Origin of the sequence: Streptomyces sp. SP18BB07, assembly GCF_036322545.1 — a bacterium.
GTDB classification, from domain to species: Bacteria; Actinomycetota; Actinomycetes; order Streptomycetales; family Streptomycetaceae; genus Streptomyces; species Streptomyces deccanensis.
The window spans coordinates 1-56763 of record NZ_JAQYWT010000349.1 but is presented as its reverse complement, the minus strand read 5'-3'; the positions used below and the strand labels follow the sequence as shown (position 1 = coordinate 56763).

The window sequence follows — 56763 nt, the reverse complement described above, 5'->3', positions numbered from 1 at the left end:
CCCCGAGAAGTACTCCGAGCTCAACGGCTGGCTGAAGAACTGGCACATGACCCCGGACGAGCTGATGAGCCTGGAGCAGGCCATCCAGCAGGCCGGGCGGGGCAGGAGGACGAGGGCGTCGAGAAGTGGATCGACGCGCATCCGGGGATCGTCGACGAGATGGCCCCGGTGAAGTAGCGGTGAGTAGCGCGGTGAAGTAGCGCGGTGAGGCAGCCGGACGCGACGTCCCGAACGGACGAGGGGGGTCGCGTACTGGCGTACGAGAAAGATCAGGACAACCCTGGGGCGGTCCGCATCCATCCGGTTCCGCAGCCCGGCGGCCGGTGGGGCGGGCCGCTCCCGGGTGTTCAACTCCGTTTCCCCGTAACTGACTTCGTGGTGCGGGGAACGGCCGCGCCGTCCGCCCGCGACGATGTCGTGGCTGCGCGGGACGGTTTCGGGATGCGGCGGACGCCCACCGTCGGCCCGGTGACATGGTGTGCCGGAGAGCACACTCCACGTGGTCGCCGTCGCGGCGGCGGACCCCGCCGTGCCGTGCGCGGAGGCCGTGAAAGGGGAGGTGGGGCGGTGACCGCGCTGGCGAGAAGTGTGAGCATGGACCTCTGCCGTTTCGCGGGGATGTGCCGGGCACGTGAAACGGTTTGCCGAACATGCGTAGGGTGCAGAGAACTCATCAGGACAAGCGCGCCCGATGAGTGCCGGACGGGTGGGCATCCGTAACCGGACCAGTGAGCGTTCGCGAGCCCGCCCGGTGGGCGTCCGTGAGCCGACCGACGAGCGAAGGAGGGAGCCGGAGCGATGGGCGACCACAAAGAACAGCCCCTTCGGGTGGGCGCGGCCGTCCGGCGGCGGCGCCGGGCACAGGAGCTCACCCTCGCCGCCGTGGCCGAGCGCAGCGGCCTGTCGGTTCCCTTCCTCAGCCAGGTCGAGAACGAACGGGCCCGTCCCAGCAGGCCCTCCCTGGAACGCATCGCGGACGCCCTCGGCACCACCGCCGTCGAACTCCTCGCCGCGGCCGATCCGGCGTGCAGCGTCGACGTGGTGCGCGCCGCCGACGAGGACGGTTTCACGCCCCCCGAATCCTGCTCGCGCTCCCTGGTGCGCGGTCACCACCAGCTGCACGCCATGGAGTTCACCGGCGACCACGACGAGGGCCGCGAGGTCCAGCACCGCAACGACGAGCTGATGTACGTCGTCGACGGCGCCGTCGAGGTCGAGGCCGAGGGCCGCGCCCACCGCCTCGGACGCGGTGACACGCTGTACATGTCCGGTGGCGTGCGGCACCGCTGGCGGGCCACCGAACCCGAGACCCGGGTGATCGTGGTCGCCGTCGCGGACCACATCGAGGCCCTCGAGGACCGCCACCGCAAGGGCGCGTGAGGTCGCGGTGCGGTCCGTCTCCCGGGTCGTCTCCCTTGTCCCGTCCCTGACGGAGGCCGTCGCCGTCACGCTGCCCGGCGTGCTGGTCGGCGCCACCGACTGGTGCGCCCACCCGGGTGATCTTGACGTGGCGCGGATCGGCGGCACCAAGAACCCCAGGACCGACGACATCGTCCGCCTCGCCCCCGACCTCGTGATCGCCAACGAGGAGGAGAACCGGGAGCCGGACCTGACCGCCCTGCGGGAGGCGGGTGTCGAGGTCCTCGTCACCGAGGTACGGGACGTGCCGGGCGCCTGCGCCGAACTGGACCGGGTGCTGCGGGCCTGCGGGGCCCGCTCCCGGCCGCGCTGGCTGGACGAGGCGGAGTCGGCGTGGTCCCGGCCCCCGGGCGCCGTGGACGGTCCGCTGACGCCCGGCCGCCGGACGACCGCCGTCGTGCCCGTCTGGCGCCGGCCCTGGATGGTCCTCGGCCGGGACACCTTCGCCGGGGACGTGCTCGCCCGGCTCGGCGTGGACCACCTGTACACCGGGCACGCGGAGCGCTACCCCCGGGTCCCCGTCGAGGAACTGCGGGCCGCCGCGCCCGATGTCGTGGTCCTGCCCGACGAGCCGTACCGCTTCACCGCCGACGACGGCCCCGAGGCGTTCCCCGGGCTGCCGTGCGCGCTGCTCAGCGGCCGGCACCTCACCTGGTACGGGCCGTCGCTGGCCGAGGCTCCGCGGGTGCTGGACGCGGCGCTGCGAGCAGCCCGCCGCTGACCAGCCCGCGCACGGTGCACACGGCGGCGGTGGCCCAGGCCGCCAGCAGCAGCGCGTACAGCGCGACGGCGAGGACGTCGAGGGCGGCGAGCCCCGTGTGCCGGGCCAGTGCCGTCGCACCGGTCGCACAGGTGCCGACCGGGAAGGTGAACGCCCACCAGGCCATCGAGAACGGCATGCCCCGCCGCCGGGCGCGCACGACCAGGGCGGCGGCGAGCGCGAGCCAGAGCAGCGCGAAGCCCAGGACGGGGACGCCGTAGAGGACGGCGAACGGGGTGAAGGCGTGCGCGTACGGGGCCGGTACGGCGCCGGGGGCCGCGTCGGCGAGGTTGCCGACGGCGGTGGTCGACTGCCCGAGCGGGCCGAGGACCAGGAACAGGCTCGGCGTGAGCGCGAGCGGCAACGGCCCCGCCATGACGAGTCGGCCGCACACGAGCGGCAGCACGAGCAGAGTGGCCAGCAGACTCGTCCCGAACAACGCGAGACAGCCGAACAGCAGCGTCTGCCGGGCCTCCCCCGGCGGCAGGTACGGCACGAGCAGCGGACCGAGCGCGGCGGAGACCATGGGGGCGACGAGGGGGAGCAGCAGGACGGGGGTGATCTGGTGCGGCTGGGTCCGGTGCCGGGCGATCATCAGATAGGGGACGACCACGGCGGTGATCAGGCCCACGACCGTCCCGGCGCTGAAGAGCACGACGTCCAGGGCGATGGCCGCCCGTACGCCGATCCAGTCGCGGCCGACGACGAGGGCGCCGCCGCCGACGGCCAGCAGGGCCATGGAGAGGCAGCCGTGGAAGGGGGCCACGGCCGGGTCGAGGAGGTCGGCGCGGGCTTGGTCCCGATGGTGGGTCCAGTGCAGGGCGCGGGCACCGAGGACGGCGACCAGGGCGACGAGCGCGAGCGCCCACACCGCCGTGCAGGCCGTCCGCAGACCCGGGAGGCCCAGGGGGAGTCCGGCACCGGCGGAGGCCACGATCGCGGTGCCCATGACCGGGGCGTACCAGTTCGGCCCGAGGTGGCGGAGGGAGGGGAACGGGCGGGGGAGGGGGTGGGGGTGGGAGCGGGATCGGGAGGGGGAGTGCGGCGTGGAAGCCAGGACTGGTCGGACTGGTTGGACTGGTTGGACTGGTTGGACGGATTGGACGGATTGGACGGATTGGACTGGTTGGGCTGGGTGCGCCGGACGGACTGCGGTGGCCATGCAGCGAGCGTCTCGCTGCCGCGCGGGGCCCACCAGGGAGTTCGCTTGTATGGGGACATAAGCTGGGGTTATGAGTGAGACGAGCGGGGAGCGGGGCGGACTGGCCCACCGGGTGCCGGACCTCGGGGCGCTCGAACTGCTGCTGGCCGTGGCCCGGCTGGGCTCGCTCGGGCGGGCGGCGCGGGAGCTGGGGATCACCCAGCCCGCTGCGAGCAGTCGTATCCGCTCGATGGAACGACAGCTGGGGGTCGCGCTGGTCGACCGGTCGCCGCGCGGGTCCCGGCTCACCGACGCGGGGGCGCTCGTCACGGACTGGGCGCGGCGGATCGTGGAGGCGGCAGAGGCGTTCGACGTGGGCGCGCAGGCGCTGCGGGACCGGCGCGATTCGCGGCTCCGGGTCGCCGCGAGCATGACCATCGCCGAGTATCTGCTGCCGGGCTGGCTCATCGCGCTGCGCGCCGAGCGCCCGGACACGGCGGTCTCCCTCCTCGCGGGCAACTCGACGGTCGTGGCGGAGCGGCTGCTCGCGGACGAGGCCGACCTGGGGTTCGTCGAGGGGCCGACGGTTCCGGCCGGGCTGGACGCGGCCGTGATAGCGCACGACCACCTGATCGTGGTGACCGCGCCGAGCCACCCCTGGGCGCGCCGTCGCAAGCCCCTGGAGGCGGCCGAGCTCGCCTCCACGCCGCTGATCCTGCGCGAGAAAGGGTCGGGTACGCGGCAGGTGCTGGAGACGGCCCTGGGGGGCCTCGCCCGTCCGCTCATCGAGCTGTCCTCCACGACGGCGGTCAAGTCCTCCGCGCTGAGCGGCGCCGGCCCGGCGGTCCTCAGCGAACTCGCCCTAGGCGAGGAACTCTCCGCCCGCCGCCTGGTCCGCGTCCCGGTGAACGGCGTCCGCCTCCGCCGCGCCCTACGAGCAGTCTGGCCAACGGGCCACCGCCCGACGGGCCCGGCACGAGACCTGCTGGGGCTTACGAGGGGGGTAGCGGCCGGCGGGTGAGTGGTTCGGGCGCGGGTGCGTGGGGGCTGGTCGCGCAGTTCCCCGCGCCCCTGAAGGAGCCTTCGGCCCTTCGATAAAAGCACGGGGCGCAGCCCCTGCTTTTCAGGGGCGCGGGGAACTGCGCGAGAGGCCCCCAGCGGGGGCGAGGGAAATCTGGTGGCAGGGCTGAACGGGCAGCCGCCAGCATGGGGCGATGACCGTCACCGCCCCACCCGCCACCGGCGTCCGTACACCCTGGGAAGCCCTCCCCACCCCCGTCCGCGAAGCCGTCCACAACCTGCTCGGCGCCCCCGTGACCGAGGCGGTCACCCAGGACGGAGGCTTCTCCCCCGGCGTTGCCGCCCGAGTCGTCACCGCCACAGGCGACCGCGCGTTCGTGAAGGCGGTGAGCGCGCACTCCAACCCCGACAGCCCCGGCATCCACCGCAACGAGGCCCGCAACGCCGCGGCGCTGCCGCCGGAGGTGCCCGCGCCCCGACTGATCGGCTCGTACGACGACGGCACCTGGGTGGCCCTGGTGTTCGAGGACGTTGCGGGTCGACAGCCCCATGTGCCGTGGCGGAAGGACGAGTTGACGGTCGTGCTGAACGCCGTGGCGGACCTGGGTCGCGCGCTCACGCCCGCGCCCGTCGCCGCGCGCCCCCTCGTGGAGGGGGTGGCGGGCAACTTCCTGGGCTGGCAGCGGATGATCGACCGGGGGGATCGGGGTGAAGGGCTCGACCCGTGGACCGTGCGCGAACTGCCCAGGCTCGCCGAACTGGCCGCGCGCTGGGCCGACTTCGCCGTCGGAGACAGTCTCGCCCACTGTGACTTGCGCGCCGACAACATGCTGCTGACGAGGGACGACCGGGTCGTGTTCGTCGACTGGCCGCACGCGCACGGTGGAGCGGTGCCCTGGTTCGACCTGCTGTTGCTGCTGCCGTGCGTCCGGGCGCAGGGCGGGCCCGATCCGGAGGAGGTCTTCACCTCCCACCCCCTGGCCTACGGCGCCGACCCCGTCGGTGTCACCGCGACCCTCGCCGCCTTCGCCGGCTTCCTGATCGAGGGCTCCCGCCGCCCGCCGGTCCCCGGCATCCCCACCCTCCGCTCCTTCCAACGAGCCCAGGGAGAAGCGGCCGTGCAATGGCTGAGGACGCGACTGGGGTAGGACCGCTGGGGGCGTGGGCGTGAGGGCGAGCGGAGCCAAGACGGGGGGAGCGAGCGGAAGTGGGCGGCGCCCTGCGGCTTGAGGGGGCGCGTTGTCGGGTGCGGGTACGGGGGCTGGTCGCGCAGTTCCCCGCGCCCCTAAAAGACCAGGCCCTGCGGGCCTGAAAAGCACGGGCGCAGCCCCTGCTTTTCAGGGGCGCGGGGAACTGCGCGAGAAGCCCCACCGGACCGCAGCCGACAACGCGCCCTCCGCCGCTCAGGGTGTCGCGGCCTCCACCAGTGCCCGCATCACCCTCACGTCTTCGCCCATCTCCGGATGCCACTGCACGCCCAACACCCATGCGGGATCCGGTAGTTCGATGGCCTCGATCGTGCCGTCGGAGGCGTGGGCCGAGGGCAGCAGGCCGGTGCCGAGGTGGTCCACGGCCTGGTGGTGGTACGTGGGGACGTCCGTCTCCTCGGGGACGAGGTCGCCGTAGCGCGTGCCCGGTACCGGCTTCACCGCGTGGCGGCCGAAGACGCCGACCTCGACCACATGGTCGTCGATGTGCTGGATCAGCGTGCCGCCGAGCGCGACATTCAGCAGTTGCATGCCCCGGCAGATACCGAGCAGCGGCGTGCCCGTGTCCAGTGCCGCCCGGATCAGCGCCAGCTCCCACGCGTCGCGCGCCGGCGCGGCCGGGCCGCAGCGCGGGGAGCGCTCGGCGCCGTAGAGGGAGGGGTCCACGTCGGGCCCGCCCGCGATGACCAGGCCGTCGAGACGGGCGACCGCCTCGGCGGCGTACGACGGGTCGTCCGGCGGCAGCATCGCGGCCACGCCGCCCGCCGCCTGCACGAGCCGGGGGTAGCCGACCGGCAGCAGCGCCGCCTCCAGCTCCCAGACACCCCAGCGCGCGCCGGACTCCAGATACGTACTCACACCGATCAACGGCCTGGTCACACATGCTCCTCACGTGTGGAAGTCACGAAAGTCCCGCACCACAGGACCCCTAGCTCGGAACGCTCAGTCCCGTGCCAACTCTGCCTCGGCGGCGGCCAGCGCGGCGAATTCCTCCTCCGGCGCCTTCGCCACCAGGTGCTTGCGGCTGTAGAACCCGAAGTACGCCGCCGCGACCGCGTACACGCCGAGCGCGATGAGCGCCGCCGTCACGTCCACCAGGAACGTCGCCACCAGCGCCGAGCAGGCGAGGACGAGGGCGACCGAGGAGGTCAGCACCCCGCCCGGCGTACGGTACGGCCGCTCGAGTTCCGGCTCCCGGCGGCGCAGCACGATGTGCGACAGGGACATCAGCGCGTAGCTGATCGTGGCGCCGAAGACGGCGATGTTCAGCATCCGGCCGCCGTCCCCGCTGGCGGCGGCCAGCGCGAAGCCGATCGTGCCCGGCACCAGCAGTCCCAGGTACGGGGCCTTGCGGCCGCTGGTGAGGGACAGGACGCGGGGCAGGTAGCCGGCCCGGGAGAGCGCGAAGAGCTGGCGCGAGCCCGCGTAGATCAGCGAGAAGAACGAGGCGACGAGGCCGGCCAGACCGGCGTAGTTCACGAAGCGGCTGAGCGCGGTGGCCTTGCCGTCCGGCTGGAGCGCCTCGACGAGAGGGTTGCCCGCCGCCTGGATGGCGTTCGAGCCGCGTGCTCCGGCCGCGGCGAAGAAGGTGATCACGGCCAGCACCACGAGGACGCCCATCGACCAGCGGATCGCCTTCGGCAGCGTACGGGCCGGGTCCCTGGTCTCCTCGGCGGCCAGAGGAACGCCCTCGACGCCCAGGAAGAACCACATGCCGAACGGGAACGCCGCCCAGATGCCCAGCAGCCCCATGGGCAGCCAGGAACTCGCGCCGAACGCCGAGGAGTCGACCGGGATGTCGTCCAGCGCGGACACACTGAAGTCGGGCAGCGCGCCCAGGGCGAACACGATCAGGGCGAAGACCGCGATGCCCGTGACGACGAAGCTGGCGATCAGCGCCTCACCGACACCCCAGAGGTGGATGCCGATGAAGATCGCGAAGCAGACGAGGTAGACCGGCCAGCCGGACTCCAGACCGAACAGACCCAGCGACTCGACATAGTCACCGATGAAGATCACGATCGCGGCGGGGGCGAGTACGTACTCGATCAGGATCGCCGTGCCGGTCAGGAAGCCGCCCCACGGGCCGAGCGCCCGGCGTGCGAAGCCGTAGCCGCCGCCCGCCGTGGGCAGGATCGCGGACAGTTCGGCGAGGGCGAAGACCATACAGGCGTACATGGTGCCCATGAGCACCGTGGCGATCGCCAGACCGCCGAAGCCGCCCTCCGCCAGGCCGAGGTTCCAGCCGGAGAAGTCGCCGGAGACGACATAGGCGACGCCGAGGCCGGTCAGCAGCACCCAGCCGGCGCTGCCCCGGCGGAGCGTCCGGCGCTCCAGATAGTCGTCCGCCGCGTCGGCGGTGTCCGTGGCTTTCAGGGACATGGCGCACTCTCCCCACTCAAAGGAATGGATCCATACCTTTGTGGGGTGGGTGGCCGAAAAGCAATACCCCTGCGTTAAGCGAGCGTAAATACGTGCTCATCCGAGGAAGCCGCGCAGCAGGGCCGCCGTGCCCGCGCAGTGTTCCCGCATGATCTCCCGCGCCGCCTCCGCGTCCTCGTCGAGCACGGCTTCCACCAGGGCCGTGTGCTGCTGCTGCGAGTGCTCCAGGTTGCGCACCAGCAGCGGGATGCAGTCGAGCAGGTCGTTCACCCCGGCGCGTACGCCCGCGTACTGGGCGGCCAGCGAGGGCGAGCCGGACAGCTCGGCGATGGTCAGGTGGAGCAGGGTGTCCAGCCGGCGGTACTCCGTGAGCGGCGCGTTGTGCGTGCGTGCCAGGGCCCCGCGCAGCCGCTCGGCCTGGTCGTCGCTCAGGCCGTGCGCCGCGCACAGCCCTGCCGCGCCCACCTCCAGCACCTCACGGAAGCGCAGCGTGTCCTCGACGTCGATGCCCTTCAGGCGCCGGCGCAGCTCGTCCTCGTCCGGCGTGGCGACGCGGGGCAGCACGAACGTGCCGCCGTACCGCCCGCGGCGCGCCTCGATCAGACCCTGGTCCTGGAGCACCTTCAGCACCTCGCGCAGCGTCACCCGGCTGATCCCGAGCCGCTCCGCCAGCTCGCGCTCGGCCGGCAGCCGCTCACCGCCGGGTACCAGGCCGAGCCGGACCACCTGGAGGATCTGCTCCAGCGCCTCCTCGAAGCCGTTGCCCGCCCGGACCGGGCGCAGAACGGACGCCAGTCGGTCGTCGGCCCATGGAGTCTCCGGTTCCGCCCCTGTCCGCGACATGTGACCGTTCCCCCTTCCCAACTAATGGTTACGGGTAATACCTTATGGCTCCCGGATGGCTGAATGGCTCCGGGGTGGCCGAAGAAGCCCCTAGGAGGCTTTCCCGTGGCAGACCGCACACCCCCGCTCTCCGTCGAGGAACTCCACACCCTCGTCGCGGGCGGTGAGATCGACACTGTCGTCCTGGCCTTCCCCGACATGCAAGGGCGCCTCCAGGGCAAGCGGTTCGCCGCGCGCTTCTTCCTCGACGAGGTGCTCGCCCACGGCACCGAGGGCTGCAACTATCTCCTCGCCGTCGACACCGAGATGAACACCGTCGACGGCTACGCGATGTCCTCCTGGGACCGGGGCTACGGCGACTTCGCCATGCACCCCGACCTCAGCACCCTGCGCCGGGTGCCCTGGAACGAGGGCACGGCCATGCTCGTCGCCGACCTCGCCTGGAACGACGGCTCCCCGGTCGTCGCCGCGCCCCGCCAGATCCTGCGCCGCCAGCTGGAACGCCTCGCCGAACTCGGCTACACGGCCAACGTCGGCACCGAGCTGGAGTTCATCGTCTTCAAGGACACCTACGAGCAGGCCTGGGACGCCGGCTACAAGGGTTTGACCCCGGCGAACCAGTACAACATCGACTACTCGGTCCTCGGCACCGGCCGTATCGAGCCCCTGCTGCGGCGCATCCGCAACGAGATGGCGGCCGCCGGGCTGACCGTCGAGTCCGCCAAGGGCGAGTGCAACCCCGGCCAGCACGAGATCGCCTTCAAGTACGACGAGGCCCTGGTCACCTGCGACCAGCACGCGATCTACAAGACCGGCGCCAAGGAGATCGCCTCGCAGGAGGGCGTCTCGCTCACCTTCATGGCGAAGTACAACGAGCGCGAGGGCAACTCCTGCCACATCCACCTCTCCCTCGCGGACGCCGACGGCACCAACGTCATGGCCGACGGACAGGACATGTCCCAGGTCATGCGGTACTTCCTCGCCGGACAGCTCGCCGCCCTGCGCGACTTCTCGCTGCTCTACGCCCCCAACATCAACTCCTACAAGCGGTTCCAGCCGGGCTCCTTCGCCCCCACCGCCGTGGCCTGGGGCTACGACAACCGCACCTGCGCCCTCAGGGTCGTCGGCCACGGCCGCTCGATGCGCTTCGAGAACCGGCTCCCCGGCGGTGACGTCAACCCGCACCTCGCCGTCTCCGGACTGATCGCGGCCGGCCTGTACGGCATCGAGCAGAAGCTGGAACTGCCGGAGGTGTGTGCCGGCAACGCCTACGCCGCCGAGTACGACCACGTGCCGACCACCCTGCGCGAGGCCGCCGAACTCTGGGAGAACAGCCCCATCGCCAAGGCCGCCTTCGGCGACGAGGTCGTCGCGCACTACCTGAACATGGCCCGCGTCGAACTGGCGGCCTTCGACGCCGCCGTGACCGACTGGGAGCTGCGCCGCTCCTTCGAACGTCTGTGAGGCACCCCTTGTCCCAGCACCACATCCTGGACGTCCTCAACCCGGCGACGGAGGAGGTGATCGCCGCCGTCGCGGGCGCCGCCGAGCACGACGTCGACGCGGCCGTGCGCAGGGCGGCGAAGGCACAGCACGCCTGGGCCGCCGTCGCCCCCGCCGACCGGGCCCGGCTGCTGCGCCGCTTCGCCGCCGTCGTCGACGACCACCTGGAGGAACTCGCGCATCTGGAGGTCCGCGAGGCCGGACACACCCTCGGCAACGCCCGCTGGGAGGCCGGCAACGTCCGGGACCTGCTCGACTACGCCGCCGGCGGCGTCGAACGGCTCTCCGGCCGGCAGATCCCGGTGCCCGGCGGCCTGGACATCACGATCCTCGAACCACTCGGGGTCGTCGGCGTGATCGCGCCCTGGAACTTCCCCATGCCGATCGCCGCCTGGGGCACGGCGCCCGCACTCGCCGCCGGCAACGCCGTTCTCCTCAAGCCCGCCGAGACCACCCCGCTCACCGCGCTGCGCCTCGCCGAACTCGCCCTGGAGGCAGGGCTCCCGGAGCACCTCTTCCAGGTCCTGCCCGGACGCGGAGACATCACCGGCGAGGCCCTCGTCCGCCACCCCGACGTCGCCAAGATCGTCTTCACCGGCTCCACCCGGACCGGCAAGCGCGTCATGGAACTCTGCGCCGACCAGGTCAAGCAGGTCACCCTCGAACTCGGCGGCAAGAGCCCCAACATCGTCTTCGCCGACGCCGACCTCAAGGCGGCCGTCGACCCGTTCTCCTTCCTCGACAACGCCGGCCAGGACTGCTGCGCCCGCACCCGCGTCCTGGTCCAGGAGTCCGTGTACGACGAGGTCCAGAGCCTGCTCGCCGAGTCGCTGGCCGGCGTGGTCGTGGGCGACCCCGCCGACGAGAAGACCCAGATGGGCCCGCTGATCTCCCGTCAACAGCTGGACCGCGTACGGTCGTTCGTGCCCGACGACGCCTCCGCGCTGCGGGGCGACGCCCCCGAGGGGCCCGGCTTCTGGTTCCCGCCGACCGTCCTCACCGGGGAGGGACCCGACTCCGCCGCCGCCCGCGAGGAGATCTTCGGCCCGGTCGCCGTCCTGCTGCCGTTCACCGACGAGGCGGACGCGATCCGGCTCGCCAACGACACCCCGTACGGCCTCTCCGGCTCCATCTGGACCCGGGACGTCGGCCGCGCCCTGCGGGTCTCCCAGGGCGTCCGCGCGGGCAACCTGTCCGTCAACTCCCACTCCAGCGTCCGCTACTGGACCCCCTTCGGCGGCTTCAAGCAGTCCGGCATCGGCCGCGAGCTGGGCCCGGACGCCCTGACCGCCTTCACTGAAACCAAGAACGTCTTCATCAGCACGGAGGGCCCCGCACAGTGACCGAACAGAGTGTTTGCCGCCGTCTCGTCGGCCGTACCGCCGTCATCACCGGCGCCGGCAGCGGCATCGGCCTCGCCACCGCGCGCCGGCTCGCCTCCGAGGGCGCGCACATCGTCTGCGGAGACGTGGACGAGGCACGCGGCAAGGCGGTCGCCGAGGAGGTCGACGGGATCTTCGTGAAGGTCGACGTCACCGACCCCGAGCAGGTCGAGGCGCTCTTCAAGACCGCGTACGACACCTACGGCAGCGTCGACATCGCCTTCAACAACGCGGGCATCTCGCCGCCCGACGACGACTCCATCCTGGAGACCGGCCTGGAGGCCTGGAAGCGCGTCCAGGAGGTCAACCTCACCTCGGTGTACCTGTGCTGCAAGGCCGCGATCCCCTACATGCGGCAGCAGGGCAAGGGCTCGATCATCAACACCGCGTCCTTCGTGGCCCGTATGGGCGCCGCGACCTCCCAGATCTCGTACACGGCCTCCAAGGGCGGTGTGCTGGCGATGTCGCGGGAGCTGGGCGTGCAGTTCGCCCGCGAGGGCATCCGCGTCAACGCGCTCTGCCCGGGGCCGGTCAACACCCCGCTGCTGCAGGAGCTGTTCGCGAAGGACCCGGAGCGGGCCGCGCGCCGGCTCGTGCACATCCCGGTCGGCCGGTTCGCCGAGGCCACCGAGATCGCGGCCGCCGTCGCGTTCCTCGCCAGCGACGACTCGTCGTTCGTGAACGCCACCGACTTCCTGGTCGACGGCGGAATCTCGGGCGCGTACGTCACCCCGCTCTAGGGGGTGTTTCGAAAGTCCCGCACAGCACCCACGGCGCCCGGCACGCCCTCTCGCCGCACCGGCCGAAAGCCCAAGTACGTCCAGTACGAGGGCTTTCGTCCGGCACGCCGAGAGCACGCACCGGACACCGCGGGCACCGCACAGGACTTTCGAAACACCCCCTAGGCGCCACGGCCGTGACGCACATCCCGGCGCCCGGAACACCGACCCCGCCGGTGTGATTAGAGTGCCGGGATGAGTAGTTCGCCGCCGCCCGGCTGGTACCCCGACCCGTCCTACCCGCTCACCGAACGCTGGTGGGACGGGACCGCGTGGACCGATCACCGGCGCCAGCCGGAACAGCCCGTGCCACCGGTGCTCCAGCCCCAGCCGCCGCGCCGGGGCCCCGGCCGCAGCAAGGTCGTGGCCCTGGCCGCCGCCGGGGCCGTCCTGGTGGCCGGGGCGGTGACCGGCGGTGTCCTGCTGCTCGGCGAGGACGGCGACGGCGGCCAGGAGACGAGAACCACCACGGCGTCCCCGACCTCCGACGCCGACGGGAAGGGCAGCCCCTCACCGACGAAGTCCGCCGCCCCGTCCCCCTCCGAGGAAGCCGACCTCGTCGTGGACGAGCTCAACGGCATCGCCTTCCCGATCCCCGACGGCTGGGAGAACGGCGACCGATCCGGTGAGGAGGACGCCGTCCTGGTCACGGACGGCACCTTCGACTGCCCCGGCGAGGGCAGTGTGTGCCGCGGTGGCATCGTCGTCTCGCGCACCGTCACCGGCAGCGACGAGACCTCCCCGAAGGTCCTCGCCGAGAACGACATCGAGGACGCCGCCAACGACGCCTTCGACCGCGACGTCCTGGACCAGCGGCCGTACGACGGCATCACCGGCCACGAGGTCGTCGGCTCCGGTTCGGTCGCCGTCGCGGGCCGCGCCGGCTACTACGTGCGCTGGCGGGTGACGACGGGGGCCGGCGCCGGCGGCTACGTCCAGTCCCTCGTCTTCCCCTCCAGCAGCGGCTCCGAGGCCCCGGTCCTGGTCCGGTTCGCCCTCGACGCGGGCGACGACGGCCCACCGCTCGACGACATCGACGAGATCGTCGAGGGCATCCGCCCGGCCGGCGACGCCGACACGGGCGGGGGAGTGGGCAGCAGCCTCGGCCCCTCGTGACCGTCTACAGGAACGTGTGGCCCTCGCCGCGGTACGTCGGCACGGTCGCCGTCACCTCGTCACCCTCCACCAGGTGCAGCACGTCGAACCGCTCGCACAGCTCACCGGCCTTGGCGTGCCGGAACCACACCTTGTCGCCGAGCAGCAGATCGTCCGCGGGCGCGCCGAGCAGCGGGGTCTGCACCTCGCCGGGGCCCTCCTGCGGGTCGTACTTCAGCCCCTCCGGCAGATACGGCACCGGCAGCCGGTCGGGGCCCGGCGCGCCGGAGGCCGGGTAGCCGCCGCCCAGCACGGTGACGACCCCGACACCCGGGCGTCGTACGACGGGCATCGCGAACAGCGCGGCCGGACGCCCCGTGAACGAGGTGTAGTTGTCGAAGAGCCGAGGCACGTACAGCCCGGACCCGGCGCCGATCTCGGTGACCGCGTCCTCGGCCGCCGTGTGCTGCACACTGCCCGTGCCGCCGCCGTTGACGAACTCCAGGTCCGGCGCCACCCGCCGCACGGCACGCACCACTTCGGCCCGCCGCGCGGCCAGCTCCTTCTTCGCGGTGGCCTGCATCATCCGCACCGCCCGCGACCGCAGCGGCCGGCCGGCCACCGAGTCGCCGACACCGGCGATATGACCCTCGTACGCCATGATTCCGACCAGCTTGAATCCCGGGCGCTCGGCGACGGCGCGCGCCATGTCGGCGACCTGCGCGGGGGAGTGCAGGGGGGAGCGTCGCGCCCCGACGCGCACCCGTCCGCCGAGCAGCTTCAGCGAGGTGTCCAACTCCAGGCAGACCCGGACGACTTCGGTACCGCCGCGTCGGGAGGTGTCGATCAGCTGGAGCTGGGCGGGGTCGTCGACCATCACGGTCACCGCGGCAGCGAGCTTGGGGTCGCCCGCCAGCTCGGCGAACGCCTCGTGGTCGGCCGACGGGTAGGCGAGGAGGATGTCGTCGAACCCGGAACGGGCCAGCCACAGGGACTCGGCCAGGGTGAACGACATGATGCCCTGGAAGCCCTCCCGGGCCAGGACCCTCTCCAGCAGCGCCCGGCAGCGAACGGACTTGCTCGCGACGCGGATCGGCTTGCCGCCGGCCCTGCGGAGCAGGTCGTCGGCGTTGGCGTCGAAGGCGTCGAGGTCGACGATCGCCAGCGGGGCGTCGAGATGAGCTGTGGCCCGGTCGTACCGGGCCCGGTCGGCGGCGCGCGCAGTCATGCACGAAGCCTGCCAGACATGATTACCGCAGGGTAGGGGGACGTTCCGGGCTAAAGCCACGGTCCCGCGGACTGGTTCCCGTTCGACCGGGGCCAACCCGTAGAGTGACGCGCACGCAGGGACGACCTCGACGGGGATGCCGATCCGCTGCCACGGGTATGGCTTGCCCGAGGTACGGCCGGGCCGTCGGCGGCCGACACCCACGGCACACGCGCCGACCACTCCCCACGGGTGGCCGGCCAACAGGACGACCTTCGGGGCTCCGGGACGACGACCTTCGGGCCGCTGGAACGACGCCTCTGGGGCCGCTGGCGCGGTGACCTTCGGGCCACCGGGACGACGACCCCCGGGGTCTTCCGGGACGGCGACCCAAGGGTCGGCGGGAACGACGGCCTCAGGGTCGGCAGGAAGCGACGACCTCCGGGTCTGCACGGACGAGGAAACGGGGGGTGCATGAGCACGGAAGCGCGCCGCGCCTCCATTCCCCCACGCCCCCCGGTCCCACCCCGCCCCTCCATACCGCCGGGCCAGGACCCGTCGACCCCGACACCGGGCACCCCGACGAACTCCACGCACCCGACCACCCCGGCACCGGACACCACGCACCCGGCCGCCCCGCCCCGGCCGCAGTCCCGGGAAACCGCCGCGTTCGACGGCGGCGGTTCGCAAGCGTGGTCGTCCGACGGTGGTGGCTCGGGGGCACGGGCGTCCAACGGTGGTGGCTCGGGAGCGCGGCCGTCCGTGGACGGTGGGTCCGGATCGGTGCCGCCCCGCCCCGATCGCGCGCCCTCGACCGGGGGGCCGTCGGTGCCGCGCCGCCCGCAGCGGCCGCCCGTGGCGGGCGCGCCCGCCCGGCCCAGCACGCCACCCCGTCCGTCCTCGGCGCCTACGTCGACACCGGGCGCGGCTCGGAACGTACGGCACCCGGGTACGGCGGAGGCGCCCAACATGGGTCAGGACAGCGGGAGTTCCGACAGTCAGGGCGGACCCGGGCTGCCCTCCCGGACTCGGGGTCCCGGCCCGGCGGCCGGTCACGCGGCCCCTTCGCGAGGCGCCCAGCGACCGACCCCCCACAGGCCCGCCCACGGCTCCGGCGAGACGAACGGGCGTAACCCGGCGCACGGTTCGGGTGAGACGACGGAGCAGACTCCCGCGCGGGGCGCCGGGCAGGCGGCGACCGGTCGTGGACCTGGCCGTGATTCCGCGCAGAGCGTCAACGGGCGTGGCCCCACGCGAGTTTCGGGTGAGCCCGTCGGGCAGAGCGCCGGGCGGGGTTCCGCCGTGGACGGTGGCGGTGGCGGCGGCCGACGCCGCGCCGAACACCCGCGCTTCTCCGACTTCCGACGCACCGCGAACCAGAACCCCGGTACCCCCGCCACACCGCCCCCGCCCCCGGCGGCCTCGGCCCGTTTCCCGGACACGCCCCCCAGGGGCTCGGCCCGCTTCCCGGCGACCCCTCCGACGACGTCGGCCCCTTCCCCGGACGCCCCGCCCGCAGCGTCGCCCCGCCTCCCCGACGACCAACGAGCGGCCTGGACCCGTTACCTGAACACCCCTCCGCCGACCGCGACGCGTTTCCCGGACGGCCCGCCCGCGCCGTCGGCACGTTTCCCGGACGAGCCACCCGCGGCGTCCGCTCGTTTCCCGGACGAGCCTCCGGCCGCGCGGCGCCCGGAGGGGGCCCCGCCCCCGGCGTCGGCGCGCTTCCCGGACGCCCCGCCCGCCGCGCAGGACACCGGTCGGCGTACGGCCGGTGCCGCGCGGGCGTCGGGTGCCCGGGCCGGTGACTCGGGCGCGACCCTCGGGGAGCGCGCGCCCCGGCCCACGGGCACTTCGGGACCCTCCGCCGCCGGCGCACCACCTCGTCCCGCCGGGCCGGTCTCCGGCGGCACCTCGTCCCGTACCGGAGACCCCGGCCCCCGCGACGCGTCCCCCCGCCCGACCGGACAGCCGCCGGCGTCCGCGCCGCGCGACCGCGTACCGGCATCCGACGGCGCCGTGCCGTCCCCGCCCCCGGCCTCGCCCCTGCGCCGTCCACTGCCCGAGGAGGCGGACCCCCAGGGGACTCCCCGGCCGCGGCCCCTCACCCCCGAGCGCCCCGGTGGCTGGCAGCCCCCGTCAAGTTCCTCCCGGCGGTCGGCCGAGGCCCTCGACGGCGTGCTCGGAACACCTCCCGGGCGGCCCTTCGTGACGTTCGCGCAGCCGGACACCTCTCCGTGGACGCCGCCCGAGTCGCACGACGGACGGCGCAAACCCCGGCCCACCAAGGCGCGGGCGGCGGCCGTGGCAGCGTGCGTGGTGCTCGGCGTCGGACTCATCGGCGGTGCGGCGGCCGGGAGTTGGCTCACCGGGGACTCCGGGGCCGACGACCCCCGCACCACCTTCGCCGCCGCGGGCGAGCTGTGGCACGGCGTACCCGTCGACGAACTGTTCCCGCCCACGGTCCAGGGCGAGGGCGCGGGACCCGGCGGCACCGATCGCACCTGGACCCGGATCGCCGTCGCGCCCGACAGCGGCTGCGCCGACGCCTTCGACCCGCTGCTGCGCAAGGCCCTGGCCCCGGTCGGCTGCCTGCGGCTGCTGCGCGCCACGTACACGGACGCGACCCGCAGCAACGTCACCACCGTCGGCCTGCTGTTCACCAAGACGGACGCCGCCGCCATGACCGCGCTCAGGGCCCGCTTCACGCAGGACGGCCTCGACCGCCGCACCGATCTGATGCCCCGCCCGTACGCCGCCGAGGACACCGTCGCCGCCGGCTTCGGCGACGAGCAGCGGGCCTCCTGGACGATCTCCGTCCTCACCGACGTCCCCGTGGTCGTCTACGCCGTCTCCGGCTTCGCCGACGGCCGCACCGTCACCGAACCGCAGGCCGCCGAGGACGCGATGGCGTCCGGTGCGACCACCGCGCCCGCCCAGTCCGGCCTCGGCCACGAGGCGAAGGGCCTCGCCGACCGCATCGAACGCGGCCTGCGCAGGACCGCCGCGTCCGCCACGGAGCAGCCCTCATGAAAGCCGACAAACCCGAGACCGCCGCACCCGCCCCCGCGCACGCCGCACCCCACACCGCCACCGCGCCCCCCGGCATCCCCCCGCGCGCCCCCAGAGCCCATCTCCGACGGCGTCTGCGGAGCGGTCTGCTCAGTGTGTCCCTCGCCGGCTCCCTGGCGCTCCTGCCGTCCACCGCCGCCCACGCCGACGGCATCCGGGACCAGCAGTGGGCCTTGGACGCGATGCGCACGCAGGAGGCGTGGCGTACGACGAAGGGCGCCGGGATCACCGTCGCCGTGCTCGACACCGGCGTCGACGACGAGCACCCCGATCTGGCCGGCAACGTCCTGCCGACGAAGGACATGATCGGCTTCGGCGCGTCGCGCGGCGACGACTCCTGGGCCCGGCACGGCACCGCCATGGCCGGCATCATCGCCGGCCACGGCCACGGCGTGAACCGCTCCGAAGGCGTCCTCGGTATCGCCCCCGAGGCCAAGATCCTCCCCGTCCGCGTCATCCTCGAGGACGGCGACCCGGCCCGCTCCAAGGCCCGCAGCACCCGTGGCAACGCCCTCGCCGACGGCATCCGCTGGGCCGCCGACCAGGACGTCGACGTCATCAACCTCTCCCTGGGCGACGACTCCGAGTCCGCCCACCCGGAACCCTCCGAGGACGCCGCCGTCCAGTACGCCCTGGCGAAGGGCTCGGTCGTCGTCGCCTCGGCCGGCAACGGCGGAGAGAAGGGCGACCACATCTCCTACCCGGCGGCCTACCCGGGCGTGATAGCGGTGACCGCGGTCGACGAGGACGGCGATCGCGCCCCGTTCTCCACCCGCCGCTGGTACGCCACCGTCAGCGCCCCCGGCATGCACGTCGTCATCGCCGACCCGGACCGCAAGTACTACGAGGGCTGGGGCACCAGCGCCGCCGCGGCCTTCGTCTCCGGCGCCGCCGCCCTCGTCAGGGCCGCCCACCCGGGCCTCACCCCCGCCCAGGTCAAACGCCTCCTGGAGGAGACCGCCCGGGAAGCGCCGGTCGGCGGTCGCGACGACTCCAGGGGCTTCGGCTTCGTCGACCCGGCCGCCGCCATCGAGGAGGGCGGCAAGCTCGAACCCGACGACCTCAAGGCCGCGTCGTACGGCGGCAAGTACTTCGGCTCCGGCCCCGACCCGGTCGAGGAGGAGGACCCCACCGCCGGCTGGACGGCCCCCGCCGCAGGCGGCCTCGGCGTGCTCCTGCTGATCGCCGCGGTGGTGATCTGGCGCGGCCGGGGTCGCGGCCGACCCGACGAGTACATCGTCTGACCCCCGCCCCTACGAGCCGGTGGCCGCCCCCGCCGCCTCTCCCGCGGCGCCCGCCGTCTCCTGCGCGCCGGCAGTCTCCTGCGCGCCGGCAGTCTCCGCCGCGCCCGTGAAGACCGACACCGCCGCCTTCGCCGCAGCCTCGACCGACGCGATCCCCTTCGCCTTCGTCGTGTGGCCGTCGGACACCACGGCGACCAGATACTTCCGCCCGTCCACCGAGACCCGGCCGACGCTGTTGATGTCCCACAACCCGGTGGCGGTACGGGGCAGCCACCCGTTCTTCAGCGCGAAGCCGGACCCCGGGGCCCCGCCCGTCGCCGCAGCCGAGACACCCCAGTCCTGACCCTCGGCGATCCGCCCCATCAGATCCTGGACGTACGCCCGCGAGGCCGCGCTCAGCTCGGAGGTGTCGTCGTTCCCGAACACCTGCCGGAGCAGGACGAGTTGATCGGTTGCCGTGGTCTGGGTGAGGCCCCAGTACAGCCCGTCGCCGCCCTCGGTCGCCGTCAGCCCGAACCGCTCGTTCGCCGCGTCCAGGCCCGCCGCCTGCCCGATGACCTTCCACAGCGCCGTCGCGGAGGCGTTGTCGCTGTCGCGGATCATCGCCGAGGCGTACGTCCTCTCCTGCGCGGTGAGCCGCCGGTCCGCGTCCTCGGCCTGGAGCAGCAGCGCCGCCAGGATGTCCAGCTTGACGATGCTCGCGGTGTCGAACCGGCCGTCCCCGTACGCGGCCGAGTCACCGGACGCCACGTCGAGCACGGACACGGAGACCGCCGCCCCGTCCTCGACGGTCACCGCAGCGAGGGCCGTCGCGAGCAGTGCGTCGTGGTCCACCTCGGGCGCCGCCACCGGTTCCACCGAAGCCTCCTCAGCGAGCACCGACGAGGGTGTCGATGACGCCGACGACGATACGGCGGACGGGCCGCCGTCCTGTGCCTGGGCCCGCATGAACACCGTCCCCGCGGCCGTGCCGCCCACCAGGACGAGAGAGGCGAGCGCGAGGTGGAGGAGCGGTCGGCGCCCGGACGTACGGGCGCGGCGCTGGGCTCGGCGAGAGGGCATGCCGTGATGGTTCTGCGCCGGGCTGTGCGTGTGGTTAGGCGCTTGTTAGATGGTTGTCAGGGATGACTGAGAAAACCGTGAGTCAGGTGACAGCCACGTTTCCGGCCTGCCGAACGCCCAGGAGACTTCCCCCGATAGGGTCGACGACCGTGGCGAACAAGAACATTCCCGACCCCGGCTTCTCCGACGACGACGGCTCCGCCGACCCCCGGCTGAGCGCCGCGCTCGCCGCCTGGGCCGACGACCGGACCGCCGTGGGCCCCGTCCTCGAAGCGCTGAAGGGTGCCCGACTGCTCGTGCCCGTCGTGGCCGTGCTCGGCGAGGTCGAGGTGGACGAGAAGGGCCTGCGCCGCGAGAAGACCAGCGACATGGCGGTGCCCACCCTCCAGGCCGGCGGTCGCACCGCCCTGCCCGCCTTCACCTCCACCGAGAGCCTCGCCCGCTGGGACCCCGCCGCCCGCCCGGTCGCCGTACCCCTGCGACAGGCTCTCCAGGCCGCCGCGCACGAGAAGGCCGACACGATCGTCCTCGACCTGGCCGGCCCCGTCCCCTACGAGCTGACCGGCCGCGCCCTGCTCGCGCTCGCCGAGGGGCGCACCACCACCGACCCGCTCGCGGACCCCGCCGTCCTCGACGCCGTACGCTCCGCCGTCGCCGCCGAACCGGCCGTGCTCCGCGCCCACCTCGGCCCCGGGCAGGCCGACGGCACCCTGGCCCTGGTCCTCGACGCGGCCGCGCCCCCGGCCGAGACGGCGCAGTCCGTCGCCGGGCGCCTCGCCGCCGACGAGACGCTGAGGGCCCGCCTGGTACGCGGCCTCGACCTGGCACTGCTGCCGGCCGGGGCGACACCACCGGGCGAGCCCCTGTACGTACGGGCGTAGCCGTCGAGTACGGCTCCGAAGGGGGCTAGCCGTAGATCGGGCCCGTGTACTTCTCGCCCGGGCCCTGGCCCGGCTCGTCCGGGACGAGCGACGCCTCGCGGAACGCCAGCTGCAGTGACTTCAGGCCGTCGCGCAGCGGGGCCGCGTGGAAGGAGCTGATCTCGGTCGCGGACGCGTCCAGCAGACCGGCGAGGGCGGTGACCAGCTTGCGGGCCTCGTCCAGGTCCTTGTACTTGTCGCCCTCCTCGGTCAGGCCGAGCTTCACCGCGGCGGCGCTCATCAGGTTGACGGCGACCGTCACGATCACCTCGACCGCGGGGACCTCGGCGATGTCGCGGGTCATCGAGTCGAAGTCGGGGTTCTCAGGAGGGGTCTCACTCATGCCCCACACGATAGGCCCCGCCACCTGCCTCCCGACCTGCGGGAGTCCGCCGCGGCCCGATTGGCACGTCAGGTTTGAACCCGGTATGGTGGTGTCAACGACCGGCTGGACACCTGTGTGCCCGGCCCGCAAGTGGAGGCTCCGCACTCCCACCTGACCGCCCTCCGGGACGGCAGGTCACCCGGTCAGACGGCCCCCACCGTTCCGTACGGACGGTGGAGTCGTCCGATATTGCGCCCCGCGGTACACCCGCGGCGGTGCTCCGGCAGTACATGGAGCCCCGCCTGTGTCCCGTCCCGGGGCATTTTTCATGCCTCCCGATGGTTGGTCTTGATGTCAACCAGACATAACGCGGCGGTCCGCCAGACCGTCGTGTGGTGCTACCGAGGAGGATCCATCAGCGCCGAGCCCCGCATCAACGACCGGATTCGCGTTCCCGAGGTGCGACTTGTCGGTCCCAGCGGCGAGCAGGTCGGGATTGTCCCGCTTGCCAAGGCCCTGGAGCTTGCGCAGGAGTACGACCTCGACCTGGTCGAGGTGGCCGCGAACGCACGTCCGCCGGTCTGCAAGCTCATGGACTACGGGAAGTTCAAGTACGAGTCGGCCATGAAGGCCCGTGAGGCGCGCAAGAACCAGGCGCACACGGTCATCAAGGAGATGAAGCTCCGGCCGAAGATCGACCCGCACGACTATGACACCAAGAAGGGTCACGTCGTCCGGTTCCTCAAGCAGGGCGACAAGGTCAAGATCACGATCATGTTCCGTGGTCGCGAGCAGTCCCGGCCCGAGCTGGGCTACCGACTGCTGCAGCGTCTCGCGGAAGACGTCCAGGAGCTCGGGTTCGTCGAGTCGAACCCGAAGCAGGACGGCCGCAACATGATCATGGTTCTCGGTCCGCACAAGAAGAAGACCGAGGCGATGGCCGAGGCCCGTCAGGCGCAGGAAGCCCGGAAGGCGGAAGCGAAGGCCAATCCTGGCAAGTCGCAGAACGCCGCCGACGCCGAGCACGCCGATGTCGACGTCGAGGCGCCGGCCGAGGAGCCTGCCGAGGCGTAAGTCCCCGGGACGCGAGTCCGGGGGAAGCCCTGGACACCGGTCCAGGGTGTCAACCGAAAGAAATGACGTTCCGTCGTGCCCGGTTTCGCGACCGGGCACCGGAGCGCCACTGACGAGGAGAGAACGGCGCTATGCCGAAGAACAAGTCGCACAGCGGTGCCAGCAAGCGCTTCAAGATCACCGGCTCCGGCAAGGTGCTCCGTGAGCGCGCCGGCAAGCGCCACCTGCTCGAGCACAAGTCGTCCCGCGTGACGCGTCGCCTCACCGGCAACGCCGAGATGGCCCCGGGCGACGCCGCGAAGATCAAGAAGCTTCTCGGCAAGTGACGTACGCGGCGCTTCTCGTGAGCGCCGTACGTCAGGACCGGGACCCCATCGATTTCGGGTCGTGTGACGACAACCACGGCCCCGCTACAAGGAGTTAAAAAGTGGCACGCGTCAAGCGGGCAGTCAACGCCCACAAGAAGCGCCGGGCGATCCTCGAGCAGGCCTCCGGCTACCGCGGTCAGCGTTCGCGCCTGTACCGCAAGGCCAAGGAGCAGGTCACCCACTCGCTGGTCTACAACTACAACGACCGCAAGAAGCGCAAGGGCGACTTCCGTCAGCTGTGGATCCAGCGCATCAACGCCGCTGCCCGCGCCAACGGCATCACGTACAACCGCTTCATCCAGGGTCTGAAGGCCGCGAACATCGAGGTCGACCGCAAGATCCTCGCGGAGCTGGCCGTCAACGACGCCACCGCGTTCGCCGCGCTCGTCGAGGTCGCGCAGAAGGCGCTGCCGGCGGACGTGAACGCGCCCAAGGCGGCGTGACGCTCGCGCTGGCCTGAGCCGTGTGAGATGTGACCCGGACCCGCAGGTGCTTGCCGCCTGCGGGTCCGGGTGTTTTTTGGGTGCGTACCGGTGCGTTGTCGGGTGCCGGTGCGTGGGGCTTCTCGCGCAGTTCCCCGCGCCCCTAAAAGCATCAGGCCCCTGCGGGCCTGAAAGACCACGGCCCTGCGGGCCTGAAAAGCGAGGGGCGTAGCCCCTGCTTTTCAGGGGCGTGGGGAACTGCGCGAGGAACCCCCACCGGCCCGCACTCGCTGACGCACCGAACCCCCCGAGCTCTCCGATCCAAAAGGTGACCCATGCCCGCCGTCCCCGAGTTGATCTCCCCCCGGTCCGCCCGCGTCACCGCGGCCCGCCGGCTGGCGAAGCGGAACTTCCGGGGGAAGGACCGGCTGTTCCTCGCGGAGGGCCCGCAGGCCGTCCGGGAGGCCACCGGGCGCCCGGACACCCTGGTCGAACTGTTCGTCACGGTCGACGCCGCGGAGCGCTACGCCGACATCGTCGGAGACGCCCGCACCGCCGGCGCCCGCGTCCACCTCGCCGACGAGGCCGTCATCGCCGACATCTCCACCACCGTCACCCCGCAGGGCCTCGTCGGGATCTGCCGGTTCCTCGACACCCCGTTCGAGGAGATCCTCGCCGCGCGCCCGAGGCTCGTCGCCGTACTCGCCCACGTCCGCGACCCCGGCAACGCCGGCACCGTCCTGCGGTGCGCCGACGCCGCCGGCGCGGAGGCCGTCGTCCTCACCGACGCCTCCGTGGACCTCTACAACCCCAAGGCCGTGCGCGCCTCCGTCGGCTCGCTCTTCCATCTGCCGGTGGCTGTCGGTGTCCCCGTCGAGGACGCCGTCGCGGGGCTCAAGGGCATCGGCGTACGCGTCCTCGCCGCCGACGGCGCGGGGCAGGACGACCTCGACGACGAGCTGGACAAGGGCACCATGGGCGGGCCCACGGCCTGGGTGTTCGGCAACGAGGCCTGGGGGCTGCCCGAGGAGACACGGGGGCTCGCCGACGCCGTCGTCCGCGTACCGATCCACGGAAAGGCGGAAAGCCTGAACCTGGCGACCGCCGCCGCCGTATGTCTCTACGCGTCCGCCCGCGCACAGCGCGCCTTCGGAGGGTGCCGCACCGTCACGCCCAGCTAGTAGGGTGACGGGCTCGGGGGCCCACTGCACAACGCGAGAGGTGGGGTACGGGGATGAGGGTCGGCACGAGCAGCACACCGGTGGCACGGGACGTGCTCGCCACATCCGCGGCCCGGCAGGGCGACCTCGCCGAACTGGGCATCGACCCCGACGACCTCCCCGACGGACTGGTCGTGGCCGACGAGAACGGTCGCGTGATCTGCTTCAACGCCGCCGCCGCCCGAATCACCGCCACCCCCGCCGCCGACGCCCTCGGCCGCCCCCTCGAATGGGCCCTCCCCTTAGAAGACCTCGAAGGCCGCCGCTGGTGGCAGCTGACCGACCCGTACGGGGGGCTCGCCATCAGGGTCGGACAGCCCGAGCGGAACCTGCTCCTGCCGGGGGCGCGGGAGATCCTCGTGTCGGCGCGCTACATCCGCACCGAGCCCACCGGACCCGTCCGCCGGGTCGTCGTCTCCCTCCGCGACACCGAGGCCCGGCGCCGCACCGAGCGCAGTCACGCGGAGCTGATCGCCACCGTCGCCCACGAACTGCGCTCACCCCTGACGTCGGTCAAGGGGTTCACCGCGACGCTGCTCGCCAAGTGGGAGCGGTTCACGGACGACCAGAAGAAGCTGATGCTGGAGACCGTCGACGCCGACGCCAACCGCGTCACCCGGCTCATCGCCGAGCTGCTCGACATCTCGCGGATCGACTCGGGACGGCTCGAGGTGCGACGGCAGCCCGTCGACATGGGCGCCGCCGTCGGTCGGCACATCCAGGCCTATGTCGCCGCCGGACAGCCCGCCGACCGGTTCCTGCTAAGGATCGAGCAGCCGCTGCCCGCCCTCTGGGCCGATCCCGACAAGATCGACCAGGTGCTGAGCAACCTGCTGGAAAATGCGGTGCGGCACGGCGAGGGAACCGTCACGATTGACGTCACGCCCACGGCGTCCCCCCGGGAGGGGGAGGACACCGGTACGTCGGTCACGGTGAGCGACGAGGGCAGTGGCATCCCGGAGGAGTCCATGAACCGCGTCTTCACCCGCTTCTGGCGGGGCAGCAAGCGCGGCGGCACCGGTCTCGGGCTGTACATCGTCAAGGGCATCGTCGAAGCCCATGGCGGCACCATCACCGTCGGACGCGCCCCCGGCGGCGGCGCCGAGTTCCGATTTACGTTGCCCGTGGCGGCGCCGGCCTACCTGGCCTGAGCACCACGGGCGCGTTCGCAACACCTCCACCCCGTTAGACTCGGCCTTTGGCACCTTTGTGTCCCAAAAACCGTGACGATCTGTCCACGAGTCGGTACGGGGACCATCCGCCAGCCAATCGGAAGCACGGGAAGAGATGTCGGCACCGAATAAGTCGTACGACCCTGTAGAGGTCGAGGCCTTGAAACCGGAAGAGATCGAGCGCATGCGGGACGAGGCGCTCGCCGCCTTCGCCGCCGCGGACTCCCTCGACGCGCTCCAGGAGGCCAAGGTCGCCCACACCGGCGGCACCTCCCCGCTGGCCCTCGCCAACCGCGAGATCGGCGCGCTGCCCCCGCAGGCCAAGGCCTCCGCGGGCAAGCTCGTCGGCCAGGCCCGGGGCGCGGTGAACAAGGGCCTCGCCGCCCGCCAGAGCGAGCTGGAGGCCGAGCGCGACGCCCGGGTACTGGTCGAGGAGGCCGTGGACGTCACGCTGCCGTACGACCGCGTGCCCGCCGGCGCCCGCCACCCGCTCACCACGCTGTCGGAGCGCATCGAGGACATCTTCGTGGCCATGGGCTACGAGGTCGCCGAGGGCCCCCAGGTCGAGGCCGAGTGGTTCAACTTCGACGCCCTCAACATCGGCCCGGACCACCCGGCGCGCGGTGAGGCGGACACCTTCTTCGTCGAGGGCCCGCAGGGCGGCACCGAGTCCGGCGTCGTGCTGCGCACCCACACCTCGCCCGTGCAGATCCGCTCCCTGCTGGAGCGCGAGCTGCCGGTGTACGTGATCTGTCCCGGCCGGGTGTACCGCACCGACGAGCTGGACGCCACGCACACCCCGGTCTTCCACCAGGTCGAGCTGCTCGCCGTCGACGAGGGCCTGACCATGGCCGACCTCAAGGGCACCCTCGACCACATGGTCCAGTCGCTGTTCGGCGAGGGCATGAAGACCCGGCTCCGGCCGAACTTCTTCCCGTTCACCGAGCCGTCCGCCGAGATGGACATGCTCTGCTACGTCTGCAAGGGCACCTCCGTCGGCAACCCGGACCGCCCCTGCCGCACCTGCTCCAGCGAGGGCTGGATCGAGCTCGGCGGCTGCGGCATGGTCAACCCCCGGGTCCTCACCGCCTGCGGTGTCGACCCCGAGAAGTACAGCGGATTCGCCTTCGGGTTCGGCATCGAGCGGATGCTGATGTTCCGCCACAACGTCGAAGACATGCGAGACATGGTCGAGGGTGACGTCCGGTTCACCCGGCCGTTCGGGATGGAGATCTGATGCGGGTCCCGCTTTCCTGGCTGCGGGAGTACGTCGACCTGCCGGCCACCGAGACCGGTCGTGACGTCCAGGCCAAGCTCATCTCGGCCGGCCTGGAGGTCGAGACCGTCGAGCAGCTCGGCGACGGCCTCAAGGGCCCTCTCGTCGTCGGTCAGGTGCTGACCATCGAGGAGCTGACGGAGTTCAAGAAGCCCATCCGCTTCTGCACCGTCGACGTCGGCACCGCCAACGGCACCGGCGAGCCCCAGGAGATCGTCTGCGGCGCCCGCAATTTCGTCGTCGGCGACAAGGTCGTCGTGGTCCTCCCGGGCGCCGAACTGCCCGGCGGCTTCGCCATCTCCGCGCGCAAGACCTACGGCCGCAACTCGCACGGCATGATCTGCTCCAGCGACGAGCTGGGCATGGGCGACGACGGCACCAAGGGCATCATCGTGCTGCCCCCGGAGACCGAGGTCGGCAAGGACGCGATCGAGCTGCTGGAGCTGGTCGACGAGGTCCTGGACATCGCCGTCACGCCCGACCGCGGCTACTGCCTGTCGATCCGTGGCGTCGCCCGCGAGACCGCCATCGCCTACGGCCTGCCGCTGCGCGACCCGGCGCTCCTCGACGTCCCGGGCCCGAACGCGTTCGGCCACCCCGTCCAGGTGTCCGACCCGCTCGGCTGCGACCGCTTCACGGCCCGCACCGTCACCGGTCTCGACCCCGAGGCGCGCTCCCCGATCTGGCTCAAGCGCCGGTTGCAGAAGGTCGGCATGCGCCCGATCTCCCTCGCCGTCGACATCACCAACTACGTGATGATGGAGCTGGGCCAGCCCCTGCACGCCTACGACCGCTCCCTCGTCCAGGGCACGATCGGCGTCCGCCGGGCCGAGGAGGGCGAGAAGATCGTCACCCTCGACGGTGTCACGCGCACCCTGCACGCCGAGGACCTGGTGATCACCGACGAGCGCGGCCCCATCGGCCTCGCCGGGGTCATGGGCGGCGCCAACACCGAGATCGCCGACCACGACGCCGCCGAGAACGGGGGGAACGCCTCCAGCGACGTCGTCATCGAGGCCGCCCACTTCGACCAGGTCGCCATCGCCCGCACGGCCCGCCGGCACAAGCTGTCGTCGGAGGCGTCCCGTCGCTTCGAGCGCGGCGTCGACCCGCTGGCCGCGGCCGCCGCCGCCCAGCGCACCGTCGACCTGCTGGTGCTCCTCGCGGGCGGCACCGCCGACGCGGGCGTCACCGAGGTGATCGCCCCGTCCGCACCTCGCACGATCACGATCCCGGCGGACCACCCGGACAAGGTCGCGGGCGTCGAGTACGGCCGCGAGACCGTCGTACGCCGCCTCCAGGAGGTCGGCTGCGACGTCTACGGGACGGACGAGCTGATCGTCACCGTGCCGTCCTGGCGGCCCGACCTCACCGACCCGAACGACCTCGCCGAAGAGGTCATCCGCCTGGAGGGCTACGAGAACCTGCCCTCCACGCTGCCCAAGCCCCCCGCGGGGCGTGGCCTCACCCAGCGGCAGCGACTGCACCGCCGGGTCGGGCGGGCACTGGCCGGCGCCGGATACGTCGAGGCGCCGAACTACCCCTTCGTCGGCGAACAGGTCTTCGACCAGCTCGGCCTGGAGGCGGACGACCCGGCCCGCCGCGTCGTCCGGCTCACCAACCCGCTCAACGACGAGGAGCCCGCGCTCCGCACGTCGCTGCTGCCGGGTCTGCTGGGCGCGCTGCGGCGCAACGACGGCCGGGGCACGCACGACCTGGCCCTGTTCGAGACCGGCCTGGTCTTCCTTCCGCGTGAGGAGCAGCGCGTCGCCGTCGCGCCGCCGGTCGACCGTCGGCCCACCGACGAGGAGATCGCGACGCTGAACGCCGCGCTGCCCGAGCAGCCGCGCCACGTCGCCGTCGTCGTCGCCGGGGCCCGCGAGCAGGCCGGCTGGTGGGGCAAGGGCCGCCTGGCCGACTGGGCCGACACCGTCGAGGCCGGCCGCGCGGTCGCCCGCGAGGCCGGTGCCGAACTGGTCGTCCGCAAGGGCCAGTACGGGCCCTGGCACCCCGGGCGCTGCGCCGAGTTCGTGGTCGTCGCGGACGGCACCGAGCGGGTCGTCGGCCACGCCGGCGAGCTGCACCCGCGCGTCCTCAAGGCGCTCGGGCTGCCCGCCCGGACCGCCGCGATGGAGATCGACCTGGACGCCCTGGAGCAGGTGGGGGACGGCACTCCGCAGGCGCCGAGCATCTCCTCGTTCCCGGTCGCCACGCAGGACGTCGCGCTCGTCGTCGACGCGTTCGTGCCGCACGCCGACGTGGAGGCCGCGCTGCGCGAGGGCGCCGGTGAACTCCTGGAGGGCATCCGGCTGTTCGACGTCTACGAGAACGCGGAGCAGCTGGGCGACGGGCGGAAGTCGCTGGCGTACGCGCTGCGCTTCCGGGCCGCGGATCGCACGCTGACCGTGGACGAGGCGTCGGCGGCCCGCGACGCGGCGGTCGCCCTCGCGGGCGAGCGCACGGGAGCGGTGCTGCGCAGTTAGGGCGCCTGAGGGGTGGGGAACTGCGGTGGTACGGCGGCTGCGGGTTGTTCGTGGCTCGCCGCGCAGTTCCCCGCGCCCCTGGGGGCATGGGGGCGAGCCCCGATGCCCCCGTCAGCCCCTCGTGTGGTCACCTCACTCATTCGGGTGACAATCCAGGGTGATCGCCCCCAACCGGGCGTCCTGTGGACAGAATCGGACCGGCCTCTCTGGGCCGTACGCGCTGTCCGGGCCTGATGGGGGGCCAACGGCATGATTCGAAACAGGGCTGGGGCCCCTCGTCGGGCCTGGCCCCGGGGGCGCCGCCTCTCCGGTCGGCTCGGCGCCGGGATCGTCGGCGGTGCCGTGGTCCTCGCGGCCGGCGCTGGGCTGATGCTGCACGTCAGGCGGAGGATGCTGCGGGAAGTGCGGCAGGCGCGCGCGATCGCGGGCGCCGCGCGAAGCGTCCTGCTCAGGCCGCTGCCCGCACGGATCGACGGACTCGCCACCGCCGCCGCCCAGCTCTCCGCCGACCGGGGTGCGACCGCCGGCGGCGACCTGTACGAGGTGATCGCCACCGAGCACGGTGTACGGGTGGTGATGGGCGACGTACGCGGTCACGGCCTCGCCGCGATCGGGACCGTCGCCGCCGTCCTCGGCAGCTTCCGCGAGGCCGTCCACGACGAGGCCGAACTCGCCGGGGTCCTCGCCCGCCTCGACCGTGCCCTCGCCCGCCATCTCCGGGACCGCGCCCGCTCCGAGGCCACGGAGGACTTCGTCACCGTCCTCCTGCTGGAGATCAGCCCCGACGGCGAACTGCACGCCCTCAACTGCGGCCATCCCTGGCCGTACCTCCTCGGCGTCAACCGAGCGGCACCGCTCGCCCGCGCCGACCCGCTGCCCCCGCTCGGCCTCTTCCCGCTCCCCGCCGAGCTCCCGGTCACCGCCTGCGGCCAACTCCTGCCCGGCGAGGCCCTGTTCCTCCACACGGACGGCGTGGAGGACGCGAGGGACAGCGAGGGCCGCTTCTTCCCCCTGGCGGGCGCGCTGAGGGAAGCCGTACGCGGCCGTCCCATCTGTCCCCAGGCCGTTCTGCGGGCAGTGTTCTGGCAGCTCCTCCGCCACGCAGGAGGAAGGCCCAAGGACGACATCGCGATACTGCTACTCCGCAACGAACGCCCACTTGTCTTGAGGGGCGCGGGGCCGCATACATCAGCGGCTCCGCCGCGGGGCGCGACCAGCCACCAACGACCCGCAGCCGACAACCCACCTGTCGCCCCCACCCCGTAGTCGCTCCCGTTCCGCCCGGCAGGGCCACCGCACTGTACGAGGGGGAGCCGGCGGCCCGGCCGGCCTCTTGGCGAGGGATCCCAGTCAACCTGTCCGGAACTCTCTGCGACAGCGCGCACACAGCGCGAATTCGGGCGTTCCAGTCACACCCCGTGTGAAGAGGGAGGCGCTACGCTGCGATTCGCCGGCACCGAGCCACCGGAGGGCCTCCATGCAGCCCAACACCCTGCTCGACGCGATCCTCGACGAGGCCGGTATCTCCCACGCCGGTCTCGCCGCCCACGTCAACCAGGCGGGACGGGCCCGGGGGCTGGCGCTGAGATACGAACACACCGCTGTGGCACGGTGGTTGAAGGGGCAGCGGCCGCGCGGACAGGTGCCCGACCTGATCTGTGAGGTGCTCGCCGGGCGGCTGCGCCGGACCGTCACCCTCGACGACATCGGGCTCGGCGTGCCGGGCGAGGCCGCCGCCCCGCACGGTGCCGGACTCTCCGGGTTCGTGGAGCGCGCCACCGCCCTGTGGCGCTCCGACGAACAACAGCGCCCCCATGTCCTCGGCGCCCCCGCCGTCACCGGGACGCCCGCCGTGATGCCCGTCTGGGAGTGGGAGAACCCGCCGGAGGACGTCGATGTCTCCCGGGGCGGACGGCACCGCGTCAGCATGGCCGACATCGAGATGCTGCGCGCGGCCCGGACGCACTACGAGCAGATGTACCGCAAGGCCGGGGGCGTCGCGACCCGCACCCGGATCGTCGGGTTCCTCAACGCCGAGGCCGCGCCGCTGCTGCGGGGCAGCTACACCGACGCCACCGGCCGCCAACTGCACCGGGCCACCGGCGGGTTGGTCGCGATCGCCGGGATCTGCGCGTACGACTCCGATGCCCACGGCCTGGCCCAGCGCTACTTCCACCAGGCGCTGAGGCTGGCGAAGGCCAGCGGGGACCGGGGGCTGGGGGCGTATGTGATCGCGCTCCTCGTCAACCAGTCGCTGTTCATGCGCGAGCACCGGCAGGCGGTCGCCTTCGCCGAGGCCGCGCTGCGCACGGCCGGCACGCACATCACCCCGGCGCTCGCCTCCGACCTGTACGCGATGCAGGCGAAGGCGTACGCGCACCTGGGCGACGGCACGAGCGCGCTGTCCTGCATCCGGCGGGCGGAGCAGGCCGCCGAGCGCATCCGGCGCGGGCACGAACCCGATGAGACCGGCTATGTCCAACCCGGCCTGGTGAACGTCCAGGTGGCGGAGGCGCTGCTCAGCCTCGGTGACCTGACGGCCGCGGCGGAGCACGCCGCGGCGGCCGTCGACACCCCGGCGCACGACCGGGGGCGAGTGCACCGGCTCGCGATGCTCAGCCACATCGAACTGCGGCAGGGCAACGCGGACAAGGCGGTGGCCACCGCCGTCGAGATGGCCGAGCAGGCGCGCGGAATGGAGTCCATGCGCCTGCGTGACAGACTCCGGGCGGTACGCGAACACCTCGTGCGCAACGGCTGCGCGGGGACCTCCGAGGCCGCCGAACTCATTGACGGGGCACTGCGCGTACCGCTCTGACACCGTCCCGGGGGCGCGGCCGTGCACCGGCTGTGCGCCTGCTGTCACCTAGCTACTGCTGCGATATTGCCACTTACTCGGCGGAAGGTGGCAGAACCGTGCAGTGGACGAAACAGAGCGAACAAACTGTGTACTCGAACCGCTGGTTCAGCGTCAATCTCGCGGATGTGGCGTTGCCGGACGGGCGGCACCTCGATCACTTCCTGATACGGCTGCGGCCTGTCGCCGTGGCCACCGTGATCAACGAGGCGAACGAGGTGCTGCTCCTGTGGCGGCACCGCTTCATCACCGACAGTTGGGGCTGGGAGCTCGCGGCGGGCGTCGTCGAGGACGGCGAACCCGTCGTGGAGGCGGCCGCCCGCGAACTGGAGGAGGAGACCGGATGGCGGCCGGGACCCCTGCACCACCTGATGAGCGTCGAGCCCTCCAACGGGCTCACCGACGCCCGGCACCACATCTACTGGGCCGACGAGGGCGCGTATGTCGGTCACCCCGTGGACGACTTCGAGTCGGACCGTCGGGAATGGGTTCCCCTCAAGCTCGTCCCCGACATGGTCGCCCGCGGCGAGGTCCCGGCCGCCAACATGGCGGCCGCCCTGCTCCTGCTGCACCATCTGCGGCTCGGGCAGGACACCAAGCCCTGAATCCCCGCGCGTCCCGCCCGAGGGACCCTAACGGCCCAGCGCCTGCCAGATGGACACCACCAGGGCGCCCAGGGCCGTGAGCGCCGCCACCGCGGGCAGCGGCCAGCGGGCGTGCTCCAGGGTGACGACCCGGGTGTTGAGGTCGTCGAGTTCCTTGGCGCTCTGTTCGGCGCGGTGGCTCAGCAGGGTCAGCCCTCCTTCGACGCGTGTGTGCGCCACATCCAGGCGGCGGCGTAACTCAGCGAGTTCGCCGTGGTGCACGGGATGCTCGGGGTCGATGGCCACGAGTCCGCTCCTTTCTGTAGTCAGCGCATCCCTTGCATGCGCACGTGAAGTCAACTCGCCTGGTGGGCGGGTGGGGAGAGTGTGCGAACGGCATATGCGGGTCCGCCGCGCACACGGTGTGTGAATACGACGGGCCCGGCACCCTCCTGGGTGCCGGGCCCGTGCGCACAAGGGAACTGACGGTGCGTAGTCGGACTGCCGGGGATCAGGCGTACGCGTAGAAGCCCGACCCCGACTTCCGGCCGAGCCGCCCCGCGTCCACCATGCGCTGGAGCAGCGGGGGAGCGGCGTACAGCGGTTCCTTGTACTCCTCGTACATGCTGTTGGCGATGGAGACGATGGTGTCCAGGCCGATCAGATCGGACAGCTTCAGCGGGCCCATCGGGTGGGCGCAGCCCAGCTCCATGCCGTTGTCGATGTCCTCGCGGCCCGCGATGCCCGACTCGAACATCCGGATCGCGGAGAGCAGGTACGGCACCAGCAGCGCGTTGACGACGAAGCCCGAGCGGTCCTGGGCCCGTACGGCGTGCTTGCCGAGCACCTTCTCGGCGAACAGCTGCGCCCGGCTGAGCGTGCCCTCGGAGGTGGTCAGCGCCGGGATCAGCTCGACGAGCTTCTGCACCGGGGCCGGGTTGAAGAAGTGGATGCCGATGACATGGTCCGGCCGCGAGGTGGCGACCGCGAGCTTCACCAGCGGGATCGAGGAGGTGTTGGAGGCGAGGATCGCGTCCGGGCGGGTCACCACCTGGTCGAGCACCTGGAAGATCTCCGTCTTCACCTGCTCGTTCTCCACGACCGCCTCGATGACGAGGTCACGGTCGGCGAACTCGCCGAGATCGGTGGTGAAGCTCAGGCGCGCCTGGGTGTCGTCCCGCTCCGCCTCGGTGATCTTGCCGCGCTCGGCGGCCTTGGACAGGGAGTTGAACAGCCGGGTACGGCCGATCTCCAGGGCTTCGCCGGTGGTCTCGGCGACCTTGACGTCCAGTCCGGCGCGGGCGCACACCTCGGCGATGCCCGCTCCCATCTGGCCGCAGCCCACGACTCCGACGCGTGCAATGTCTCCCGCCGGGATGTCCGTCACATCGTCCCTTTCAGTGGTTTTGTGGCCGGCAGATACCCCTGGTGGGGGCCTGCGCCAAACCTGCACGTTACCCGCGACGCCTACTGATCAGTATTCCGGGTGTCACATGGAAGGCTGGTCCGGGATCGGTCCGCGCCGGGGCGGACACGCGGGACGCGGTAGGCGGAGGTACGAGGATGCATCGGAAGCCACGGATGTCACGGCGGGCGTTCTGGGCGACCGCCGCGGCGACCGTCGTGGCGGCGGGCGGGGTGGTGGCGGGCACCGCCATCGCCGGCGGCGACCCGAGTCCGCGCCGCAGGGCCGGCGAGGGCGAGCTGCGCGGCATGTGGCTGGCCACCGTCCTCAACCGGGACTGGCCCTCGAAGGCCGGTCTGACCGCCGCCGAACAGCGCGCCGAACTCCTCGCCCGGCTCGACACCGCCGTGGACCGCCGCCTCAACGCGGTGATCTTCCAGGTCCGCCCCAGCGCCGACGCCCTCTGGCCCTCCCCGTACGAGCCGTGGTCGCAGTACCTCACCGGCACCCAGGGCAAGGACCCCGGCTGGGACCCGCTGGGCACGGCCGTCCGGGAGGCGCACGCCCGGGGGCTGGAACTGCACGCCTGGTTCAACCCCTACCGGGTCGCGGTCCACGCCGACCCGAGCTGGCTGGTCGCCTCCCATCCGGCCCGGCAGAACCCCGACTGGGTCGTCCCCTACGGCGGCAAGCTCTACTACAACCCCGGCATCCCCGCTGTCCGCGCCTTCGTGGAGAAGGCCATGCTCGACGCCGTCCGCAGGTACGCCGTGGACGCCGTGCACTTCGACGACTACTTCTACCCGTACCCGGTGGCGGGACAGGTCTTCGACGACGACGCGGCGTACGACGCGTACGGCGGGAGCTTCCCCAACCGGGCGGCCTGGCGGCGCGCCAACATCGACCTGCTGGTGCGGGAGACGGCGGCCCAGGTCAAGGCGATTCGCCCCGGCACCCAGTTCGGGATCAGCCCCTTCGGCGTGTGGCGCAACGCCGAGACCGACGCGCTGGGCTCGGACACCCGGGCGGGCGTGCAGACCTACGACGACCTGCACGCGGACACCCGGAAATGGGTCCGGGAGAACTGGATCGACTACATCGTCCCGCAGCTGTACTGGAACATCGGCTTCGCCGCCGCCGACTACGCCAAGCTGTTGCCCTGGTGGGCGGAGACCGCCCGGGGCAGCGGGACGCGGCTGTACATCGGGGAGGCCCTCTACAAGGCGGGCGACCCGGCGCAGCCCGCGGCCTGGCAGGACCCGGCCGAGCTGTCCCGTCACCTCACCCTGGCCCGCGACGTCCCGGAGGCACGCGGCCACGTCTTCTTCTCGGCCAAGGAGGTCAAGGAGGACAGGATCGGCGCCATGGCCCGAGTGGTCGCCGACCACTACCCACAGCCGACCCGCACCGCACGCTGACAGCGATCCGCCACAGGACGTTGTTCCAGCCCGGCGGAGCGGCCGCGTCCGCATCGCCTGCCGGCGAGCAGCAGGCATGCCGTCACCGCTCCCGCCGCCCAACGTGGTCGCCGACCACTGACGGCGGTCGGCGGGACCACCTCGCTGACTGGCGGGGCCGGGGTGTCGGGGGTGTCGCTACTCGGGGTCTCCGAGGTGGCGGACGACGGTGTCGGGGCCCGGGGACATCAGTGCCTCGTGCCCGTCGTCGAACCTGACCCGGTAGGGCGGGTTCCCGTTCTGGCCGAGCACCTCCAGGACCTCCGCGGTCCGGTCGTGGTGCCCGACGGTCCTGCCGTGCACCAACAGGGTGTCGCCTTTGGCTGCCTGCATCGGGGGCCTCCTCGTCTCGCACGGGAGTGGCGGTCCGTGACCGCAGTCTATTGCGGGCGGCGCCGAATGGACCGGGGTGAGTACGGCTCTCACGCGCTCCCGCGCCCGACTCAGGCGGACGAGCGCTGGGTGACCGCGATGCAGACCAGTACCGCGGCGGCCGTCAGGGGCGCGGCCGGGGTGAGCTGCTCACCGAGGAGCAGCACCGACCACACCAGTGTGAGCAGCGGCTGCGCCAGCTGCAACTGGCTGGCCTTCGGTATGCCGATCGCGGCCATACCCCGGTACCAGACGACCAGCCCCAGGAACTGGGACCCGGCCGCCACCCACAGCAGCCCGGCCACGCTGTGCGCCGTCAGCTGCGTCGGCTCGTACGACAGGGCCAGCAGCGCGCCCAGCACGCTCAGCGGCAGACAGAGCACCAGGGCCCAGCCGATGACCTGCCAGCCGGGCATCACCCGGGCCAGTCGCCCGCCCTCGGTGTATCCGGCCGCGCACACCAGCAGGGCACCGAAGAGGTAGAGGTCGGCCGTGGTGAGCGAGCCGCCGCTCTGGGTCACGGTGAACGCCAGCACCGCGGCGGCTCCGGCGAGCGCGGCCGCCCAGAAGGTGCGCGAGGGGCGGGTGCCCATGCGCAGTGCCGAGCACAGGGCGGTCGTCAGCGGGAGCAGACCGACCACGACGGCGGCGTGCGCGGTGGTGGAGGTCTGGAGCGCGAGCGTGGTCAGCATCGGGAAACCCAGCACGACACCGGCGGCCACCACCGCGAGCCCGGCCCAGTGCCGACGCCCGGGCAGGGGCACCCGCAGGACCAGCAGACAGACACCCGCGATGACGGCCGCCAGGGCGCTGCGCACGGCGACCAGCGACCAGGGCCCGAAGCCCTCCAGACCCCACGCGGTGGCGGGGAACGTGAGGGAGAAGGCCGTGACACCGAGGGCCGCCTGGAGCGTGCCGCCGACCCGGAGTCGGTGACCGCGCGGGAGCGCGCCGGGGTCGGCCGGACCAGCGCCCAAGGGACGGGTGACGGCGGGATCGGCGCCGGCGGATCGGGTGTCGGTGTGACGGGTGGCGGTGCCCGCGCCGCCTCCCGGAGTGGTCGGCCCCGGCTCGGTGTCCTGCCGCCTGCTCGTGCCCACCGCTACTGAGGAATCGGCGATAGCGCTATTCTTTGCTCTCATGCATGAGCGTAGCAGTGTCGCGGAACTGGTGGAACAGCTACGGAAGGAGCTCGACCGCTACTCCGTGGGTGGAAAGCTGCCGTCGAGCCGCGCCCTCGTCGAGCGGTTCCGGGTGAGCCCGGTGACCGTGTCGCGGGCCCTGGCGCAGCTGTCCGCCGAGGGGCTCGTGGTGACCCGGCCGGGGGCGGGCGCCTTCCGGGCCGGCCCGCGTGAGAGCGGCACGGCGGCCGTGGGGGACACCTCCTGGCAGGAGGTCGCGCTGAGCGCGGACGGCAGCGCCGAGCCGTCGCCCCGCACGGTGGACGCATCCGGGGTCCTGGTCTCGCTCGCCTCCCCGCCGCCCGGCGTCATCGAGTTCAACGGCGGCTATCTGCACCCGTCGCTGCAGCCGGAGCAGGCGATGGGCGCCGCCCTGTCCAGGGCCGGGCGTCGGCCCGGGGTGTGGGCGCGGCCGCCGGTCGAGGGGGTGCCGGAGCTGCGCGAGTGGTTCGCGCGGAGCATCGGCGGGGCGATCACCGCTGCCGAGGTGATCGTCGCGGCCGGCGGCCAGTCCGCCCTGACCACCGCCCTGCGCGCCCTCGCGCCGCCCGGGGCGCCCGTACTCGTGGAATCGCCCACGTACCCCGGCATGCTGGCGATCGCCCGGGCGGCCGGCCTGCGCCCCGTGCCGGTGCCGGTGGATGCGGACGGGGTCAGACCCGCCCTTCTCGCCGACGCGTTCAAGGCGTCCGGCGCCCGGGTCCTCGTCTGCCAGCCGCTCTTCCAGAACCCCACCGGTGCTGTCCTGTCGGCCGACCGCAGGGGCGAGGTGCTGCGGATCGCCCGAGCGGCGGGGGCCTTCGTGGTGGAGGACGACTTCGTACGTCGTCTCGCGCACGAGGACGCGGGGCCCCTGCCGCGGCCCCTGGCGGCCGACGACCCCGACGGCGTGGTCGTGCACGTCTCCTCACTGACCAAGGCGACCTCGCCCAGCTTCCGGGTGGGCGCGCTGGCCGCGCGGGGCCCGGTCCTGGAACGGCTGCGCGCCATCCAGGTCGTCGACACCTTCTTCGTGCCGCGTCCCCTTCAGGAGGCCGCCCTCGAACTCGTCGGCTCGCCCGCCTGGCCCCGCCATCTCCGGTCGGTCGCAAGGGAGTTGAAGAACCGGCGGGTCGCCCTCGCCTCCGGGCTGCGGTCGCGCCTGCCCCAACTCGCCCTGCCCCACATCCCCTCCGGCGGCTACCACCTCTGGCTGCGCCTCCCCGACGGCACTGGGGGCACCTCCCAGGCTTTCGGCCCTGGGGGAGAGTCCGCCCTGGTCGCCGCCGCCCTCCGCGCGGGTGTCGCCGTCACCCCCGGCCGCCCCTACTTCAGCGCCGAACCCCCGGCCGGCCACCTGCGGTTGAGCTTCGCGGGCGTCGCGAACGCGGGCGAGATCGCGGAAGGGGTACGTCGTCTGGAGGAGGCCGTAAACGGTTCGACAGCGGGCTCCCGGCCTGCGAACGTCCTGCCATGAGCGACGAGTCGAACCCCACCGTCCCCCCGGGCTACGAGATCTCCGACGATCCCGGACGCATCGACGTCGAACGGGTCCACCACTGGCTGTCCACCGACGCCTACTGGGCCCTCGGCCGCGCCCGCGAGAAGCAGGAGAGCGCGATCGGAGGATCCCTCAACTTCGGGGCGTACGAGGTGGGTTCGGGGGAGCAGGTGGCGTACGCGCGGGTGGTGACCGACCGGGCCACTTTCGCCTGGCTCTGCGATGTGTACGTCGCCCCGTCGGCGCGCGGGAACGGGCTAGGCACCGCGCTGGTCGCGGCCGTGCGCGAGCACCTGCGGGCGTACGGGCTGCGGCGCGTCCTGCTCGCCACGCACGACGCGCACGGCGTCTACGCGAAGCTCGGGTTCGAGCCGCTCGCCAAGCCCGACCAGTGGATGGCGTTGGTGTTCGAGTGAGGGAGCGGGTGCGGCGACGAGTGCCTGGCGCGCAGGACGGAGTACCCCGGGTAACTCCTGAGTAACGCCTCTTGACCTGCGCAGAACCCCGTTCCACCATCGCCGCATGCATCTTCGGGTCACGTTCGTCGCCGCCGCGCGCTGCTCCTCGCTGCTCGCGGAGCGTTTCGAGGACGACCGGCCGCTGGACCAGGCCGGCTGGGACGAAGTGCAGCGCGCCGCCCATGAGCTGGTGCCGCTGGCGGCGGCCGAGCTGCGCTACTGCTCGCCCACACCCCGTAGCCGGGCCACCGGGGACGCCCTCGGCTACGCGCCGCTGGCCCAGCCCGCGCTGCGGGACTGCGACATGGGCCGCTGGCGCGGCTTCACGCTGGGCGAGGCCATGGCGCGGGAGCCCTCGGCCGTGGACGCCTGGCTCGCCGACCCGCACTCCACCCCGCACGGCGGCGAGTCACTGATCGGCTTCATCTCCCGCATAGGCGGCTGGCTCGAGACCCGCCCGGTGGCCGAGGGCGGCCGGGTCGTCGCGGTGGCCGAGCCGTCCGTGCTGCGCGCCGCCCTGGTCTACGCGCTGAAGGCCCCGCCGTCGTCGTACTGGAACATGGACATCCGTCCGCTGTCGACGGTCACGGTCGCGGGCCACGCGGGCCGCTGGAACCTGCGGCTGGGTGCGGCGCAGTAGACGCGGGGGCTCCGGTCGACCGGTCGCGGGTGTAGTCGGTGACCAGGAGCAAGTCCTTCGCGGGGCCGCCGACCCGCCAGGTCGTCCGCCAGCGGTCCTCGTCGTACACCTCGAACTCGCCCCGGTAGAGGTCGGCGACGCAGGGATGGTCCGTGCGCCACCGCCCGGTCGTCAGATCAAGGTCGTGGAAGGGACGGCCGTCGGCGAAACGGACGTCCGCCGTGCCGGGCACGGCCCCCGGGAGGAAGCGCAGGGTGCGTTCCGCGGGGCGCGGGACGCCCTGCCAGACGAAAGTTCCGGATTCCCGGTGCAGAAGACCGCCGTCGTCCAGCGGGCTGAAAACGGTCGTCCCGGAGAACTCCCCCTCGGCACCGTTCGCGAGGTCCCGCACGGACCGTTGGAGCCGCCAGCATCCGCGGAGATGGACCAGCACCTCCGGAACTGGCAGGAAAGCGCTCATCCGTCTTTCACTTCCGATCACTTCCGACACTTTCGGTGCCGTGCGACCCGTTGACGCTGTCTCGGTCACCTCCCTATCTTGCCGTTCGACGTGCTGATCATCGTCCGATATTTCGAATAACTCCAGACCCCCACCCCGAGCCGCGGAGTATCCATGTCACGCAGCACCCGCACCCGTTGGAGACTCGGCCTCACCGCCACCGCCTTCCTGGTGGCCGCCGCCTCCGTCCCGGCCCCCGCGCACGCCGAGGACGTCACCGACTACGCGATCACCGTCGACCCGGCCGCCAAGGGCGCGAAGATCGACGACACGATGTACGGCGTCTTCTTCGAGGACATCAACCGGGCCGCCGACGGCGGTCTCTACGCCGAACTCGTGCAGAACCGGTCCTTCGAGTACTCGACCGCCGACAACCGCGCCTACACCCCGCTCACCTCCTGGACCGTCGACGGCACCGCGCAGGTCGTGAACGACGCCGGCCGGCTCAACGAGCGCAACCGCAACTACCTTGCCCTGGGCGCCTCTTCGGCCGTCACCAACGCGGGCTACAACACCGGTGTCCACGTCGAGGAGGGAAAGAAGTACGACTTCTCCGTGTGGGCGCGCGCCGACGCCCGCACGACGCTGACCGTCACCCTCCAGGACGCCGACGGCACGCTCGCCGAGGCCCGCCGGGTCGCAGTCAAGGGCGGCTGGGCCAAGTACCGGGTCTCGTTCAAGGCGACGCGGACCAGCTCCGACGGCCGGCTGACCGTCGCCTCCGCCGACGCCGTCGCCCTCGACGAGGTGTCCCTCTTCCCGCGCGACACCTACAAGGGGCACAGGAACGGCCTGCGCAAGGACCTCGCCGAGAAGATCGCCGCACTGAAGCCGGGCTTCGTCCGCTTCCCCGGCGGCTGCCTCGTCAACACCGGTTCCATGCAGGACTACAGCGAGGCCTCGGGCTGGGAGCGCCAGCGCTCGTACCAGTGGAAGGACACCATCGGCCCCGTCGAACAGCGCGCCACCAACGCCAACTTCTGGGGCTACAACCAGAGTTACGGCCTCGGCTACTACGAGTACTTCCAGTTCTCCGAGGACATCGGCGCGATGCCGCTGCCCGTGGTGCCCGCCCTCGTCACCGGCTGCGGCCAGAACAGGGCCATCGACGACGAGGCCCTGCTCCAGCGGCACATCCAGGACACCCTGGACCTCATCGAGTTCGCCAACGGCCCGGTGACCAGCAAGTGGGGCAAGAAGCGGGCCCAGATGGGCCACCCGAAGCCCTTCCACCTCACCCACCTCGGCGTCGGCAACGAGGAGAACCTGCCGAACGAGTTCTTCGCCCGCTTCCAGAAGTTCCGGGCCGCCATCGAGGCGAAGTACCCCGACATCACGGTGATCTCGAACTCCGGCCCCGACGACACGGGCACCACCTTCGACACCGCGTGGCAACTGAACCGCGAGGGCAACGTCGACATGGTCGACGAGCACTACTACAACAGCCCCCAGTGGTTCCTCCAGAACAACGACCGCTACGACTCGTACGACAGGAACGGGCCCAAGGTCTTCCTCGGCGAGTACGCCTCCCAGGGCAACGCCTTCAAGAACGCCCTCTCCGAAGCCGCGTTCATGACCGGCCTGGAGCGCAACGCCGACATCGTGAAACTGGCCTCCTACGCACCGCTCCTCGCCAACGAGGACTATGTGCAGTGGCGTCCCGACATGATCTGGTTCAACAACCACGCCTCGTGGAACTCCGCCAGCTACGAGACGCAGAAGCTCTTCATGAACAACGTCGGTGACAGGGTGGTGCCGTCGACGGCCACCGGCACACCGGCGCTGACCGGCCCGATCACCGGAGCCGTGGGCCTGTCCACCTGGGCCACGACGGCGGCGTACGACGATGTGACGGTCACGGCCGAGGACGGTACGAGCCTGCTCAGCGACGACTTCAGTGGTGACGCCTCGAAGTGGACCCACACCGGCGGCGGCAGCTGGAGCGTCCAGGACGGCCAGTACGTGCAGAGCGACGTGGCCGCCGAGAACACCCTGGTCACGGCCGGTGACACCGCCTGGCACGACTACGACCTCAAGGTGAAGGCCACCAAGAAGTCCGGCAAGGAGGGCTTCCTCGTCGCCTTCGGCGTCAAGGACACCGGGAACTACTACTGGTGGAACCTCGGCGGCTGGAACAACACCACCAGCGCGGTCGAGCAGGCCGTCGACGGCGGCAAGTCCTCACTGATCTCCAAGCCGGGCACGATCGAGACGGGCCGTACGTACGACGTCGAGGTCAAGGTGCGCGGTCGCCAGGTGACCCTGCTGCTGGACGGCAAGGAGTGGGGGAGCTTCACCGACGACAAGCCGGCGGAGCCGTTCCGGCAGGTGGTGACGCGGGACGCGAAGACGGGTGACCTGATCCTGAAGGTCGTCAACGCGCAGGGCGTGGCCGCGCGGGCGGCCATCGACCTCGGGGGTGCGAAGGTGCGCTCCACGGCGCGCGTGACGACGCTGACGGCCGCGCCGGACGCGGTGAACACGGAGACGGCCACGCCGGTGGCGCCCGTGAAGTCCACGTTCTGGGGGGTGGCCGAGGAGTTCAGCTACACGTTTCCGGCGAACTCCGTGACGTTCCTGAGGATCAAGAAGCGGTGACGGGGGGAGCGGGCCGGGCTTTGTGAGCCGGGTGCGGGTGGGTGGGGGCTGGTCGCGCCCGCGCGGCGGAGCCGCATGATCGACACAGCCCCGCCCCGGACTGGGCCTTCGGCCCATCTATGAGCGGCGGCGGGGCTTTCCGGGCCTGCCGCCGCTCTTGGCGTTCCGCTGGCCGCGGGCCGTCGTGGGCTGGCGGCGAGTGGGGCTCGCTGCCGGGCGCTTCGGTTTCTGCTGCGGCTTCTTCTCCTCCGCGGGCTTGGCGCGGCCCCGTGAGCTGTTGACGGTGCGGCCCCGGACGATGCCGATGAAGTCCTCGACCAGGTCGGTGGTCGCGTCCTGGGGCCAGGACAGGGCGACACGCGACTCGGGCGCGTCCGTGACCGGGCGGTAGGTGAGGTCCTTGCGGTGGTGGAGCCGGGCCAGCGACTGGGGGACGACGAGCAGTCCGATCCCGGCCGCGACCAGCTCGATCGCGTCCGCCGTGGTGGCGGGACGCTCGAACGCCGGTTCTCCGGGCGGGCGCTCCCAGTCGAGGGTGTCGTCCAGGGGGTGCAGCACGACCTCGTCCGCCAGGTCCTCGCAGCTCACCTCGTCGACCGCGGCGACGACGTGATCCTGGGGGATCACGACCACCGTGGTCTCGGTGTAGAGGGGGATCGCGCTGAGGTCGGTGTCGTCCACCGGCAGCCGTACGAAACCGGCGTCGGCGCCGCCGTCCCGCAGCACCCCGAACGCCTCGGCGGCGGACACCTGGAGGAGCGTCAGGGGGATGTCGGGCAACCGCTCGTTCCAGATCCGCACCCACTTGGTGGGCGTCACTCCCGGAACGTAGGCGAGCCGGAACGAGGGGAACGAGGAGGATGCTTCCGAGCCTGTCACGTGACCAGGCTAACGGGCGGGCGGACGGGCCCGGTCATCACCGCCGGGCAGCCGTGTGGTCGGCGGTCGCGCAGCCGCTCGATACCCTTGACCCCATGACGTCGCACCAGACCGCCCAGACCATGAAGCCCGCCACCGCGGCGAAGAAGCTGGGTGTGTACCTCCAGGCCACGCCCGCCGACTTCCAGGAGGGCGCCGTCTCGCGCGCCGAGCTGAGCGCGCTGCAGACGAACCCGCCGACCTGGCTGGAGGAACTGCGCCGCAACGGCCCGCACCCCCGCCCGGTGGTCGCCGAGAAGCTGGGCGTCTCCATCGCGGGGCTCGCGCGCGGTGGAGTCACCGAGCCCCTCACCACCGAGCAGATCGAGGCCCTGAAGCAGGACAGCCCCGAGTGGCTGCAGAAGGAGCGCGCCACCCAGGCCGAGGTCCGCAAGGAAGGCGCCCGCATCAAGAAGCGCAACGCCGAGCGAGCGGCCCAGGCGGACGACCGGAGCTAGCGCCGAGGTAGGCATCGCGTCGCGGCAGGCATCGCGGTGCGGCAGGCATCGCGGCGCGGTGAAAATCACGAGCCGCGCGGCCGGGGCCCGGGGCAGGATGCCCCCTGTGAATCCCCTCCTGTGCGGGCTCGCCGCCAATCCGGCTCTGCCCGCCGCGCTGGTCGACCGGCTGATCGGGCTCGCGGACGCCGATCTCGACGACGAACTCGCCCGCCGCGACGACCTCACCCGGGCGCAGGCGATCACGCTGGCCTCGCGGGACGAGAGCAACGGGGTGCGGCTGGCCTACGAGGGCACGCTGACCGCCGCCGACGTCGACCCCACCGCACAGCCGCGCATCGCCCTCGCCCTGCTGGACGAGGGCGTCGGCGACCCGCGGTGGGCCCGTCTCCTCGCCGCGTCCGCGGCCGTCGAGCTCCGGGAGCGGCTGGCCGCCTGCTCCGGCCTGCCGCCGGACGTGGTGGAGATCCTCGCCGCGGACCCGGACATCCAGGTCGTCGCGGAGCTGGCCCTGTGGGCCGAGCCGGACGTGGCCGCACGGCTCGCGGCGCATCCGCACGCCGAGGTCCGCCGCGCGGCGGCGCTCAACGAGGCCACCCCACCCGAGGTGCTGGCCGCCCTCGTCGCCGGCGAGGATCTGCCTCCCGTCCGGCACTGTCTGGTCTGCGACCGCGAGGAACCGCCGTTCACACACCGCCCGGACTGCCCACGGCTCGACTGCGATCTGCGGCCGGGCGCCGCCTGCGACGGCTCCCACGAGTCCACCGCCCTCGAGATCCTGCGGGCGGTCCTGGAGAACCCGGCCACACCGGCGGAGACGGTCGCGGCCTTCGCCGACCATCCGTCGACGCTGCTGCGCTGGGCGGTCGCCGCCCGTCCCGGCCTGCCTCAGCAGACGTACGCCCGGCTCGCCGTGGACCCCACGCCCGGTGCGCGCGCCGACCTCGCCGCGAACCCCGCGATCGACGACACCCTGATCCGCGCACTGGCCGACGACACCTCGCCCGACGTGCGGCGCGCGCTCGCGCACAACCCACGGGTGCCGCTCGACGTCCTCGCGGAGCTGGCCGCCACCACCCGGATCGGTACCACGCCGCTGCCGCGGATCGCCTCCGCCACGGCCGCCGAGGTCGAGGAGCTGGCCCGGTCGCCGCACGCCGCCGTACGCATGCTGCCGGCGCGACGGCGTGATCTGCCGGCCGGCGTCCGTGACGCGCTGGCCGACGATCCCGACGCCAAGGTGGTCTCGGCCGTCGCCGCGCATCCCGGTCTCGCCGAGGCCCGACTGCACGCCATGGTCGACCGGCACGGTGTCCAGGTCCTCACCGGGGTGGCGGCCAACCCGGACGCGACCCCGGCGTTCCTGGAGCGTGTGGCCCGGCACCGGCCACCGGTCCGCAAGGCGCTCCGCGCGATCGCCCAGCACCCCCGGGCGACGCCCCCCGCCCTCCTGCCGTGTCTGGCGGACGAACGGGCCAGGCCCCTCGCCGCCCGCCACCCGGCGCTCCCGCCGACGGTCGTCGTCGAACTGCTCTCCGACCCGGCCGACCCGGTGGCGGAGGCCGCGGCCGCCAACCCGTCCCTGCCGCTCGCCGTGATGGACGAGCTGACCCGGAGGCCGACCGGTCGCAGGGCTGAGGGGTTGGGGTGACGGTCAGGGGTGGTCGCGGCTCCCGCGATCAGGACGGTGCGAGGACGCAGAACTCGTGACCCTCCGGGTCGGTCAGGCATGTCCACGGGACGTCGCCCTGGCCGACGTCGAGGTCGGTGGCGCCGAGGGCACGCAGCCGGGCCACCTCGGCGGCCTTGTCGTCACCGGGACACGGCAGCAGGTCGAGATGGACGCGGTCCGGCACGGGAGCCGAGGCGGGCGTGCGGAGGAACTCCAGGTAGGGGCCGACCCCCTTGGCCGAGCGCAGCACGGCCTGGTCGTCGGTGACCTCGTGCACGGCCCAGTCCGTCGCCCCGCCCCAGAACCGGGCCATGGCCCGCGGATCCGCGCAGTCGACGACCACGGCGGCGATCGGGCCGGTGTCCCGGTAGACCTCCCGGGGCTCCAGCACACAGAACTCGTTGCCCTCGGGGTCGGCGAGGACGGTCCACGGCACATCGCCCTGGCCCACGTCGGCGGGCGTCGCGCCGAGCGCCCTCAGCCGCGCGACCAGCTCCGCCTGGTGCGCCTCGGACGTGGTGGCGAGATCGAGGTGCGTACGGTTCTTCGTGGCCGTCTTGCCCTCGGGGACGGGAACGACGTCGACGCCGACCGCGACCGGGTGCGGCCAGACCAGGCCGCCGACGGGCCCGACATAGGTGGTCACCCCGGGGCTGTAGGCGGTCCAGCCGAGCGCCTCCGCCCAGAACCGTCCGACCGCCCCGGCGTCGAGAGCCTTGATGTTCACGTGCACGGGTCGCAGCGCCATGCCGACGATCTTATGCGCCCGCTCCGGCCGACCGTCGCGCCTGCGACGGACGCAAGATTGCATAAACGTGCATCGAAACGTATAGTCATGCCATCCAAGAGGAGGGTTCCATGGCGGTACGCGTGGCGGTGGCGGGAGCGAGTGGTTATGCGGGCGGCGAAGTGCTGCGCCTGCTGCTCGCCCACCCCGAGGTCGAGATCGGTGCACTGACCGGCAACTCCAACGCGGGCCAGCGCCTGGGCACGCTGCAACCGCACCTGCTGCCGCTGGCCGACCGGGTGCTCCAGGAGACGACCGCCGAGGTGCTGGCGGGCCAGGGCCGACGGCATGATGTCGTCTTCCTCGCGCTGCCGCACGGGCAGTCCGCGGCCGTGGCCGAGCAGCTCGGCCCGGACGTGCTCGTCGTCGACATGGGCGCCGACTTCCGGCTGAAGGACGCGGCCGACTGGGAGAAGTTCTACGGCTCGCCCCATGCCGGCACCTGGCCCTACGGCCTCCCCGAACTACCGGGTGCCCGCGCCGCGCTGGAGGGGTCCAAGCGCATCGCGGTACCCGGTTGCTACCCCACGGCCGTCACCCTGGCCCTGTTCCCGGCGTACGCGGCGGGCCTCGCCGAGAACGAGGCCGTGATCGTCGCCGCCTCCGGCACCTCCGGCGCGGGCAAGGCCCCCAAGGCGCATCTGCTGGGCAGCGAGGTCATGGGGTCGATGACCCCGTACGGCGTCGGCGGCGGTCACCGCCACACGCCCGAGGTGATGCAGAACCTCGGCGGTGTCGCTGGCGAGCCGGTCACCGTGTCCTTCACCCCGACCCTCGCACCGATGCCCCGCGGCATCCTCGCCACATGCAGCGCGAAGGCGAGGCCCGGCGTCACCGCCGAGGCCGTGCGCGCGGCGTACGAGAAGGCCTTCGCCGACGAGCCGTTCGTCCATCTGCTCCCCGAGGGACAGTGGCCCGCCACGGCGTCCGTCTACGGTTCCAACGCCGTTCAGGTGCAGGTCGCGTACGACGAGGCCGCGGGCCGCATCATCGCGATCAGCGCCATCGACAACCTCACCAAGGGCACCGCCGGTGGCGCCCTCCAGAGCATGAACATCGCCCTCGGACTCCACGAGACGACGGGGCTTTCCACGATCGGAGTCGCACCGTGAGCGACGCACGTGCAGCCACCGGGCCGCAGACGACGACGATGGCCGCACCGCTGCGCTGCACGGGCGACAGCGACATCAGCCGCTTCCGCGGCGGGGCGAACGAGGAGATGCAGTGAGCGTGACGGCAGCCAAAGGGTTCACGGCGGCGGGGATCGCCGCCGGGATCAAGGAGAACGGCAACCCGGACCTGGCCCTCGTGGTCAACACCGGGCCCCGCCTCGCCGCCGCGGGCGTCTTCACCTCCAACCGCGTGAAGGCCGCACCGGTCCTCTGGTCCGAGCAGGTCCTCAAGGGCGGCCGGGTCTCCGCCGTCGTCCTCAACTCCGGTGGCGCCAACGCCTGTACGGGCCCCAAGGGCTTCCAGGACACCCACGCGACCGCCGAGAAGGTCGCGGACGTCCTCGGGCACAGCGCCGGTGAGATCGCCGTCGCCTCGACCGGCCTCATCGGCGTGCTCCTGCCCATGGACAAGCTGCTCCCGGGCGTGGAGACGGCCGCCGCGGCCCTGAGTGAGCACGGCGGTGAGAAGGCCGCCATCGCCATCAAGACCACCGACACCGTGCACAAGACGTCCGTCGTCACCAAGGACGGCTGGACCGTCGGCGGCATGGCGAAGGGCGCCGGCATGCTCGCCCCCGGCCTCGCCACCATGCTCGTGGTGCTCACGACCGACGCGGACCTGGAGAGCGAGGTGCTCGACAGCGCGCTGCGGGCCGCCACGCGGACGACCTTCGACCGGGTCGACTCCGACGGCTGCATGTCCACCAACGACACCGTGCTGCTGCTCGCCTCCGGCGCCGCCGAAGTCACCCCGGACCACGCGGAGTTCGCCGAGGCCGTGCGCCAGGTCTGCGACGACCTCGGACAGCAGCTCATCCGGGACGCCGAGGGCGCCAGCAAGGACATCAAGGTCGAGGTCGTGAACGCGGCGACCGAGGACGACGCCGTCGAGGTGGGCCGTTCCATCGCCCGCAACAACCTCCTCAAGTGTGCCATCCACGGCGAGGACCCCAACTGGGGCCGTGTCCTGTCCGCCATCGGCACCACGTCCGCCGCCTTCGAGCCGGACCGCCTCAACGTCGCCATCAACGGCGTCTGGGTCTGCAAGAACGGCGGCGTGGGCGAGGACCGCGACAACGTCGACATGCGCTACCGCGAGGTGCACATCGTCGCCGACCTCGCCGCCGGTTCCGAGACCGCCACGATCTGGACCAACGACCTCACCGCCGACTACGTCCACGAGAACAGCGCGTATTCCTCATGAGCAACACACCCGCGCGGAAGCACACCGCCCTCCCCAAGGCCCAGATCCTCATCGAGGCGCTGCCCTGGCTGGTCCGGCACAACGGCAGGACCGTCGTCATCAAGTTCGGCGGCAACGCCATGATCGACGAGGACCTGAAGGCCGCGTTCGCCCAGGACGTCGTCTTCCTGCACCACGCCGGCATCAAGCCGGTCGTCGTCCACGGCGGCGGTCCGCAGATCAGCGCCGCCCTCGACAAGCACGGCATCGTCAGCGAGTTCAAGGCCGGCCTGCGCGTCACCACCGAGGACGCCATGGACGTCGTCCGCATGGTGCTCGCCGGGCAGGTGCAGCGCGAGCTGGTCGGCCTGCTCAACCAGCACGGACCGCTCGCCGTGGGCCTCACGGGCGAGGACGCGCACACCATCACCGCCACCAAGCACCAGCCCGAGATCGACGGCGAGTTGGTCGACATCGGGCGGGTGGGCGAGATCACCGCGATCGACACGGGCGCGATCGAGGCACTCCTCGCCGACGGCCGGATCCCGGTCGTCTCGTCGATCGCCCGTAGCCAGGACGACGGACATGTCTACAACGTCAATGCTGATACGGCGGCTGCGGCACTCGCTGCTGCTCTGGGCGCCGAAACCCTCATGGTCCTCACGGACGTCGAGGGCCTCTACGAGGACTGGCCCAACAGCGACGAGGTGATCAGCCGCCTCACCGCTTCCCAACTGGAGAAGCTGCTGCCGGAGTTGTCCTCCGGCATGGTGCCGAAGATGCAGGGCTGCCTGCACGCAGTACGGGGCGGTGTCAACACCGCCCGCGTCATCGACGGCCGGGTCCAGCACTCGATCCTGCTGGAGATCTTCACCGACGAGGGCATCGGCACGATGGTCGTGCCGGATGCGGAACAGGGGGACGCCGAATGACCGCCAACGAGGAGCTGACCCAGCGGTGGCGGGGCTCGCTCATGAACAACTACGGCACCCCGAAGCTCGCCCTGGTCCGCGGCGCGGGCACCCGGGTGTGGGACGCCGACGGCAAGGAGTACGTCGACTACGTCGGCGGTATCGCGGTCAACGCGCTCGGCCACGCCCACCCGGCGGTCGTCGAGGCCGTCAGCACCCAGATCGCCTCCCTCGGCCATGTCTCCAACCTGTACGTCGCCGAGCCGCCCGTCGCGCTCGCCGAACGGCTCCTGGAGCACTTCGGGCGCGACGGCAAGGTCTTCTTCTGCAACTCGGGCGCCGAGGCCAATGAGGGCGCCTTCAAGATCGGGCGGCTGACCGGGCGGACCCACATGGTCGCCACCGAGGGCGGCTTCCACGGCCGGACCATGGGCGCCCTCGCCCTCACCGGCCAGCCCGGCAAGCAGACCGGTTTCCATCCGCTGCCCGGTGACGTCACCCACGTCCCCTACGGCGACGCGCAGGCCCTGGCCGCGGCGGTCACCGAGGAGACGGCCCTCGTCATCATCGAGCCCGTCCAGGGCGAGAAGGGCGTCGTCGTCCCGCCGGCCGGTTATCTGAAGGCCGCGCGGGCCATCACGGCCGCCACCGGCTCGCTGCTCGTCCTCGACGAGGTGCAGACCGGCGTCGGCCGTACCGGGCACTGGTTCGAGTACCAGGCCCACGAGGGCGTCCTGCCGGACGTCGTGACCCTCGCCAAGGGCCTCGGCGGCGGACTGCCGCTCGGCGCGACGGTGGCCTTCGGCCGGGCGGCGGACCTCCTGCAGCCCGGTCAGCACGGCACGACCTTCGGCGGCAACCCGGTCGCGTGCGCCGCCGGACTCGCCGTCCTGGAGACCATCCGGGCGGAGGGACTGCTGGAGAACGTCAAGCGGCAGAGCGAGAAGTTGCGGAACGGGATCGAGTCCCTCGGGGACCCGATGATCGACTATGTCCGTGGTGCGGGCCTTCTGCTGGGTATCGTGCTCACCGAGCCCCTCGCGCCCCTGGTGCAACAGGCCGCTCAGGACGCCGGTTTCCTGGTGAACGCGCCCGCCCCCGATGTCGTACGGCTGATGCCGGCGCTCACGATCGGGGACGCGGAGGTGGATGCCCTCCTCCAGGCGCTGCCCGGTGTCCTCGACGCGGCGCGGGCGGCGCACGAAGCCAGTGGGGACGGACGAGCCGGAGAATGAGACGACGATGAGCCAGGCGCAGGAGCACGACCAGGCGGGGCCCGCGGTGCCGCAGACCCGTACCGCACGCCATCGGCGGATCGTGGACATCCTCAACCGGCAACCGGTGCGGTCGCAGAGCCAGTTGGCGAAGCTGCTGTCCGACGACGGGCTGAGCGTCACGCAGGCGACGCTCAGCCGGGACCTCGACGAGCTGAACGCGGTGAAGATCCGCAACACCGACGGCGACCTCATCTACGCGGTGCCGAGCGAGGGGGGCTTCCGTACGCCTCGGGCGCCGCTGGGGGAGTCGGCGAAGGAAGAACGGATGCGGCGGCTCTCGGCGGAGCTGCTGATCTCCGCGGAGGCCTCGGCGAACCTGGTCGTCCTCCGCACCCCGCCGGGCGCGGCCCAGTTCCTCGCCTCGGCCATCGACCAGGCGGAACTCCACGACATCCTGGGCACGATCGCGGGCGACGACACGCTGCTTCTGATCAGCCGCGATCCGGTGGGGGGGCAGGCCTTGGCCGACCATTTGCTGAGGTTGGCGCAGAACGGGCACTGAGGGGGAACCGGCGGGGGGCTGGGGGCACCGGGGGCTCGGGGGCGCCGAGTGGTGGTGAAAGCGGCTACCGAAGGGGGTGCTCGGGCCGGGACGCCGACTGCGGGTCCGTCGTGGCCGGTCGCGCAGTTCCCCGCGCCCCTGAAAAGGGGCTTCGCCCTTTTCCCGGCCTGTCGTGCCGTCGACGCGAGTCCTCGCCCACGCCGCCGCTCTTACAGTCCCACCCAGCCGCCACCCCCACCCGCGGACCGTCGGGCCGTCGACGCGGATGCTCGGCCCGCAGTCCCACCCAGCCGCCATTTCCCTCCCCACCGCGGGCAGTCGTGCCGCTGGGGCGGCACGGGTGGGCGCGGCGGCACCCTGTCAGCGCCGGTAAGCGTCCCGCCCCCCCGCTCAGCTCCCGCGCGCGGGTCCCGCTCAGTCCGAGCCCGCCCCGTTCAACCGACCCCGCTCAACCCAACCGCCTGGCCAAACCCCCCGTGCAGCGGACCTCGTCGCCCGCTGTGATCAGTAGGGCCTCCGTGTCCTCCAGGGATTCCAGCCACGCCAGCCCCTCCCGGGAGCCCATCGCGAACGCGGCCGTGGCCCAGCAGTCGGCCCAGGTCAGGCGAGGGGCGACCACCGTCACCGAGACGAGGTCCGTGACGGCGGACTTGCCCGTGCGGGGGTCGACGATGTGCGCTCCCCGCTCGGCCGTACCCGACGTGGCCACCGCCAGCCGATCCGCCCCGGCGGCCGTGACGACCGCCGCCAGCCCCCCGGGCCGGAGGGGATCCGCGACCCCGACGCGCCACGGTCGGTCCGGCCCGGGCACACCGCACAGCTGCACATCGCCACCCCCGTTCACACTCACCCCGACCACCCCGGCCTCCACCAGCCGCGACGCGGCCCGCTCGGTGGCCCACCCCTTCACGAGGCCGGTCGGATCGAAGCGGCCCTCGTACGTCGCGCTGAACCAGCCGTCACTCAACCGCTCGGCCTCGGCGCACAGTTCGAGCACCTCGGCGACCTCGGCATCGCACTCCTCGATCGTCGCCTCGCCCCGGGCGAGCCGGGAGATCTGGCTGTGCTCGCGGTAGGTGCTGAACACCTCGTCCACGGCGTGGAGCCCGGCCACCGCCTCCTCCAGCGCGGCCTTGACCGCCCCGGGCTCGCCTCCCCGGATGTCGAAGGAGAAGACGGTGCCCATGACCTCCTCGGCGTGCCGCAGTTGGGCGGGCGCGGCGGCCCCGGCGGGTTCGGCCACCGGATCAGCCGGCCTGGTCCAGCGCGGACTGGAGGGACTGCTTGTAGCCACCGCTGGTGTACGTGGCGCCCGAGACAGCATCGATGTCAGCGCTCCCTGCCGAGACGGCGTTCTGGTTGAGCTTCGGGATGGCGTTGCCGCTGATCTGGGTCGAACGGCCGCCGCTGGGCTGCTGCAGCGCCTCGGCGTTGGTGATCTTCCCGTCGGTGACCGTGACCCGGACCTGGACCGGCCCGTAGTCCGTCTGGATGGCGGAACCGGTGAGCACCTGGGTGCCCGTCGCCTGCCCGCCCCCGGCCCCCGCCCCGCTGCTCCCGGCGTCCCCGCCGGCCTCGGCACCGCCGCCCGCGTCCTGCGAGCCGCCCGCCTCGACCTCGGAGCCGGAGCCCTGGGCCTTGCCGGCCTGGTCCAGCGCGGCCTGCAGGGACTCCTTGTAACCGGCGCTGGTGTACGTGGCACCCGACACGGCGTCGATCTCGGCGCTGCCGGCCGCCACGGCCGCCTGGTTGAGCTTCGGCACCGAGTCGCCGGTGATCTGGGTGGAGCGCCCACCGCTCGGCGCCTGGATCGCCTCGGCGTTGGTGATCTTGCCGCCGCTGACCGTGATCCGGACCTGGACCGGCCCGTAGTCGGTCTGCACCGTGGTCCCCGTGAGCACCTGCGCGCCCGAGTCCTGCGCCTTGCCGGCCTGGTCCAGCGCTGCCTGGAGGGACTCCTTGTAACCGGCGCTGGTGTACGTGGCACCCGACACGGCGTCGATCTCGGCGCTGCCCGCGGCCACGGCCGCCTGGTTGAGCTTGGGGATCGCGTCGGCGCTGATCTGGGTGGAGCGCCCGCCGCTGGGCTGCTGCACCGTCTCGGCGTTGGTGATCTTGCCGCCGTTGACGGTGATCCGGACCTGGACCGGCCCGTAGTCGGTCTGGACGGCGGTGCCGGTGAGGGTCTGCGCTCCGGCCGCCACCCCGCCCTGTGCCGAAGGAGCGCCCCCTGCCGCTCCCGCCTGGACCGATCCGGCCGGGTCGGAGGCCGGCTTCAGCGACAGCAGCAGCACGATGCCGGACACGGTGGCGGCGGTGGCGAGCAGGGTCCGCCGGATGGGGTGGCTCTTCTTCATCGCTCCTTCAGCTCCTGAAGTGTGAAGTCTCGCGGGGGAGACCCGGGGCGAACCCACGGGAAACCATGGCCAGAAGTCGGGGTGGGGCAGGTCGTGGTGACCGACGGCTGGAACGGCCGGTCGGAGGGGGAACCGCGGCGAGCGGCCCCGTCGCTCACATCTCGAACGACTCGTGGTGGATGCGCCGGGTCGGGACGCCCGCGCCGCGCAGGGCCTCGTAGACGCCCTGGGCGAAACCGGGCGGCCCGCACAGGAAGACGTCGTGGCTCTCGATGTCCGGGATCTTGCGGCGCAGCGAGTCCGGTGAGATGTCCGGGCGTTCGCCGTCCGGGCTGTTCACCGCGTACATCAGCCGCGCCCCGCGCTCCTCGGCGATCAGCGCCAGCTCGTCCCACAGGGCCAGGTCCTGGGTGGTGTTGGCACGGTAGAGCAGGGTCAGGTCACCGGCCGCGCCGGGCAGCGTCTCGAACAGGGCTCTCATCGGCGTGATGCCCACACCACCGGCCACCAGCAGCACCTTGCCCCTGCTGCGCTTGCCGGCCGTCAGCGCCCCGTACGGGCCCTCGGCCCACACCCGGGTGCCGGGCTCCAGATCGCGCAGGGCCGTGCTGTGGTCGCCGATCGCCTTGACCGTGATGCGCAGCATGTTGGGGCGGGGCGCCGCCGACAGCGAGTACGGGTGCGAGCTGAACCGCATGCCGGGGGCGAGGAACCGCCAGCGGAAGAACTGCCCGGCCTCCGCACCCATCCGGTGCAGCTTGCGCCCGCTCATCAGCACGGAGACGATGCCGGGCGACTCCTCGATAACCGCCTCGACCCGCAGCCGGTGCCGCATGTTGAGCCGGATCGGCGTGATGATCCGGTACCAGAGCACCAGCGCGGTCACCGACCCGTACAGCGCGTACCAGCCGGTCTTCGCGGCGGGCGTGACGGCGAACTCGTTGCCGGTGGAGATCTGGTGCCAGAACGTCAGGAAGGTGGCCGCGTAGGTCAGCAGGTGCGTGTGGTACCAGAAGTCGTACGGGATCCGCTTGCGCACCGGACCGATCGACATCAGCCCGATGAGCACCAGCAGACCGGTGCCGATGGCGGCCTTGCCCATGTCCGGGAGCTGGTTGATGGAGTCGATGGTCTGCTGCAGGATCGCGGTGTGGGTGAGACCGGCCTGCAGCGCGTAGCCGTACATCGTGAGGACGACGTGCGCGACGACCAGGCAGAGCGTGTAGCGGCCGGTCATCGCGTGCCAGCGGGCGACCCGGTCGGAGCCGACCCGGCGTTCCAGCGCGGGCACCCGGGCCATCTGGAGCACCACCAGGGCCATCATGTAGCCGCCGAGGAGACCGGTGATCCGGCCGGCGTTGACCATCTTGCTGCCCTGGTCGGCGATGGAGGGCGTGTTGTCCCACCACAGCCACACCACCGCGGCCACGCCCGCAAAGAAAATGATCAGCAGCGGGACTGCGGGGGAGCGGCGAGGTCGGATGCGGCGCATCGTCTGGCGGCGCGCGGCGCGACCTCCGGCGATCGTGGACACGGTTCCTCCGTGGTGGGCTGGACCCTTGGCCCACACGTACGTGCAGGGAGTGCCGTGCGTTCAACCGTGTGAACAACTGTCTTGCGGAACGATCGCTACCGGAGGGCGGCGGCGGGCCCCGCCCCGTCAGACGCCGGAGGGCGGCAGCGGCAGGGGCAGCCCGGGAAGGCCGTCCATGCTGGTCGCTATGTGCTCCTTGGAGCTGAAGTACGCGCTGAGCGAGTCGTCGTCCTCGCGCCCGAAACGCCGGCCGTGCAGATCGCGCTCCTCCTCGTACGCCATGAACGGCACGGCGTAGCCGCAGCTGTCGCGGATGTGTTCGGCACGGACCACGATGATCGCGCGCAGGCCGTGCGGGGTGGGGTCGATGTCGGGGAAGCGGGCGAGGAGTCCGGCGAAGCGCGGGTCGTCGCGGAAGACGGCCTCGCCCGTGCCGTGCACCCGCACGATGGTGGGCGGTCCCTGGAAGGCGCACCACATCAGGGTGATCCGGCCGTTCTCCCGCAGGTGCGCGATCGTCTCCGCGTGGGAACCGGCGAAGTCCAGGTAGGCGACGGTTCGTTCGTCGAGGATCACGAAGGACCCCCTGAGGCCCTTGGGGGAGAGGTTGACCATGCCGTCGGCGGCCAGGGGTGCGGTCGCGGTGAAGAAGAGGGGCTGGGCCTCGATGAACGTACGCAGGCGGCCGTCGATGCGCTCGTAGGTCTTTCCCATGACTAACGATTATCGACGGAGAAGCTTCGCCTGTCTAAGGAATTGGGCTCGCAGAAACGGGTTCCGGGTGGATCCCCTTGCTGGGATCCACCCGGAATCAGGTCTTCCATGGCCGCCCCGGCCGGCGCGCGGGGCGGCCACGACCCCTGTCACTCACCAGGAGGGCAGGAGGGCAGGAGGTCGCTCGGGCCGAGGCCGTGGACTACTGGTTGAGCTGGCAGGGGGCGAGCGCCTCCAGGCCCTCGGGCTTGGCGGCGGCGCGGCCGATGGCGGTCTCGATGCGGTTCAGCGTGGCGACGCGCTTGTCCTCCAGCGGGCCGAGGATGGCGTTGTTGACGAAGTTGGCACCGCCCTGGCCGACGGTGTCGAT

The 56763-nt window shown here is 72.2% G+C and carries 51 protein-coding genes and 1 pseudogene (1 of these 52 only partly in view); 34 read left to right on the top strand and 18 right to left on the bottom strand.

Translation table 11 applies throughout. The features are described 5' to 3' along the window. From PUR53_RS34500 to PUR53_RS34490, 3 genes and pseudogenes are all read left to right on the top strand, one after another. Nucleotides 1-177, top strand: a pseudogene (locus PUR53_RS34500) (ABC transporter permease/substrate binding protein); it begins 2435 nt to the left of the window's first position. A 621-nt stretch (nucleotides 178-798) separates the two neighbouring features. Further along, on the top strand, nucleotides 799-1380 hold the full coding sequence (locus PUR53_RS34495) for a helix-turn-helix domain-containing protein (RefSeq protein WP_329897698.1): 582 nt from the start codon (nucleotides 799-801) through the stop codon (nucleotides 1378-1380). A 7-nt stretch (nucleotides 1381-1387) separates the two neighbouring features. After that, complete coding sequence (locus PUR53_RS34490) at nucleotides 1388-2140, top strand: helical backbone metal receptor (protein ID WP_329897699.1); 753 nt, start codon at nucleotides 1388-1390, stop codon at nucleotides 2138-2140. On the opposite strand, the gene PUR53_RS34485 is transcribed toward PUR53_RS34490, so the two are convergent. Continuing rightward, the gene (locus PUR53_RS34485) at nucleotides 2067-3236 is read right to left on the bottom strand and encodes a TDT family transporter (RefSeq protein WP_443080397.1); all 1170 of its coding nucleotides are present in this window, start codon (nucleotides 3234-3236) and stop codon (nucleotides 2067-2069) included. The two genes, PUR53_RS34490 and PUR53_RS34485, sit on opposite strands and share 74 nt — an antisense overlap. 175 nt (nucleotides 3237-3411) lie before the next feature. On the opposite strand from PUR53_RS34485, the gene PUR53_RS34480 reads away from it, so the two are divergent. Further along, a complete protein-coding gene (locus tag PUR53_RS34480; protein WP_329897701.1) occupies nucleotides 3412-4341 on the top strand; it encodes a LysR family transcriptional regulator in 930 nt (309 codons plus the stop codon). 193 nt (nucleotides 4342-4534) lie between these two features. Next, complete coding sequence (locus PUR53_RS34475) at nucleotides 4535-5488, top strand: aminoglycoside phosphotransferase family protein (protein WP_329897702.1); 954 nt, start codon at nucleotides 4535-4537, stop codon at nucleotides 5486-5488. 255 nt (nucleotides 5489-5743) lie between these two features. On the opposite strand, the gene PUR53_RS34470 is transcribed toward PUR53_RS34475, so the two are convergent. The 3 genes from PUR53_RS34470 to PUR53_RS34460 form a co-directional block, all read right to left on the bottom strand. Further along, nucleotides 5744-6427, bottom strand: coding sequence for a gamma-glutamyl-gamma-aminobutyrate hydrolase family protein (locus PUR53_RS34470; RefSeq protein ID WP_329897703.1), 684 nt, complete (start codon nucleotides 6425-6427; stop codon nucleotides 5744-5746). 63 nt (nucleotides 6428-6490) lie between these two features. Next, nucleotides 6491-7930 (bottom strand): ethanolamine permease, encoded by a 1440-nt coding sequence (eat, locus tag PUR53_RS34465; RefSeq protein ID WP_329897704.1) that lies wholly within the window; start codon nucleotides 7928-7930, stop codon nucleotides 6491-6493. A 96-nt stretch (nucleotides 7931-8026) separates the two neighbouring features. After that, a complete protein-coding gene (locus tag PUR53_RS34460) occupies nucleotides 8027-8773 on the bottom strand; it encodes a FadR/GntR family transcriptional regulator (protein WP_329897705.1) in 747 nt (248 codons plus the stop codon). A 105-nt stretch (nucleotides 8774-8878) separates the two neighbouring features. On the opposite strand from PUR53_RS34460, the gene PUR53_RS34455 reads away from it, so the two are divergent. The 4 genes from PUR53_RS34455 (at nucleotide 8879) to PUR53_RS34440 (ending at nucleotide 13553) form a co-directional block, all read left to right on the top strand. Next, nucleotides 8879-10237, top strand: coding sequence for a glutamine synthetase family protein (locus PUR53_RS34455; protein WP_329897706.1), 1359 nt, complete (start codon nucleotides 8879-8881; stop codon nucleotides 10235-10237). Nucleotides 10238-10245: 8 nt separating this feature from the next. Next, nucleotides 10246-11619, top strand: coding sequence for an aldehyde dehydrogenase family protein (locus tag PUR53_RS34450; protein WP_329897707.1), 1374 nt, complete (start codon nucleotides 10246-10248; stop codon nucleotides 11617-11619). Then, nucleotides 11616-12398 carry a 3-oxoacyl-ACP reductase gene (locus PUR53_RS34445; RefSeq protein ID WP_239752843.1) on the top strand — a complete coding sequence of 261 codons (783 nt, stop codon included), beginning with the start codon at nucleotides 11616-11618 and terminating at the stop codon, nucleotides 12396-12398. The genes PUR53_RS34450 and PUR53_RS34445 overlap by 4 nt, the downstream gene beginning before the upstream one ends. 234 nt (nucleotides 12399-12632) lie before the next feature. Then, entirely contained in the window at nucleotides 12633-13553 is a 921-nt protein-coding gene (locus PUR53_RS34440; RefSeq protein WP_329910840.1) for a DUF2510 domain-containing protein, read from the top strand. 4 nt (nucleotides 13554-13557) lie between these two features. Here the strand turns inward: PUR53_RS34440 and PUR53_RS34435 are convergent, their stop codons facing one another. Continuing rightward, nucleotides 13558-14760, bottom strand: coding sequence for an amino acid deaminase/aldolase (locus PUR53_RS34435; RefSeq protein ID WP_329895142.1), 1203 nt, complete (start codon nucleotides 14758-14760; stop codon nucleotides 13558-13560). A gap of 2187 nt (nucleotides 14761-16947) precedes the next feature. Here PUR53_RS34435 and PUR53_RS34430 point away from each other — a divergent pair. Beyond that, entirely contained in the window at nucleotides 16948-17772 is an 825-nt protein-coding gene (locus tag PUR53_RS34430; RefSeq protein ID WP_443080394.1) for a hypothetical protein, read from the top strand. Then, nucleotides 17769-19055, top strand: coding sequence for a type VII secretion-associated serine protease mycosin (mycP, locus tag PUR53_RS34425; protein ID WP_329910839.1), 1287 nt, complete (start codon nucleotides 17769-17771; stop codon nucleotides 19053-19055). Before PUR53_RS34430 ends, mycP begins: the two co-directional genes overlap by 4 nt. 9 nt (nucleotides 19056-19064) lie before the next feature. On the opposite strand, the gene PUR53_RS34420 is transcribed toward mycP, so the two are convergent. Continuing rightward, nucleotides 19065-20117 (bottom strand): hypothetical protein, encoded by a 1053-nt coding sequence (locus PUR53_RS34420; RefSeq protein WP_329910838.1) that lies wholly within the window; start codon nucleotides 20115-20117, stop codon nucleotides 19065-19067. Between the two features lie 149 nt (nucleotides 20118-20266). Here PUR53_RS34420 and PUR53_RS34415 point away from each other — a divergent pair, with 149 nt between their 5' ends. Continuing rightward, nucleotides 20267-20998 carry an SseB family protein gene (locus tag PUR53_RS34415; protein ID WP_329895138.1) on the top strand — a complete coding sequence of 244 codons (732 nt, stop codon included), beginning with the start codon at nucleotides 20267-20269 and terminating at the stop codon, nucleotides 20996-20998. A 25-nt stretch (nucleotides 20999-21023) separates the two neighbouring features. Here PUR53_RS34415 and PUR53_RS34410 read toward each other — a convergent pair whose 3' ends face one another. Then, complete coding sequence (locus PUR53_RS34410) at nucleotides 21024-21380, bottom strand: DUF1844 domain-containing protein (RefSeq protein WP_033531706.1); 357 nt, start codon at nucleotides 21378-21380, stop codon at nucleotides 21024-21026. Nucleotides 21381-21713: 333 nt separating this feature from the next. Here PUR53_RS34410 and infC point away from each other — a divergent pair, with 333 nt between their 5' ends. The 10 genes from infC (at nucleotide 21714) to PUR53_RS34360 (ending at nucleotide 32839) form a co-directional block, all read left to right on the top strand. After that, nucleotides 21714-22436, top strand: a complete 723-nt coding sequence (gene infC, locus PUR53_RS34405) for a translation initiation factor IF-3 (protein ID WP_329896866.1) — start codon at nucleotides 21714-21716, stop codon at nucleotides 22434-22436. A gap of 131 nt (nucleotides 22437-22567) precedes the next feature. After that, a complete protein-coding gene (rpmI, locus tag PUR53_RS34400) occupies nucleotides 22568-22762 on the top strand; it encodes a 50S ribosomal protein L35 (RefSeq protein WP_003977225.1) in 195 nt (64 codons plus the stop codon). Nucleotides 22763-22863: 101 nt separating this feature from the next. Continuing rightward, on the top strand, nucleotides 22864-23247 hold the full coding sequence (gene rplT / locus PUR53_RS34395) for a 50S ribosomal protein L20 (protein WP_033531708.1): 384 nt from the start codon (nucleotides 22864-22866) through the stop codon (nucleotides 23245-23247). Between the two features lie 314 nt (nucleotides 23248-23561). Beyond that, a complete protein-coding gene (locus PUR53_RS34390) occupies nucleotides 23562-24407 on the top strand; it encodes a TrmH family RNA methyltransferase (protein ID WP_329896865.1) in 846 nt (281 codons plus the stop codon). 53 nt (nucleotides 24408-24460) lie between these two features. Then, entirely contained in the window at nucleotides 24461-25597 is a 1137-nt protein-coding gene (locus PUR53_RS34385; RefSeq protein ID WP_329896864.1) for a sensor histidine kinase, read from the top strand. A 136-nt stretch (nucleotides 25598-25733) separates the two neighbouring features. Then, nucleotides 25734-26855 (top strand): phenylalanine--tRNA ligase subunit alpha, encoded by a 1122-nt coding sequence (gene pheS, locus PUR53_RS34380; RefSeq protein WP_329910837.1) that lies wholly within the window; start codon nucleotides 25734-25736, stop codon nucleotides 26853-26855. After that, nucleotides 26855-29377, top strand: coding sequence for a phenylalanine--tRNA ligase subunit beta (pheT, locus tag PUR53_RS34375; RefSeq protein WP_329910836.1), 2523 nt, complete (start codon nucleotides 26855-26857; stop codon nucleotides 29375-29377). The genes pheS and pheT overlap by 1 nt, the downstream gene beginning before the upstream one ends. Before the next feature lie 249 nt (nucleotides 29378-29626). Further along, nucleotides 29627-30643, top strand: a complete 1017-nt coding sequence (locus PUR53_RS34370; protein ID WP_329910835.1) for a PP2C family protein-serine/threonine phosphatase — start codon at nucleotides 29627-29629, stop codon at nucleotides 30641-30643. 211 nt (nucleotides 30644-30854) lie between these two features. After that, nucleotides 30855-32195: a transcriptional regulator gene (locus PUR53_RS34365; protein ID WP_329896860.1), complete on the top strand. Its 1341-nt coding sequence runs from the start codon at nucleotides 30855-30857 to the stop codon at nucleotides 32193-32195. 98 nt (nucleotides 32196-32293) lie between these two features. Then, nucleotides 32294-32839 (top strand): NUDIX domain-containing protein, encoded by a 546-nt coding sequence (locus PUR53_RS34360; protein WP_329896859.1) that lies wholly within the window; start codon nucleotides 32294-32296, stop codon nucleotides 32837-32839. Nucleotides 32840-32866: 27 nt separating this feature from the next. On the opposite strand, the gene PUR53_RS34355 is transcribed toward PUR53_RS34360, so the two are convergent. Together PUR53_RS34355 and PUR53_RS34350 are read right to left on the bottom strand one after the other, a co-directional pair. Continuing rightward, entirely contained in the window at nucleotides 32867-33124 is a 258-nt protein-coding gene (locus tag PUR53_RS34355; RefSeq protein WP_045557154.1) for a hypothetical protein, read from the bottom strand. Nucleotides 33125-33329: 205 nt separating this feature from the next. Beyond that, complete coding sequence (locus PUR53_RS34350) at nucleotides 33330-34205, bottom strand: 3-hydroxybutyryl-CoA dehydrogenase (protein WP_329896858.1); 876 nt, start codon at nucleotides 34203-34205, stop codon at nucleotides 33330-33332. 176 nt (nucleotides 34206-34381) lie between these two features. Between PUR53_RS34350 and PUR53_RS34345 the strand changes: the two genes are divergently transcribed. Then, nucleotides 34382-35641 (top strand): glycoside hydrolase family 10 protein, encoded by a 1260-nt coding sequence (locus tag PUR53_RS34345; RefSeq protein ID WP_329896857.1) that lies wholly within the window; start codon nucleotides 34382-34384, stop codon nucleotides 35639-35641. 177 nt (nucleotides 35642-35818) lie between these two features. Here PUR53_RS34345 and PUR53_RS34340 read toward each other — a convergent pair whose 3' ends face one another. Together PUR53_RS34340 and PUR53_RS34335 are read right to left on the bottom strand one after the other, a co-directional pair. Further along, complete coding sequence (locus tag PUR53_RS34340) at nucleotides 35819-36013, bottom strand: DUF1918 domain-containing protein (protein ID WP_329896856.1); 195 nt, start codon at nucleotides 36011-36013, stop codon at nucleotides 35819-35821. A gap of 110 nt (nucleotides 36014-36123) precedes the next feature. Further along, nucleotides 36124-37194 (bottom strand): DMT family transporter, encoded by a 1071-nt coding sequence (locus PUR53_RS34335; RefSeq protein WP_329910834.1) that lies wholly within the window; start codon nucleotides 37192-37194, stop codon nucleotides 36124-36126. On the opposite strand from PUR53_RS34335, the gene PUR53_RS34330 reads away from it, so the two are divergent. The 3 genes from PUR53_RS34330 (at nucleotide 37193) to PUR53_RS34320 (ending at nucleotide 39811) form a co-directional block, all read left to right on the top strand. Continuing rightward, entirely contained in the window at nucleotides 37193-38689 is a 1497-nt protein-coding gene (locus tag PUR53_RS34330) for an aminotransferase-like domain-containing protein (protein ID WP_329910833.1), read from the top strand. The genes PUR53_RS34335 and PUR53_RS34330 overlap by 2 nt on opposite strands. Then, complete coding sequence (locus PUR53_RS34325) at nucleotides 38686-39129, top strand: GNAT family N-acetyltransferase (RefSeq protein ID WP_329896853.1); 444 nt, start codon at nucleotides 38686-38688, stop codon at nucleotides 39127-39129. The genes PUR53_RS34330 and PUR53_RS34325 overlap by 4 nt, the downstream gene beginning before the upstream one ends. A 106-nt stretch (nucleotides 39130-39235) precedes the next feature. Further along, complete coding sequence (locus PUR53_RS34320; protein WP_239752634.1) at nucleotides 39236-39811, top strand: histidine phosphatase family protein; 576 nt, start codon at nucleotides 39236-39238, stop codon at nucleotides 39809-39811. On the opposite strand, the gene PUR53_RS34315 is transcribed toward PUR53_RS34320, so the two are convergent. Continuing rightward, nucleotides 39756-40271 carry a DUF6314 family protein gene (locus tag PUR53_RS34315; protein ID WP_329910832.1) on the bottom strand — a complete coding sequence of 172 codons (516 nt, stop codon included), beginning with the start codon at nucleotides 40269-40271 and terminating at the stop codon, nucleotides 39756-39758. The two genes, PUR53_RS34320 and PUR53_RS34315, sit on opposite strands and share 56 nt — an antisense overlap. Nucleotides 40272-40424: 153 nt before the next feature. Between PUR53_RS34315 and PUR53_RS34310 the strand changes: the two genes are divergently transcribed. Further along, a complete protein-coding gene (locus tag PUR53_RS34310) occupies nucleotides 40425-42908 on the top strand; it encodes an alpha-L-arabinofuranosidase C-terminal domain-containing protein (RefSeq protein WP_329910831.1) in 2484 nt (827 codons plus the stop codon). A gap of 117 nt (nucleotides 42909-43025) precedes the next feature. Here PUR53_RS34310 and PUR53_RS34305 read toward each other — a convergent pair whose 3' ends face one another. Continuing rightward, a complete protein-coding gene (locus tag PUR53_RS34305; RefSeq protein WP_329910830.1) occupies nucleotides 43026-43787 on the bottom strand; it encodes a LysR family substrate-binding domain-containing protein in 762 nt (253 codons plus the stop codon). 95 nt (nucleotides 43788-43882) lie between these two features. Between PUR53_RS34305 and PUR53_RS34300 the strand changes: the two genes are divergently transcribed. After that, nucleotides 43883-44284: a DUF5997 family protein gene (locus tag PUR53_RS34300; protein ID WP_329910829.1), complete on the top strand. Its 402-nt coding sequence runs from the start codon at nucleotides 43883-43885 to the stop codon at nucleotides 44282-44284. 106 nt (nucleotides 44285-44390) lie between these two features. Beyond that, nucleotides 44391-45935, top strand: coding sequence for a hypothetical protein (locus PUR53_RS34295; protein WP_329896848.1), 1545 nt, complete (start codon nucleotides 44391-44393; stop codon nucleotides 45933-45935). A gap of 28 nt (nucleotides 45936-45963) precedes the next feature. On the opposite strand, the gene PUR53_RS34290 is transcribed toward PUR53_RS34295, so the two are convergent. After that, nucleotides 45964-46704, bottom strand: a complete 741-nt coding sequence (locus PUR53_RS34290; RefSeq protein ID WP_329910828.1) for a VOC family protein — start codon at nucleotides 46702-46704, stop codon at nucleotides 45964-45966. Nucleotides 46705-46814: 110 nt separating this feature from the next. Here PUR53_RS34290 and argC point away from each other — a divergent pair, with 110 nt between their 5' ends. From argC to PUR53_RS34265, 5 genes are all read left to right on the top strand, one after another. After that, a complete protein-coding gene (gene argC, locus PUR53_RS34285) occupies nucleotides 46815-47855 on the top strand; it encodes an N-acetyl-gamma-glutamyl-phosphate reductase (RefSeq protein ID WP_329896846.1) in 1041 nt (346 codons plus the stop codon). A 112-nt stretch (nucleotides 47856-47967) separates the two neighbouring features. Continuing rightward, on the top strand, nucleotides 47968-49119 hold the full coding sequence (argJ, locus tag PUR53_RS34280) for a bifunctional glutamate N-acetyltransferase/amino-acid acetyltransferase ArgJ (RefSeq protein WP_329910827.1): 1152 nt from the start codon (nucleotides 47968-47970) through the stop codon (nucleotides 49117-49119). Further along, entirely contained in the window at nucleotides 49116-50030 is a 915-nt protein-coding gene (gene argB, locus PUR53_RS34275; protein WP_329896844.1) for an acetylglutamate kinase, read from the top strand. Before argJ ends, argB begins: the two co-directional genes overlap by 4 nt. Continuing rightward, nucleotides 50027-51244: an acetylornithine transaminase gene (locus PUR53_RS34270; RefSeq protein WP_329896843.1), complete on the top strand. Its 1218-nt coding sequence runs from the start codon at nucleotides 50027-50029 to the stop codon at nucleotides 51242-51244. The genes argB and PUR53_RS34270 overlap by 4 nt, the downstream gene beginning before the upstream one ends. A gap of 7 nt (nucleotides 51245-51251) precedes the next feature. Continuing rightward, nucleotides 51252-51788: an arginine repressor gene (locus tag PUR53_RS34265; protein ID WP_033532332.1), complete on the top strand. Its 537-nt coding sequence runs from the start codon at nucleotides 51252-51254 to the stop codon at nucleotides 51786-51788. Between the two features lie 448 nt (nucleotides 51789-52236). Here the strand turns inward: PUR53_RS34265 and PUR53_RS34260 are convergent, their stop codons facing one another. The 4 genes from PUR53_RS34260 to PUR53_RS34245 all read right to left on the bottom strand — a co-directional run bounded on the left by PUR53_RS34260 (nucleotide 52237) and on the right by PUR53_RS34245 (nucleotide 56393). Further along, nucleotides 52237-52974, bottom strand: a complete 738-nt coding sequence (locus PUR53_RS34260; RefSeq protein WP_443078097.1) for an FAD:protein FMN transferase — start codon at nucleotides 52972-52974, stop codon at nucleotides 52237-52239. A 61-nt stretch (nucleotides 52975-53035) separates the two neighbouring features. Further along, nucleotides 53036-54145: an FMN-binding protein gene (locus tag PUR53_RS34255; RefSeq protein ID WP_329910826.1), complete on the bottom strand. Its 1110-nt coding sequence runs from the start codon at nucleotides 54143-54145 to the stop codon at nucleotides 53036-53038. 154 nt (nucleotides 54146-54299) lie between these two features. Beyond that, nucleotides 54300-55637, bottom strand: a complete 1338-nt coding sequence (locus PUR53_RS34250) for a ferredoxin reductase family protein (RefSeq protein WP_329894513.1) — start codon at nucleotides 55635-55637, stop codon at nucleotides 54300-54302. Between the two features lie 168 nt (nucleotides 55638-55805). Then, the gene (locus tag PUR53_RS34245) at nucleotides 55806-56393 is read right to left on the bottom strand and encodes a pyridoxamine 5'-phosphate oxidase family protein (RefSeq protein WP_329910825.1); all 588 of its coding nucleotides are present in this window, start codon (nucleotides 56391-56393) and stop codon (nucleotides 55806-55808) included. Nucleotides 56394-56763 lie beyond the last annotated feature (370 nt).

Bases quoted from the DNA above. Each gene is read 5' to 3' on its own strand.
- PUR53_RS34495 (WP_329897698.1), top strand. From the start codon at position 799: ATGGGCGACCACAAAGAACAGCCCCTTCGGGTGGGCGCGGCCGTCCGG.
- PUR53_RS34480 (WP_329897701.1), top strand. From the start codon at position 3,412: ATGAGTGAGACGAGCGGGGAGCGGGGCGGACTGGCCCACCGGGTGCCG.
- PUR53_RS34475 (WP_329897702.1), top strand. From the start codon at position 4,535: ATGACCGTCACCGCCCCACCCGCCACCGGCGTCCGTACACCCTGGGAA.
- eat (WP_329897704.1), bottom strand. From the start codon at position 7,930: ATGTCCCTGAAAGCCACGGACACCGCCGACGCGGCGGACGACTATCTG.
- PUR53_RS34460 (WP_329897705.1), bottom strand. From the start codon at position 8,773: ATGTCGCGGACAGGGGCGGAACCGGAGACTCCATGGGCCGACGACCGA.
- PUR53_RS34440 (WP_329910840.1), top strand. From the start codon at position 12,633: ATGAGTAGTTCGCCGCCGCCCGGCTGGTACCCCGACCCGTCCTACCCG.
- PUR53_RS34435 (WP_329895142.1), bottom strand. From the start codon at position 14,760: ATGACTGCGCGCGCCGCCGACCGGGCCCGGTACGACCGGGCCACAGCT.
- mycP (WP_329910839.1), top strand. From the start codon at position 17,769: ATGAAAGCCGACAAACCCGAGACCGCCGCACCCGCCCCCGCGCACGCC.
- PUR53_RS34420 (WP_329910838.1), bottom strand. From the start codon at position 20,117: ATGCCCTCTCGCCGAGCCCAGCGCCGCGCCCGTACGTCCGGGCGCCGA.
- PUR53_RS34410 (WP_033531706.1), bottom strand. From the start codon at position 21,380: ATGAGTGAGACCCCTCCTGAGAACCCCGACTTCGACTCGATGACCCGC.
- infC (WP_329896866.1), top strand. From the start codon at position 21,714: ATGTCAACCAGACATAACGCGGCGGTCCGCCAGACCGTCGTGTGGTGC.
- rpmI (WP_003977225.1), top strand. From the start codon at position 22,568: ATGCCGAAGAACAAGTCGCACAGCGGTGCCAGCAAGCGCTTCAAGATC.
- PUR53_RS34390 (WP_329896865.1), top strand. From the start codon at position 23,562: ATGCCCGCCGTCCCCGAGTTGATCTCCCCCCGGTCCGCCCGCGTCACC.
- PUR53_RS34385 (WP_329896864.1), top strand. From the start codon at position 24,461: ATGAGGGTCGGCACGAGCAGCACACCGGTGGCACGGGACGTGCTCGCC.
- pheS (WP_329910837.1), top strand. From the start codon at position 25,734: ATGTCGGCACCGAATAAGTCGTACGACCCTGTAGAGGTCGAGGCCTTG.
- pheT (WP_329910836.1), top strand. From the start codon at position 26,855: ATGCGGGTCCCGCTTTCCTGGCTGCGGGAGTACGTCGACCTGCCGGCC.
- PUR53_RS34370 (WP_329910835.1), top strand. From the start codon at position 29,627: ATGATTCGAAACAGGGCTGGGGCCCCTCGTCGGGCCTGGCCCCGGGGG.
- PUR53_RS34365 (WP_329896860.1), top strand. From the start codon at position 30,855: ATGCAGCCCAACACCCTGCTCGACGCGATCCTCGACGAGGCCGGTATC.
- PUR53_RS34345 (WP_329896857.1), top strand. From the start codon at position 34,382: ATGCATCGGAAGCCACGGATGTCACGGCGGGCGTTCTGGGCGACCGCC.
- PUR53_RS34340 (WP_329896856.1), bottom strand. From the start codon at position 36,013: ATGCAGGCAGCCAAAGGCGACACCCTGTTGGTGCACGGCAGGACCGTC.
- PUR53_RS34330 (WP_329910833.1), top strand. From the start codon at position 37,193: ATGCATGAGCGTAGCAGTGTCGCGGAACTGGTGGAACAGCTACGGAAG.
- PUR53_RS34335 (WP_329910834.1), bottom strand. From the start codon at position 37,194: ATGAGAGCAAAGAATAGCGCTATCGCCGATTCCTCAGTAGCGGTGGGC.
- PUR53_RS34325 (WP_329896853.1), top strand. From the start codon at position 38,686: ATGAGCGACGAGTCGAACCCCACCGTCCCCCCGGGCTACGAGATCTCC.
- PUR53_RS34320 (WP_239752634.1), top strand. From the start codon at position 39,236: ATGCATCTTCGGGTCACGTTCGTCGCCGCCGCGCGCTGCTCCTCGCTG.
- PUR53_RS34315 (WP_329910832.1), bottom strand. From the start codon at position 40,271: ATGAGCGCTTTCCTGCCAGTTCCGGAGGTGCTGGTCCATCTCCGCGGA.
- PUR53_RS34310 (WP_329910831.1), top strand. From the start codon at position 40,425: ATGTCACGCAGCACCCGCACCCGTTGGAGACTCGGCCTCACCGCCACC.
- PUR53_RS34300 (WP_329910829.1), top strand. From the start codon at position 43,883: ATGACGTCGCACCAGACCGCCCAGACCATGAAGCCCGCCACCGCGGCG.
- PUR53_RS34290 (WP_329910828.1), bottom strand. From the start codon at position 46,704: ATGGCGCTGCGACCCGTGCACGTGAACATCAAGGCTCTCGACGCCGGG.
- argC (WP_329896846.1), top strand. From the start codon at position 46,815: ATGGCGGTACGCGTGGCGGTGGCGGGAGCGAGTGGTTATGCGGGCGGC.
- argB (WP_329896844.1), top strand. From the start codon at position 49,116: ATGAGCAACACACCCGCGCGGAAGCACACCGCCCTCCCCAAGGCCCAG.
- PUR53_RS34270 (WP_329896843.1), top strand. From the start codon at position 50,027: ATGACCGCCAACGAGGAGCTGACCCAGCGGTGGCGGGGCTCGCTCATG.
- PUR53_RS34265 (WP_033532332.1), top strand. From the start codon at position 51,252: ATGAGCCAGGCGCAGGAGCACGACCAGGCGGGGCCCGCGGTGCCGCAG.
- PUR53_RS34260 (WP_443078097.1), bottom strand. From the start codon at position 52,974: ATGGGCACCGTCTTCTCCTTCGACATCCGGGGAGGCGAGCCCGGGGCG.
- PUR53_RS34255 (WP_329910826.1), bottom strand. From the start codon at position 54,145: ATGAAGAAGAGCCACCCCATCCGGCGGACCCTGCTCGCCACCGCCGCC.
- PUR53_RS34250 (WP_329894513.1), bottom strand. From the start codon at position 55,637: ATGCGCCGCATCCGACCTCGCCGCTCCCCCGCAGTCCCGCTGCTGATC.
- PUR53_RS34245 (WP_329910825.1), bottom strand. From the start codon at position 56,393: ATGGGAAAGACCTACGAGCGCATCGACGGCCGCCTGCGTACGTTCATC.